Genomic DNA, 57,671 nt, shown 5'->3' on the forward strand with positions numbered 1-57,671 from the left:
ACACACCACCAACACTTCACACGAGTAAGGGGCCACACCAAAGGGATCTCCCCATCCCGGCCCAGGAGACGACCCGCCACCAACACACCCCACGGCGGGCCGCCTCCACCCCACACCCACCCCCACCGTCATGCCCGCTTCCCGTCCAAGCCGACGGACAGACCAAGGACCTTCGGACAATCGGACCCTTTTCAATGAGACGGGGCACAATAGAGGTATGAGTGATCTTGAGGGACTGAATCTGGAACCAGGTCGGCTGGTGGGCGGGTACACCCTGATCGAGCCCCTGGGCGGCGGTGCCATGGGGTCCGTCTGGCGTGCCCGGGATGACGGAGGTCAGGACTACGCCATGAAGATCCTGCGGGAGTCCCTGGCCGAGGACGACCAGGACCAGCCCGACAGTCCCGAGGCCCGTGACCGTGCCTCCGCCCGCGAGCGCCTGCGCCGGGAGGCCCTGGCCCTGAAGCGCATCGACCACCCCGGGGTCTGCCAGATAGTCGACATGGAACTTGACGACGCCCTGGCCTTCATCGTGACCGAACTGATCGAGGGACGGAACCTCCGTGACGACGTGGCGGCCAATGGACGCTACACGGGCGATGACCTGGAACGACTGACCAGCAAGTTGATCGATGCCGTCCGGGCCGTTCACGGTGCGGGCATCGTCCACCGCGACATCAAGCCCACCAATGTGATGATTTCAGCCTCCGGACCGGTCCTGGTGGACTTCGGCATCGCCATGGGGCAGGGGGAGAGCCATGTGACCCGGACCGGTCTGGTCATGGGAACCCCCGGCTTCATCGCCCCCGAAATCATCGACGGGGCGGACTCCGATCAGGAAACGGACTGGTGGAGCACGGCGGCGGTCCTGGCCTTTGCGGCCACCGGCAGGCCAGTATTCGGCAGCAAGCCCATGATGGCCGTCCTGGAGCGTGAGGCCTCGGGCAACGCCGACCTGTCGGGCCTGCCCCTCGACACCATGAAAGCCTTCAGGTCCGCCCTTTCACCCAACCGGGACTCCCGATGCAGCCCGGAAGACCTCCTGGGTGCCATCACCAGGGACGCCTTGGGCCCCGAACCGGGTGCCGGAACCGGAGCAGGTACCGACCCCGACGACCAGCCCGATCGACATCGGACGGAAGAGGGCCAACCCGACCCGGGCCGGAGCAGCCGGAAGGAGGGGATGCGCCCTTTTGGCGCAGGCTCTTCAAGTGATGGCCTGGATCAGGGGGTTCCGACCCGGGTCGTGGAACCGGCCAGGCAGGTGGCCGAGCCTGATGAAACCCTGCCCCCGATCCCGGTCGGGGGCACGGCCGGGCCTGCCGCCCAGGGTAATCCCCGTGTGGCCTGGTCGACCAGAGGAGAAGGGGCAACCGGCCAGGATGCCCCGGACGGGAGCGACCCGGAGGAAACCACCAGGCTTGATGGCGCCGAAGTGCCCGCGACCAGGGCCTTCCCCCAGGAAACCTGGGATGAACGCCAGCCCCAGTCCGATGCGGAGGATGACCAGGCCACCAGCTACCAGGGTCCCCCCCTGCCGGTCGCCAGCCCCCTCCCCCCTGAGGACACCGATCATTGGCTGGGCGATGAGCCCCGGGTCCAGGACACCCCGGCCCTGATCCGCCAGACCCGATACCTCCATGCCGGCACCGCGACCCTGATTATGATTGGCTTCATTCCGGCCCTGCTGGCGGTCCTGGCTCCGGTTTCGGCACTGGCCCTGGCCTGGATTCTGATGTGGTTCCTCGGTACGGCAGGTCTGAGCCTGCAGGGGCAGATCAACCGCGAACTCAAACGTGGGGGCCCGCGCAAGGGGCATGACAATGCCCTGAACGTGGCCGCCCTGCCGTGGCACCTGCTCAAGGCCCTCCTGCTCAGTCTGCCACGAATCTTCGGCATGGCTCTGGTGGTCCTGGTGATCGGGGCCCTGGCCACCTGGCTGGGCGGCCAATCAACGGTATCCGGGTATGCGAGCCCGGGCGGCCGCCTCCTGCGCTTCCCCCTCCCGGCCGGGGCCCCCCTCTCCCTGGCGGGGTTGACCCTGGGCCTGGCGACCCTGGTGGGTTGGCTCCTGGCCATGCTGACAGGGGAGACAGGGCGGGGATCGACCAAGGCAACCGGCTGGTCCCATACGGTCAGACTGGCCGCGGGCTGGCTCCCCCTGGGCGCTGTTGACCGCGCCACCCTCCCGGCCACCGATCCACAGGCCGACCAGGGTCAGCCTGGGACCGGATCCGCCATCTCCAAGCCCATGGGCCACGGTCGGGCCTGGACCATGGTACTGGTCTGGTTGCTCGTCCTGGCTGTCATCATGAGCCTGATCGCCCTGCACACCTCCTTGGACTGGTCACCCATACCGATTCTTTACCCATAGCCCGTCTATCACCTCATGGACTGCTACTAGACTGTGCTCAGTATCCAAGTGAAAGGACCCGTGACATGTCCAAGGGCAGCAAGGCCAAGGATGCCGAGTCGGGCCGTCAGGCCATCCAGACCAGACAGCGGCAGAACCGCAAGGCCAGGCTCCAGGCCGAGGAGGAGGCCCGCCAGCAGGAGGCGGCCAGGGAACGCAAACAGCAAACCCTGATCGGCATCATCGTCACCGTCGTGGTGGTGGCCCTGATCGCCGCGGGCGGATTCATCTATTGGAACAGTCACAGGCCGGTCAGGAAGGAGAACACCTACGAGGCCGTCCAGAAGGTCAAGGTGAAGCCCTCGGTCGCCAATGACAAGGGAGGCATCCTGGTCAGCGGGGCGGGCGTGGGCAAATCGGTCGAAAAGGCCCCCACCATGGAGATCTACATGGACTTCATGTGCCCGGGATGCGGTGCCCTGCACCGGGGATTGGACTCCACCCTGACCCCCATGGTCAAGGCGGGGCAGATCAACCTGGTCCTGTACCCGATGTCCTTCATGGACCGCCTCACCACCGACCAGTACTCCGCCCGTGCGGGCTCTGCCGCCGTCTACATAGCCCAGAACGACCCTGACCACTTCCTCCCCTTCGTGGCCAGCCTTTATGAGAAGGACTTCCAACCCGACGAGGAGAACTACAAGCCGGTCAGCGACCAGCGGATTCGCCAGCAGGCCATCAAGGCCGGCATCAGCCCCGCCATGGCCGATCGCGCCCTCAAGGGTCAGTACAAGGCCTGGCTGAGTGCGCTGAACGAGTACACCCCCACCCGCAAGGAACTCTGGCACACCTCGGGGCAGAACAAGGGGCAGATGTCCACACCGACCGTTCGCATCAACGGAACCTTCTGGGACCTGGACAAGCTCTCCACGGCCAGGCTGGACTATAAGGCCGGGCTGCTCAAGGCCATCGGCCTCGACCCCGACCAGGTGGGCCGACAGGGAACCATGCCCTCGATCGGAGCCAAGGGCAGCCCCCTGGCCCTGTAAGGGATCACCAGGCGATACCTATGGCTGTGCACCGCCAGAACCGGGCCCCACCCATGGCGGTTGCCTGTTCGCGCAGAGAGCACTCCAATCCGGTCACGGGTGGTGCTAGGATATGCATTTGTATTGTGGCTTGCGTCTGTTGAAGCAGGACCGCCTCCTTAGCTCAGCTGGTCAGAGCAGCCGCCTTGTAAGCGGCAGGTCGTCAGTTCGAATCTGACAGGAGGCTCATTCCGTGACAGAATTGCATTGGTTTCCCGGTCGGGTTTCCTTTTTCGACAAGTCACGGTAGAGTGATTTCGGATAACTACAGAGCTTCCCTCGAGTAAGTCATTTCGAAGGCCATGCCTTCGAAGATACGGACCGGAGTTTTTCCCCAACCATCTCCGCTCCGTATAGGGGACGGGACTATTCCCCTTCATTCCCGTCCTCTACTCGTAAGGTCCGCACCTTGAAACTGCGTGACCCGAGAAGGCCGGTCGACCATGATGTCGACCGGCCTTCTTGCTGTTCCAGGCGCCTTGAAATGTGTATGTTTACCTGACTCTGGTGCCCCTGTTCCCAAGATCGGACCCTCAACCGCTAAGATTCCATGCAGGATACACCTGGAGTCTGCAAATGTGAAAGGAGCCCTGATGGCCAGACGCTGGACACCACGACGGTTCATCGTACAGAGGCGGGTACGCGTGGCCCTGAGTGCCGTCCTGATCACCGTGGCCGTGATCGCCGCCTTCGGTCTCACGGCCCGCAAGAGCGTGGCCCTGAGCGTCAACGGGCAGACACGGACCGTCAACACCTACGCCTACAGCGTGGATGCCCTCCTCAGACAGGCCGGGGTCAAGGTCAAGACCCATGACCTGGTCGAATCGACCTCCGACGGGCAGCTGCACAACCACGACGTGGTCACCGTCCGCTCCGCCTACCAGACCACAATCAACATCCAGGGACGGCAGGTGCCCTTCTGGACCACGGCCACCAGCGTCGACCAGCTGCTGGGCTTCTTCGAGGCCAACCAGCGCAACGCCATGAAGGTCACCGTGGATGTGAAGAACGTATACAACCAGCTCACCGGAGGTCTGGTAATCAACCAGAAGGGTCCTGTGACGGTTGTCGCCGACGGGAAGAGCTCCGTGGCCCCCAATGGCAAGCTGCCGGCAGCATCCATCCTGGACTCCAAGGGGATAGTCCTGGGCAAGGAGGACCGGGTCTCGGTCGAGAAGGACCAGGAGGCCACGGTCCTCAGGGTCAAGCGGGTCACCCACGGGCAGACGACCCGGAGCATCCCCCTGCCCTTCGGGTCGCGAACGGTGATCGACCCGAACCTGGCCCCCGGGCAGACCGAGATTCGCCAGCAGGGCGTCAACGGGGAAAAGCAGGAAACGGTTCAGGTCACCTACGTGGATGGCCAGGCGGAATCCGAGAATGTGGTCAAGGAGGAGACCGTCAGCATCCCCATCGACCAGGTGGTGGCTGTCGGCCCCGAGAAGCAGGAGACCCAGTCGGACCGAGGCAAGCAGGCGGACGGATCCAAGGACAAGGCCAGTGACGAATCCAAGCAGGATTCCAACCAGTCCAAATCGGGCGACTCCGGCAACGGCGACAAACCCTCCAACCCGACAACCCCCACCCCTTCTCCCTCCTCTCCGCCTTCTCCCCCGTCTCCACCTTCGCCACCCTCTCCCCCGTCTCCACCTTCGCCGCCGTCTCCCCCGTCTCCACCGACAGGTGGGCTTTGGCATGCCTCCGCAGGGCAGGCCATGACCTATGCCGCGGGAGCGGCGGCACAGCGTGGCTGGACCGGTAGCCAGTTCGACGACCTGGTCAAACTCTGGAACAGGGAGTCGGGATGGCGCTGGAACGCCGAGAATCCCGGCTCAGGCGCCTATGGCATACCTCAGGCCCTGCCTGCCGACAAGATGGCATCTGCCGGAGCGAACTGGCACGATGATGCGGCCGTTCAGATTGACTGGGGCCTGTCCTATATCGCCGGCAGCTACGGCAGCCCCAGCGGGGCCTGGCAGCATTCGGAACGATTCGGCTGGTACTGATGCCCCTGCCTGCCTTCGATGTTTGCAACCACCATGACTGACTACACCACCGACAAGGACTCGGCCGGGATGGGACACCTCCTCGGGGCCGCGGACATCCGACGCATAGCCAACCAGGCCGGTATCCACCCCGCCAAGCGCCTGGGGCAGAATTTCGTCATCGACCCGGGGACCGTCCGTCGAATCGTCCGCCTGGCCAAGGTAGGCGCCGGTGATTCCGTCCTGGAGGTCGGGCCCGGCCTGGGTTCCCTGACCTTGGGCCTCTTGGAGGCCGGGGGCAGGGTTACAGCCGTCGAGATCGATCCAGGTCTGGCCGGCCGCCTGCCCGAGACCGTCGCCGACCTCATGCCCGGGGCTCAGGGACGCCTTACGGTCATCAACAAGGACGCCCTGACGCTGACCCCGGGCGACGAATCGGGGCTGGCCACCGCCGACGGCCTGACCCTGGTGGCCAACCTCCCCTACAACGTGGCGACCCCGATCATCCTGACCCTTTTGGAGCGCTTCCCCAACCTGGAAGGCTTTTTGGTCATGGTGCAGAAGGAGGTGGCCGACCGCCTGGTGGCAGGCCCCGGCTCCAAGGTCTACGGTGCCCCCAGCCTGAAGCTGGCCTGGTACGGCAAGGCCGGGCAGGCAGGGCGGATTGGGCGCAATATCTTCTGGCCGGCCCCGAATGTGGATTCGGCCCTGGTCTCCTTCACCCGTGCAGCAGCTCCGGCCATGGACCCTGAGGCGACGGAATCCGAACGGAAAGAGACCTTTGCCCTGGTGGATGCAGCCTTCGGCCAACGCCGCAAGACCCTGCATGCCGCCTTAAAGGGTCTGGTGCCCATGGAGGCCTTCAACCGGGCCGGCATCGACCCGACCAGACGCGGGGAGACCATGAGGGTGGAGGAGTTCGCCGCCCTGGCCCGGGCCTGCCGGAAGCTGGCAGGGTGACGGGGCAGGGCGATGCCGGCCATACCGCCGGCAGGAGCATCAGTCTGGACTGCCCAGCCAAGATCAATCTGAGATTGAAGGTGGGGCCCAGCCACGAAGAATGGGGCGGCCGCCATCGCCTGGATACGATCTACAGCGCCATCAGCCTCTATGACACGGTGGACCTGACCCTGGAAGAACCCGGATCGGGCTTGAGACTGACCATGGAGGGCAACCACCTTGGCGACCTGGGCGACCCCAAAGCCGACCCCCAGGCCAACCTGGCCATCAAGGCGCTCCTGGCCCTGGCCGAGACCGCAGGACACCAGCCGGATGTCTCCATCCATATCATCAAACGCATACCGGTCGGCGCCGGGCTGGCCGGGGGGTCGACCGATGCCGCCGGCACCCTGCTGGGCCTGAACCGCCTGTGGGGGTTGGACCTGCCCCTGGAAGCCCTGGAGCGGATCGCGGCCGGCCTGGGTGCCGACCTTCCCTTCTGCCTGCATGGTGGCATCTGCGAGGGGTCGGCCTTCGGACAGATGCTGGTCCCCCTGAATGCCCATGATGCGCGAACCGATCAGCTGACCAGGGCAGGTCTTACCGGGCATCTGCTGGTTGGTGCCTACGAGAAGGAACTCAGCACGGCCCGGGTCTACGAGGCCTTCGACCAGGTGGGACCTGGCCACGCCGACCTGAATGACCTGGAGCTGGCCGCCTGCACCCTCCACCCCCGCTCGGGCCTGGCCCTCGACCTGGCCCGCAGCATCGGAGCCGGACCGACCTTCATTTCCGGATCCGGTCCATCGGTGGTGGCCATGGTTCCCGAAACGGCCAGGATGGAGACCCTGAAGACGGCCTGGATGCGGGAGGGGGCCGTGGATCGGATCATCGAAGCCGACTCGCCGGTCAGGCCCCTGGTGAAGCCGCTAAGCGTCACCCATTGACGGTAGAGTGTTGAGCAGGAAATTTGCGGAAGGTGGACCATGACGAATCCCGAACCACTAGATGAACGTGCGGCTCGCCGACAGTTCGTACGACGCAGGCAGAAAATGGTGTTCACCATCGCCGTCTGCGCCCTGGTGGTCATCCTGATCATCGCCAGCCTGGTCATCTTCGGCACCATGGGCCGCTTCGCCAAGGCGGATAAGGTCGTCAAGCCCAACTATGGGGTCAGCCTGCCCTGCCCGCCCAAGGATTCCAAACTGGTCAACCACCCCGATATCCGTGTCCGGGTGCTGAACGGAACCAGCAAGTCCGGCCTGGGCGGCGCCGTGGCTGCAGCCCTGCTCAACCGTGGTTTCAATATGCAGGGGGTTGGGGACTACCCCAACAAGACCGAAATGGCCAGGACCCAAATCCGTTTCGGTGCCCAGGGCATCGACCGCGGCTATACGGTCGCCACCCAGTTCAACGACGCCACCATGATCATGGACGACCGAAGCGATGACCTGGTCGATGTGGTCATCGGGGCCACCTTCAACGACTTGAATGATGAGGACAAGACCTCCACGGTCGGCAAGGACATCAAGGGCATCAAGGGATGCGTCGCCGACCCGGCCAGCATGAAGAACCTGCCCAAGGCCCCCAAGGCCTAGAGATCCGGGCCAACCTCCCGGAACCTGAGCTGGTTCTAGGCTTCGGTCCCTTCCCGGGCCCACCATCGCTTCAGTTCCTCCACGGCCTGATCCTGATCGACCGGCCCCTGATCCAGACGATAGTCCAGCATGTGCCGGTAGGCCTTGCCAACCATGGGCCCGGGCTTTAGACCCAGGATCTCCATGATCCGCCTGCCGTCCAGGTCGGGTCGAATGGCATCCAGGTCCTCCTGCTCGCGCAGCTGGCGCACCCGTTCCTCCAACTCGTCCATGGCGGCCGAGAAGACCTGGGACTTGCGCTTGTTCCTTGTGGTGGCATCGGCCCTGGTCAGACGGTTCAGCCGCTCGAACAGCGGGCCGGTCTCCTTGGCATAGCGCCGGACGGCCGCGTCCGTCCACCGCTCATCCACATACCCGTGGAAGCGCAGGTGCATGCCGATCAGGTCGCACACGTCATCAATCAGATGATGGTCGAACCGCAGGGACCTGAGCCGTTTACGGGCCATCCGGGCGCCGACCGCATCATGGTGGTGGAAGCTCACCTTGCCGCCGGGCTCGAAACGTCTGGTCTTGGGCTTGCCGATATCGTGCAGGAGGGCGGCCAGGCGCAGGGTAAGGTCCGGTGCCGGCACGGGGCCGTCCGGGCCGGTCTCCAGGGCGATGGCCCGGTCCACAACCATCAGGGTGTGCTCGAAGACGTCCTTGTGGCGGTGATGCTCGTCAATCTCCAGCTGCAGGGCAGGGATCTCAGGCAGGACGATGTCGGCCAGACCCGACTCGACCAGGGCCTCGATCCCCTTCGTGGGGTGGGCGCTGAGCATGAGTTTGGTCAGCTCGTCACGGACCCGCTCAGCCGAAACGATGCTGATCCTGTCGGTCATCTCCGTAATGGCCTCGGCCGTCTCCGGGGCGATCCTGAAGCCCAGCTGGGCCACGAAGCGGACGGCCCGCATCATTCTCAGGGGGTCATCATCAAAGGACTGTCTGGGATCCACCGGGGTACGCAGCACCTGCTTGGCCAGGTCGTTGACGCCTCGGTAGGGGTCGACGAAGACCAGGTCGGGCACCCGCAGGGCCATGGCGTTGACCGTGAAGTCCCTCCGGGAGAGGTCCCCCTCCAGGCTGTCGCCGTAATCCACCTCGGGCTTGCGTGAATCCGGGTCATAGGTGTCACTGCGGTATGTGGTCACCTCAACCTTGACCTCGGTTCCGTCCGGGCGGCGGCGCACGGCCCCCAGGGTGCCGAACCTGCGGCCCATGTCCCAGAATCCGGAACCCCACTTGTGCAGAATCGGTTCAAACTCCTCGGGCCGGGCCGAGGTGCAGAAATCCAGGTCATGTGACGGTCGATGCAGGAGCAGGTCGCGGACGGGCCCCCCCACCAAGGCCAGCTCAAATCCCTGATCGGCAAACAGTTGTCCGAGTTCGATAGCCTCGGGCCAGACTTGGAAATCCACGCTCACCCTTTCCATATGGAGTTCATGCGCCTACCAGCTTACCGTTACCCCACCTGCACATTAACCTACGTAAAGTGGAATTATGATTACGCCCGCAGACCTTGCGCGCATGCTGTCGCACCGCGCCGATTCTGCGGACGGCCATGCCCGCAGACCAGGCGCGGAAGGGCTCGGGGACGATCCTGAGTCCACCCTCCTGTATTCGATCGGCGAAACCCTGGACCCCCTCATACGTGGGCGCCACCTGGCCCGGGAAGACCATGAACCGGACGATTCCGCGGAGGGCGCACCCACACCCGCCCTGATGCCTCGCCACAAGAGCGCGGGCAAACCGATCACCTTCGCCTCCCTGGATGCCCAGGAACTGCCCGTGGTCAGGGAGTATTCGGCGGGTGGCCTGATCTTCGACTCCAGGGAACGGGTGGCCATCATCGCCCGCCATTCCCGATCGGGCCACCTGGAATGGTGCCTGCCCAAGGGGCACATCGAAAGGGGGGAGACCCCGGAGGAGACCGCGGTTCGCGAAGTGCACGAAGAGACCGGGATCCTGGGGCAGGTGACCGATTCGATCGCCACGATAGACTATTGGTTCACCGGGACCAACCAACGGGTCCACAAGTTGGTGCATCATTTCGTCCTGCAGATGATCGGCGGAACCCTGAGCGTGGAAGGCGACCCTGACCATGAGGCTGAAGACGCCATCTGGGTGGACTTCTCGGATCTGGCCTCGGTGCTGAGTTACCCCAACGAGCGGAAAATCGCCTGGCTGTACGCAAGGAAGTACAAGAAAGAGATATGACCGAGAGCCCACTGCGCCCTGGGCGGCGCACACCCCAGTCGACCCGTACCCGCCAGCGGTGGACGAGACGGGTGGGTTCCTGGATTACGACCTTGGGGACATTCCTCCTCGCCCTGGCTCTGACCCTGGGCATGGCCCTGCCGACTGCCGTGGCCGCCCAGGACGATGAACACCAGCACCAGGCCCAGATCAGTCTCAAATCATCGACCCCGGTCGTCACCGACAGGTCCGGGTACACCCTCAGGGTGACCGTGACCAACACGGAGAGCCAGGAGCTGCGGGATTCCACCCTTTCGGTCGGAACCAACGCCTTCTACTCATTCAGTTCCCGGACCGACATGCAGTCCTGGTCCGAGGGCCGGACCCGCATCCCCACCCCGGACGACTTGGACAGCAGGCATCTGGATTCCATCAAGCCCGGCCAGAGCGCCGACGTCACCGTCGCCGCCGCCGCCGACAACACGGCCCTGAAAAAGATGGTGACCTGGGGCCCCAAGCCCGTCCGCCTCACCCTGACCGGCAAGGACAATCAGGTCCTTGCGGAGACCTGGACCTTCCTGACCAGGACCTGGGATGGCCTGCCCAACGCCGGGACCCCGGCCATGTCGATGACCATGGTCCTCCCCCTGACCACCACAGGCTGGACGGTGGAGGAAAAGAGCATGAAGGCCCTGATGACCCAGACCGATGAGGCCGTGGCCGAGTCCGCCAAAAATGGTGGGAATTCCGCCTCCCCGCCCGCCACCAAGACCCCGGATGAACAGGACCAAACCGCCACTGCGGCCAACGAGGGAAAGGTGATCACCCTCAGCCGCCAGGCCACCAAGACCCAGGATGCCCAGAGGCAGCTCCTGACCAGGCATTCGGCCCTACAGGTCCTGGCCGACCCGACCTATCTGACGGCCTTCAACGAACATCCCCGAGTCAACGGTCTCATCCAACCGGCCGATTTCGATATCAGCACCTACGCCGGGCAGGACCCCAACCGGTACATCCAGGCCGGCATCGCCCCGGAATCATGGAGCACCAAGGCCGGCACCGACCTCTATGCCAGGACCTTCCCTGACCAGGGCAAGGTGGAGACCGACCGTGCCTACGCCTGGCAGGGTCGGCAGGAATGGTCCATGGACTCCGTCACCGAGGCCCGCAAGGCCGGGTACACCCACGTCATCGCCCCCCGTGGATTCGAAGCGGGTGCGGGGGCCTCGGCCCACACCGGCAAGTTCACGGTCAACACCCAGGCCGGCCAGGTCACCATACTCTCGGCCCAGCGGGAACTGAGCAACCTGGCCCAAGGCAACCCGACCTCCACCAAGGCCACGGGCGAACAGACGCAGGCCGGCCAGGTCGCCCGGTTCATGGCCCAGAGCGCCTTCTACCAGATGGAACAGCCCTACGACCAGAGGGACCTGATGGTCTGCTTCGACACCGACCAGGACTCCCAGCAGGTTGAACAGATCATGGCCGGTCTGGAGCATGCCCCCTGGATCTCCCTGGGCTCACTGGACTCACTCGACAAGGCCGCCGATTACAGCCTCGGCCCCTCCCGGCTCCAGGAGAACCGGGAATCGGACAGCAAGCAGAACTCCAGTACCGTCGGCACCTTGGATTCGCTGACGAACAGCCGCCAGGACATCACCCGCTTCTCGAACGCCATCCTGGCCGCCCCATCATCCTCACAGCCCACGGCCAGTGCCACCACCGGGAAGTCAGACAGTCAGGCGTTGGCGCGACAGGATGCGGATACGACCGCCCGCCAATCCAAGGATCCCACCAACTGGCTCCAGCGGATCACCAAGGCCCACGACTGCCTGGCCCTGCACGCCCTGGGCGGCACCAAGTCCGCGCCGGCCCTGGCCGACCAGGCCCGGGCCGTATCGGACCGGCTTCTGGACGGAATCCGCATCACCCCCAGTGAGTCCCTGACCGTGGTGAGCGAAACGGCCTCCATGCCGGTCACGGTCAGCAACAACCACCCCTATCCGGTCTATGCCCGGGTCAGCGCCAAGACGGACTCCATGGAGATCGTCACCTCCCGCACGGCCGACACCATCATCCCCGCCCGCTCCGAGGCCCAGGTCACCTTCAAGGTCAGGGTGGCCACGGCAGGTCAGGCCAACGTCGACATCACCCTGATCGACCGCAACGGCAAACCATTCGGCCAGACACGCAGGGCACGCATCACCAGCAACCTCCGCCTGAGCGACATGAGCGGTCTCATCATCGTGGTCATCGCCGTCCTGCTCGGCATGGTGGGGCTCTGGCGGCAGTTCCACCGCAAGAAGGATCCAGACGAATGAGCTCCGTGGGCCGCAATTCAGTCATCATGGCCTCCGGTACCGCGGCCTCCCGCATCACCGGACAGATCCGCACCATCCTCCTGGCCGCGGCCATCGGCACCACAGGCATCGCCGCGGATGCCTACCAGACCGGGGCCATGATCCCCCAGGTCATGTTCACCCTGATCTCCGGGGGCATCTTCAACGCGGTCCTGGTGCCCCAGATCGTCCGGACCCTGAAGGAAAAGGACGCCGCCGACCGCCTCAACAAGCTGATCACGGTCTCCATGGTCCTCCTTGCCGGACTGACCATGATCCTGATGCTGGCCACCCCGGTCCTGACATCCATCTATCTGAACTCCAAGTGGAACCCGGCCCAGAGGGCCCTGGCCAACTCCTTCACGCTCTGGTGCATGCCCCAGGTCTTCTTCTACGGGCTCTATACGGTCCTGGGGCAGATCCTGGCGGCCAAGGGCCGGTTCACGGCCTATGCCTGGAGTTCGGTCGGCGCCAACCTGATCAGCTGCCTGGGCTTCCTGGCATTCATCCTCCTCTTCGGCAATGCCCAGAAACAGCCCGTCACCTTCTGGGATGACGGCAAGGTGGCCCTGACCGCCGGCGCATGGAGCCTTGGCGTGGCCTTCCAGGCGCTGATCCTCTTCATCCCCCTGGTCATGAGCGGGTTCCGTTACCGGCCGCGGTGGGGCCTGCGGGGGATGGGCCTGCGGTCGATGGGATCGGTGGCGGCCTGGAGCCTGGGTGTCGTCATCATCGACCAGCTGGCCAACGTGGTCAACGCCAGGATCACCAACGGCGCCCCCCTGGAGGGAAACCCCTTCGACATAGCCGGCAACGGGTCCTATCAGAACGCCTACACCCTCTTCATCCTGCCCTATTCCCTGATCGCCGTTTCGGTCAGCACGGCCATCTTCCCCCGCCTTTCCAAGTCGATCTCGGACGGACGCATCGACGACGCCCGGGAGGAGCTCAGCCAGGCCCTGCGCAACGTCGGCCTGATGATGTTCTTCTTCAGCACGGTCATGCTGGCCATCCCCGTCCCCATCACCCGGGCCCTCCTGCCCTCGGTCGGCATCCACGAGGCCGTCCTGATCTCAGGCCCCTTGCTGGGGCTTTCCCTGGGCCTGGTGGCCATGAGCGCCTTCCTGCTCATCCAGCGCACCTTCTATGCCTTCGAAGACGGGCGCCACCCATTCATCTTCGCGGCCGTCTCCAACATGATCCAGGTCATCCTGGTTCTGGTGGCCATCCGCTTCTCGCCCCCGCGCTACTGGACGGCCCTGGTGGGGGCGACGCTGGCCCTGAGCAACATCCTCAGCTTCCCCGTCCTGGCCAGGATGCTGCGCAGACCCTTCCATGGCCATCTGGACGGCCGCCGGATCCTGACCACCTACGCCAAGGCCCTCCTGGCCTCCCTCCTGGCCCTGGCCGCCGCCCTCCTCCTCAAGACGCCCGTAACCCATCTGGTCGGAGCCTGGGTCCAGGGACGTCAGGGGCATATGAGCTGGGTCCAGTCCGTCCTGATCTGCATCATCATCACCCTGGTGGTGGGCCTGGTCTACTCGTGCGTCCTCATTGCCCTGAAGACCACCGAATTCACCCGACTCCTGACCACTCTGGTTGCCAGACTGGGCAGGTCGACCGCCCACCCGGTCCAGAGCCTCGATGACCTGGCGGAGCAATCCTCCCACCGTACCGGCAAGTCGGCCCGGCTGGTCCGGTCCTCATCACCGGACTCCACCGAGGCCGGGCTGGAGGCCGCCATGGAGAACCTCGAGGAGGAAGATGCCCTTCCATCAGATGGAGAAACCGCGACAGGTGACCTGGAAGAGCCTACACACAGCCGGGAGCCGGTTAGAATTGTTCCCGTGGACACCCCACAGAAGAGGGTTCCAGAGTTGCAGACCGGCAATTCCGGGGGTGCCCCACCCGTTGACCTTGGCGCCGCCCCACGGGAGCGGCGCTCCACCCTTCATGAGAGTTCTGAAGCCATGAAACCGCATATCGGAGATACCGTTCTCGCCAGATACACCCTGGTCACCATTCTTCGTCGAGCCTCAGGACTGAGTGCCTGGCGCGCCCACGACAAAGCGCTGGACAGGGACTGCCAACTCTTCATCGTCAACGATTCCTCCTCCACCGATCTGATCAACACAACCGCATCAGGTCTGGCCTTGAGGAAGGACCGGCGCTTCACCCCGGTATACCAGCTCCATACCAGGGACGGGATCTCCCTGATCGTCACCGCACCCGATGCCGGCATGGCTCTCCGGGACTACATGCAGGGACCGGCCGCCGAGACCCTGAGCCACAAGGCCATGCGGACCATCCTGGGAGAGGCCACCGAGTCCATGCGGGCTCTGGGCAAGATGGGGTTGACCGATTACACCGTTTCAACCACAACCATTCGGCTCTCCCCGTCCTCGGTCATCCTGGCAGACGCTCCGATCGGCCCCATGATTGCGGATTCCCCCAGGTCCAAGAGCGGGCAGGACCTGACAAGGGAGGAGCTGACCATCCGGCAACTGGCTGCCGTCCTGTATGCCATGCTGACCGGCCACCCGGACCATTCGGGTGATGACTACAATCTTGATTCCCTGCCCAAGGACACCCCCGAAGAGTTCAGAATCATCTGCGAGCGCGGCCTGGGCATCAGCCAGGCCGAGGGTGTACACCCGATCCCCCTGGTCACCCTGGCCGAGCTGTCAGCCCTGCTCAGCCCCTGGGCACCGCCGGAGGAGCTGACCGACACCGACCTGATCTGGCCCGATCTGGATGGCCGCGCCTCAATCGAAACGGTCCCCCTCCGCCAGGCCGATTCTGCCTACGTGCTCCCACTTCCCAATGAACTGACGGGCACCGACATGCCCGCCGCCCGGACCATGACCCAGGATGAGCCGCACTGGGAGGCCAATCAGCTCCTCTTCCCCGGGCGCAGCGAAATCGAGATGATCAATCCGGAGGACACCAACACCGACCTCTTCTCCCTCTTCGACGAGAGACAGCGTCAGAATGCCAACAGGAACCGGCCCCAGCGCACCCTCCCCATGGATGTGAGCAACCTGCGGACGGGTGCCTCACCCCGGAACCTGGAGGAGTCCAAGGCCGTGACCGGCAGGATGCCGGCCGTCATGCCGGACCAGGGTCATGCGGGCATCCGGGGCACCGACACCACCTCCGACGACCCGGTCGAACTTGGCTTCTCCAAGTGGGACTTCCAGAAGCCCGAAAAGGATTCCGCCGATGAGGACAGCCCGGGAGCGGATGGGACCGGTGGGGATTCCGCCGCTGCCGGGGCGGAAGCAGCCGGAGACCAGGCCCTCGATGGCCGGACAGACCCATCCTCCGGGGAAGCGGAAGATGAGGGGCCGGAGACCACCGCCATGGAACCCCTGCCACCCAGCTTCACACCCGAGGCCCACTCCATCCCCGCCCCCATTACCTATGTGGCCGCTGACGGGGACCAGTCGGACGACGACCTGGAAGATGGGGACATGGCCGACACCCGTCTCTTCGGACGCTTCACCACCCGGTCGGTCGTCATCACCATCGCCATTCTGGTCGTCGTTGTGGCCCTGGTCTGGGCCCTGGTCACCGCCGTCGGCAACCGCCCCAGAGGATCAAAACAGGATGACGGATGGCCGGTCATGTCGAACGTGCCCTTCCCCGGCGAGTCCGCCGATGGCGAGCATCAGGAAGCCGATGCCAATCCGGACAAGCAGGGCGATGAGGCAACCGACCAGAACCGGAAACAGGCCGATCACCCTGCCAAGAAGTCCTCTCATGGCACCGACAAGAAGGTCGGCACGGTCCCCGCCCCCCGTGCACCCAAGAACACCACCCCCTACCCGGTGGACCGTCAGACCTTCCTCAACAAACCGGCAGGCCTCCCCGGTTTCGGTTGGTATGTGCACCTGACGGAACCGAGGGAGGTGTCCAGACTGGACATCGCCATTCCCCAGAGTGGCGGGCATGCGCAGATCTTCGCCAATGCCACGGCCACGCAACCCACCCAGGGTCAGGCCCTGGCCGACTTCAGTTTCGACCCTTCGGGGACCACCCACGTGACCCTGCGGGAGCCGGTAACGACCCAGGATCTGGTCATCTGGGTACCCATGGATGGAATGCCGGGGAACACCCTGCACTTCTCGTCCGTCACCGTGTACTGAATTGGTGAGTGGTTGGTTGTTTCCTGGTTCCGCGCGCCGATTGGTAATACAGTTTCGATACATATGAACCTACCCGGCCGTGGCACCTATCGGCCCCGGCAATGAGCCCAGGAAGGCGGATGCAAGCATGGCGGATGATATCAATATCCCATCCAAGGTCATCAGGAACGACCCCTGGTTCGGCTCCTATGCCAAGCGGGCCGAGGGAATGCGAGCCTCCGAGATTCGAGCCCTCTTCGCCGTGGCCAACCGCCCCGAGGTGGTATCCCTGGCCGGTGGCATGCCCTACCTGGGCCGTATGCCCTTCGATGAGCTCGCCGACCAGGTGGCTGAAATGCTCCGCAAGCAGGGGCAGGTGGCCTGGCAGTATGGATCCGCCCAGGGTGACCCCCACCTGCGTGAGGATGTGTTGCCCATCATGGAGCTGGAGGGAATCAAGGACGTCCAGCCGGACGATGTGGTCATCGTCAACGGGTCCCAGTCCGGGCTCGACCTGATTACCCGCATCATGTGCGATCCAGGCGATGTGATCCTGGCCGAGGCCCCGAACTATGTAGGAGCTTTGGGTGTCTTCCAGTCCTTCCAGGTCGACGTGGTCAATGTGGCCATGGACGGGGACGGGCTGATCCCCGAGGCCCTGGAGCAGACCATCATCAAGCAGCGCAAGGCCGGCAAGCAGGTCAAGATGCTCTACACGGTCCCGAACTTCCACAACCCGGCCGGTGCCACGATGAGCCGCGAGCGCCGCCCCAGGGTCATGGAAATCGCCAAGAAGTATCATGTACTGATCGTCGAGGACAACCCTTACGGCCTGCTGGCCTTCGACGGGCAGACCTACCCGGCCCTGCGATCCTACGATTCGGAGGGCATCGTCTACCTGAGCAGCTTCTCCAAGATCATCGCCCCGGGCATGCGCGTGGCCTGGATGGTGGCCCCTCCCGGAATCCGGCAAAAGCTGGTTCTGGCCAACGAATCAGCCATACTCTGCCCCTCCAATATGAGCCAGATGACCATCACCACCTATCTGGACAACTTCGACTGGAAGTCGCAGATCAACGACTACCGGGGAATGTACAAGGAACGATGCGATGCCATGGATGGGGCCCTGAAAGAGTACCTGCCCTACTGCTCATGGCTCAAGCCCAAGGGGGGCTTCTACATCTGGCTGAAGATTCCCGAGGGGCTCAACGCCAAGGACATGCTGCCCAGGGCCATCACGGCCAAGGTGGCCTACGTTTCCGGAACGGCCTTCTATGATGACGGGCAGGGGGTCGACCACATGCGGCTCTCCTTCTGCTACCCCACCCCTGAACGGATCAGGGAGGGCGTCCGCAGGCTGTCGACGGTCATCGACAACGAACTCGACACTGTGCGGCTCTTCGAACCGGAGACCGGCACAGGCACAGGCAGGGAAAGGGACTGACATGGCGGCCAGACACAGCAGGACACCCGAGCAGGCAGAGGATCGGGAAGGACGTTCCGAGATGAGGGGCAAGCAGTCCAAGATGACCGGTGATGCCGGTCATATCAAGAAGGCGGGACGGCACGGGCACACCAGACGCCACGCGATCGGAGTCGCACCCGCCACCAGGGAGGACGTGCAGTCCCTGTCTCTGAAGGCCAGCAAGCGTGGCAGCAAGTCCATCATGGTCATCTGTGGCGGTCTCAGCCATGAGCGCGACTTCTCCCTGAGTTCCGGTCACCGCGTCCAAGGCTTTTTGGAAGAGGCTGGATGGACGGTCAGTGCTCACGATATGGACTCAGATCTGCTTGGTCTCCTGACCGACAAGAAGACCCGCCCCGACCTGGTCTGGCCCCTTCTGCACGGTGCCAATGGCGAGGATGGGTCCATCCGCGACATCCTGGAAATGGCGGGTCTGCCCTATATCGGGTCCCGGGCCAAGGCTTCACGGACCGCCTGGAGCAAACCCATCGCCAAGAACCTGGTCCGCATGGCCGGATTGACCACCCCGCACTCGGTAACCCTGCCGGAATCCATGTTCCGCGAGCTGGGCGTCAAGCCGGTTATCGACCTTCTCCTCAAGTCCCTGGGCCTCCCCCTCTTCATCAAACCCACCATGGGCGGATCGGCCATGGGATGCACCCTGGTCAAGGAGGGCAGGGAGTTGCCCCAGGCCCTGATCAACTGCTTCGGCTATGGGCAGGTCGCCCTGGTGGAACAGGCGATCGTCGGCACCGAGGTGTCGGTCTCCATCATCGAGTTTGATGGACACCCGCTGATCCTGCCGCCCCTGGAGGTCTGGACCCCTTCGGGAACCTATGATTACGAGGCCAGGACCACCCCGGGACCCACGGAGTTCTATGTGCCTGCCCGGCTGGACCCCCATGCCATGGAGGCCGTCAAGGAGGCAGCCCTGACCGCTCACGACGCCCTCGGTCTGCGTGATATCTCCCGCACGGATTTCATTGTCGATGGGCAGGGGAGGCCCCAGTTCCTGGAAGCCAACGTGGCACCCGGCATGACCGACACCTCGCTTCTTCCCCAGTCCGCCGTGGCTGCCGGCTACGATCTCCCTGACCTCTACACAGCTCTGGTGCAGTCCGTCCTGGGGCAGAACCGGACCGAAGCCTGGCACCGGGCCGTTCCCCCGTCAGGTCATGCCGACCTGTCGGCTTACCGGCTTGTCATTACGCCATCAGGCCGGTAACCAGGTCCGATGCCCTTGAACGGCTCTTCTGCTTATTGGAACCTGACTCTTTCATCTCCGGACGGCTTGTTCCGCCTCAGGTCCTTCTCTGCCGTCGACCGACTCGTTCGAGACACATCTTCCGTCATCGTCGGTCCTGGGTCGGTCCTGAACTCATCCCCACCTTCAGTCGACTTGTGCGCCTGGCCGGTCTTGTCATCGTCAGGAGACATCCAGAATCGCCAGCTGTGCCAGCCATCATCGACCTTGTCCTCGTCATCATGGTCCTGTGGTGGATGCTCACGCATGAGCCGCTGTATCCTGGCCAGGAGCCAGAAGAGCACAATCAGGGTACCAAGATTGGTGATGATGGCCACGATGATGGTTTTCTCCATACCACAACCATATCCCCCATCCTGGCTTGGATTGTTCCAGCACGGTGCGGATTGACCCTCGGGGGCGAGGGAGGGTCAGCCTCAACCGGGTGAGGCTGACCCTCCCAAAAATCGACCCTGGAATGGGGGGAATGCTGTTACGCCCTCCGCTTGCCGACCGGTCAGGCTTCACAGATAGAGTGTCATCATGACTCTCACCGTTCATGATGCGATCGTTATCGGATCCGGACCCGCCGGCTACACGGCGGCAATCTACCTTGGCAGGGCAGGATATGCCCCCCTGGTCATCGCCGGTGCCCTGACACCAGGCGGACAGCTCATGAACACCACCGAGGTGGAGAACTATCCTGGTTTCCCCAAGGGAATTCTGGGCCCGGACCTGATGGAACAGATGCGTGACCAGGCCGAGCACTTCGGAGCCCAAATCGAGTATGACGATGTCACCTCGGTCGATTTCTCCGGTAAGATCAAGCGTGTCACCACCGATGGCGGGCAGGAATACCTGGCCAAGGCCGTGGTGGTCACCACCGGTTCCCAGTATCGCAAGTTGAATGTTCCGGGAGAACGCGAGTTCTCCGGCCGGGGCGTCTCCTACTGTGCCACATGCGACGGTTTCTTCTTCAAGGACAAACCCATCGTGGTCATCGGCGGGGGTGACTCAGCCATGGGTGATGCAGACTTTCTGACCCGCTTCGGCTCTTCCGTCCGGCTCATCCACCGCAGGCAGGGCTTCCGCGCCTCGAAGATCATGGTCGATAGGGCCAAGGCCAATGAAAAGATTGACTTTGTCCTCGATTCTGTCGTCACCAAGGTCAACGGTGATGAGAACGGAGTCACCTCGATCGGTATACGCAACACCACCACCGGTCAGGAGACCACACTCCCCGCCAATGGTGTCTTCGTGGCCATCGGGTTCATTCCCGAAACCGGTTTCCTGCAAGGACAGGTCGACCTGGATGACGATGGCTACATTCTGGTTCAGGGAGCCTCCACCAAGACTTCCACCCCCGGAATCTTCGCCGCCGGAGACGCAACAGACAAGGTATATCGCCAAGCCATCTCCGCGGCAGGTATGGGATGCCGTGCAGCCTTGGACGCTCAGGAGTATCTCAACACCTTGGAAGGCTGACAAGGCTCCACAGCCGTCTTCCTGCAATACCGCGGGCCTTGTGACCGTGCACCGGTCAAGGCGCCCGGTATTGTGTACCGCCCCGCCTGCCGTCTAGACCGTCATTGCAGGCTTGGCGACAGAAAGCCGTGGGTAGATGATGGGTCCTTCTGTCCTGTCAGACCCAACCGTCGGTCTGATCAGGTGGGTTGGAACCGTCCTGTTTGCCATTGAGCAGCATGGCAAGAATACGATCCATGTCTTCGGGCGAGGAGAAGACGATTTCAATCCTTCCGTGCTTCTTCGTGCCCTTGATGGCAACCTTGGTATCGAACCTGCTCTCCAGATTCTGGCGAACCGGGCTATCATTCCAGATATCAGGCCGCGATTTCCTGGTTTTCGGTTTCGTCTGACCTGTTTTCAGTGCCACCAACTCCTCGGTGGAGCGCACGGACAAACCCTCGGCGATGATCTTGTTGGCCACCGCATTCATATCCTCTTCCGTGGGCAGGGTCAGAAGAGCCCGGGCATGTCCGGCCGACAGGACACCGGAACTTACTTTCTTCTGGACGCTCGGGGGCAGCTTCAAGAGGCGTAGGGTGTTGGTTATCTGGGGCCTCGACTTGGAAACGGACTTTGAAAGCCCATCCTGCGTCAAGCCGAATTCATCAATCATCTGTTGATATGCCGCGGCTTCTTCCAGAGGATTCAGGGCAACCCGATGAAGGTTCTCCAACAAGGCGTCTCGCAGCATGGTGTCGTCCGATGTGGTTTTGACAATGGCTGGAATGCTGGTGAGACCGGCCAGCTGAGTGGCCCTCCATCGTCGCTCCCCCATGATGATCTCATAGGCGGCAAGGCGGTCTCCCGATCCTCCGCCCTTCCCGGCAACTGGTTTTTCCTGCGTGGGTTGAGCAACTGTCTTGGCTGTCTTCCTGACGACGATGGGCTGAAGGACACCAACTTCTTTGATGGAGCGGGACAATTCCAGCAGTTCATCTTCATCAAAGATATGCCTTGGCTGCTGGGCGTTAGGACGGATTTCATCGGTCTGCAGCTCCACCAGGTATCCACCTTGAACAGGCTTCAGCTCATTGCCATCCGCCGCATCGCCCTGGGGTGCCTCGACGGGTTCCGCGGTCTTCTTTTCTGCAGATGCGGATGACACATCCGGTAAGTTCTTCTGACTTCCGCTTCTCGTCTTGTCTTCTGCTGAAGATGTTGCCTCCCGATATGTTTCACGTGAAACATCGGTAACGGTTGGGCCGAAGAAGAGGTCACTCGGATGTTTCAGGCTGTCCAAATTCGGCATCCTTGGAGTGTTCCTTCCCTTGGTCGACACCGATGTTTCACGTGAAACCTTCCCCGGCTTCGCCCCTCTGCCTGCTGTTGCCTTGGCGGATGTTGAAGTTGCGGAGCCAGCGGTGGAGTTCTTCTTTGCTGCGTTCTTACTGGATTCCTTCGTGCCTGCCGTGCTCTGCGGGGCGGTTGTATCGGCTTTCGCGCCGTCGTTGGGCACCCCGTCTGCGTTGCCTCGAGCTGCAGCGGATGTACGAGTGGTTGTCCTGACTCCAGCTTTCACTTTTCCGGCGGTCTTGGAGTCCGAGCCTGCAGTGGCCGCCCCGCCCTTCTTGGACTTGGACTGTGCGCCTGAAGAAGGTTTCGCTTCCGTTTTTGCGGACTGGGCTGCCACCTGTTCTCGTGTACCGGGCCGTGACGATAAGGTATCAGTCTTATTGTCCTGCTGAACCGTAGCATCGTCAGAAGTCTTGGCCTGCTTCGTCGGCCCCTCACCTGGGAGAGCAGGGAATAAAGCCCCTAGGCCCTTACCTAAACGTGACCGGCTTGCCATGCTTTTCACTCCCCTTGCTTCCTGTTGGCGATATGTTTCAACACCCACTTTGATCTCTGTGCAATCTCCAAAGCCGCTTCTTCATATGAAATTGCTCCCGCTCCCCTGGGATCATAAGTGATGACACTCTGCTGGAAGCTTGGGGCTTCAGATATCTTCACCGACCGGGGAATGGTGGTATTCAGCACTATCTCGGGATAATGCTCTCGGACCTGATCAAAGACTTCCTTGCTGAGTAAGGTCCTCTTGTCATACATGGTCAGGAGCATAGTCGAAATAACCAAGTACGGATTATATGATTGCTGAACCAGCCCGATGGTATGCAGAAGTTGCTGCAGTCCCTCCAAGGCGTAGTACTCGGCTTGCACAGGGATCAGAACCTCGTTCACCGAGCACATGGCATTCAGAACCAGCAGGCCCAGACTGGGAGGACAATCGACCAATATATAGTCGTAGTGCTTCTTACTTCCCCTCAAAAAGTCGGTCAGAGCCTTTTTCAGGAGCTGGTTGCGCTCAGGCATATCTGCTACTTCAAGTTCAGCACCGCTCAAATCGATTGAAGAAGGAACGACTTCTAGGGTTTCGAAGCCCGGGGATGCAACCTTGACCTCTTCAATGCCGTGACGACCCTCGAGCACATCGTAGGTCGACTGTATTCCCGTCTCATGAGGAACCCCGAGCGCGGTTGAGGCATTCCCCTGCGGGTCCATGTCGATGACCAAAACTTGAGAACCGAACTCAGCAAAAGCACTTGCCAGATTGACAGTAGTGGTGGTCTTCCCCACCCCACCCTTCTGGTTGGCCACTGCAATAAACCTGGTCTGCTCAGGCTGCGGAAAAGTGGCCTTTTGTAGAGCCTGATACCTGGCAGTCAGGTCAGCCATCTCAGCCCCGGCCGAGGAACCGGATGCATCCGAAAAAATCCTGTTGAGGATTTCTGAGGCTGTCTCGACACCCCCGGCCCCGATCACACTGCGATGACCGGCACCCGGGGTTCCCTGAGAACCTGAATCCACCTTGTTCGATACAGACACTAACCGTCCCTCCTTATAGCTGTCACAATTTTCCCGTCTCACATGGACATGTGGAAACCCACAATTGTGCACAGTCATTGTGCATAACTGTGGATAAGTGTGGAGAGCCTTTCCACCCTCTCCCGACTCACAACTTCCAACCCTGTAAGTAAATTCGTTGGAATGTATTGCATCCTCTGTTCAAAGAGTACTCCAACCAAGAACCAAATGTTCGATTGTGGATAAGTTCCGAGCGACGCTAAGATTGTGCATAACTTACAATTAGCCACCTCAATGAACCGCTCAAGACCGATCCCTCCCCGTACGCTCTCTTGTCCACTCACACTGAATTTCTTGTACCTCTTACTTCCGACGTATTCAAGTTGCTGCCCGATTGCCTTGCTGGGATCGAACTCCTTCAAGCCGAACCTTGAATCAACAGATTGGTTTCACGTGAAACATTGATTATGTCATTACTATCCACGATCACCATCGCATTCATTCCATTCGATTCATCAAGGGGTAAATAGACGATTCGATATTTACCTTGGCGGTACTTCCGGTCACTGAATGATCAACGTATCAATCGACAGTTATGACACTCGTACATAGTAAGCGGCGGTAATATATCCAAATCATTGCATCACTTCTTCTTTTTTCTCCCCAACATCCGAGCAGGCACCATACCCTGGTCTGATATACCACCGGCGCAGCTGTAACCATTGAAGCAAACTCCTCAATTCACTTCCAGTAAACATAACGATCCAAACAGCATTTCCGTGTGGTTTCAGATCTTCAGTCTGTGAACACCATTCAGAGCAATTATTGTCATTCGAAGTTTCACGTGAAACATCAGAACCGTCTAGTTGAACATAACAGCCCTGAGGTAAGGGTTACGGACGCTTGGCCTTTCACTGAACTTGAAGACCACTATATGCTCCGATCCGGACCGATATATAGGAACAATCATGTTGACTCCACAGGAAAACCATACTTGCTTGTGTTTCAGCTGAAACTCACTGACATACTGCGAGGTGAGATACTTCCAATTGAATCACTGTGGGTAAGCTAGACAGTTATGCTGCGAACAGCGGCACTACTTACGCTTCGGTTACCTCGAATCCATCCTATCTGCGGTTAACAATTCGTTTCACGTGGAACATCTGCTGAATGAGATCACTCCATTACCGTTAACGGCCACATTGCCGGTAAACCGGTGTATTCGGAAAAGCCAGTTAACCAGACATCCACCACTGCCGAAACAATCCTGCCTAGCCGAGGTATAGAGGAAAAGGGCCAGTGTTGTTTCACGTGAAACATCGGACATTCCCAACTTTCGATAATCAAGATTTGGATTCTCAATCGAGATGACGCTTCTTGCTCTAGCCACTGGTAAGCAACAGAAACAAACAGTCAACACAGTTTCTCATCACCAAGGCTTCAAGTGATCACATGTTTCACGTGAAACACTGTTTACAGAATCACTAGCACTAATGGGACAAAACGAAAGGAAAGATGTGGACACTTCAACTCCGTTATCTACTACCGGGACGGGAAAGGTAACCTCGAGAAGTTCATCCAAAGCAGCATTGAGTTATCTTGGGGTATCTCAGAAAATAGTCTTCAAACAATGAACCGTCTTCCATGGGAATCGGCTAATGAATGATGTACAACACCAACTCCAGTAATCCGACAAGAAACACATGAGCGGGGCAGCAAAACAACAACGAGCTATTCTTGGTACTAATCGTAAACCTCCATCTCTGTATTACCGAAACCGAGACACAGGCGCCAGTTTGATTTATAGTATACTTGCCACGCTCCTGCCGGAGCATTGGTGAACTCTGGTGGCGACAGAAAACGAATTACATCAGTGTAGTTTATTGAAGGATTACCCTCAGGCCTTATCCACCAGCACCACATGTGTACCCTCAAGGCCTGGACCTACAGCAGCATCGCAGACGCGAGGATTGCAACCGTGATTCTTCTTGATCTCCTTGGACGCCTTATCGATTTCAGCCTGGGCGGATCTGCCCTTCAGGGCTATCAACCGACCACCGGGATGCAACAGGGGAAGGGTCCAGCCTGAGAGTTTGGTCATGGGAGCAACGGCCCTGCATGTCACCATGTCATAGGGTCGCAACGTATATTCGCCATGATTATCATCATTGGCATCCACTCCACGTGGATCAATTACAGCTACTCTCTGATCTGCACTCACGGAATCAGAACCGGCCAGCCTACCATGATGACGCCGACGTTCCATTGCACGACGCCCGCCGCCTCTGTTCGGTTTGGTCCTCTTCTCAGGACGAGGCAGGACCTCTTCAGCCCGCTTGCGAAGAACGATAGCGTTCTTCAGCTCCATCTCCTCGATGACTTCGTGGAGCCAGACAACCCTGCGTTCCATGGGTTCAACCAGACTCACCTGACACTCCGGCATGCAGGCAGCCAGTACAACTCCCGGGAATCCGCCGCCGGATCCGATGTCGGCGATCCTCGGACCCAGACCATCGTTCATGGCGCCCTTGACAAAAGGCACGATCGCCGCGGAATTCAGGATATGCCGCTCCCAGATAATCCCCTGGTCCCTGGGCCCGATGATTCCACGCTCGATGCCCTCGCGGGTGAGCTTGTCATGAAAGACCTGCAAGGGCTCAAGAGCATCGCCCAGAACCTGCCCCAGAAGGGAATTCCCCTCCAATGCATCGACCTGGGACGGTTCCATACGGTGGCCACTACCTTCTTCATCAGTCATGCATGATTCCCAACCTCATAGACCCGAATATGGAAACGGAACAAACCCTACCGGTATTGCTATAGAAGCCCAAGCAAACCCGGGGACCGGTCGTTTCACGCACCACCGGCCCCTGAATCAGAAAGAGTCACTCCTCATCAGCGGAATCCACGTCGATGTCATCAGCTGGATCCGAGTCCTCAACGACCTCATCCTCCACGTCATGCTTGCGAACGTGGTGACGATGATGGGTATCAACTTGTTGCGCCTGGTCAATCGAATCATAGACCTGTACATCATCGTCCTGATGACTGGAGGACTTGAGATAGACGGAAACGTACCGGTGGGGTTCCTCCCCATGAGACCGGGACTTGAGTCCCTCCTCGCGGACCATGTCATGGACAATCTTGCGCTCGAAGGAGTTCATGGGCGGCATATCGACCTGCTCGCCGGTCTCCCGCACCTCGTCAATCGCGTCCAGGGCCTTTTCACGCAGCAGTTCCCGCTTGCGCTGGAGGAATCCATCCACATCAACAATCAGGTGCGACCGTTCCCCCATCTTCTGCTGCACAGCCAGCCGGGTAAGCTGCTGAAGGGCATCCACGACTTCGCCGTCATGCCCGATCAGGTGCTTGATATCGGCATCATCATCGGCCACGATCTGCACCGTGGGGCGATGATTGCGCACACCCATTTCAATATCGCCTTCATAATCGACGATATCCAAAAGACCTTCCAAGTAGTCAGCGGCAATATCCGCTTCCTCATTGAGCTGATCTATCGTCTTTTCCTGTTCCTGAGACATCCATGCTCTCCTTACACGCGTTTACATTCGCCCGTGACTGGTCCGTCCACACTATTCAATCGCCTCAGAACGAGTGTCCACTATCGAGGATACACGGTTGGGACAACCGCGGAACATCATCAATCCGATGAAATCGATAATCCGGGATCAGCGTCCTTTACGCTTACGACTCGGCTGGCTGCGCTGGTGGGATACACCCTTGTTCCTCCTCGCCTCCTCTTCGGCCTGCTTGGCCTCCATCAGTTCCTCCTCCTCCAGGGAGGGCAGTCCCTGATGGCTGCGGCGGGCGTTCTCACGGCGGTGATCACGCTCCTGCTTCTCTTCGGCTGCAGGCGACCCGGGGGTCGGCATATGCCTCACCTGGAACAGTGTTCGCCCGAGGTTCCAGAGGTTGTTGGTCAGCCAGTAGATCAACACGGCGAAGGGGAAGTAGATGCCGGAGAAGATGTACATGACGGGAAAGATGAAGGCCATCATCTGCTGCATCCGGTACTGCTGGCCCTGCATGGCCGAACGCGGCATGTTCTTCCGGACGTTGTGGAACTGGGAATAGAACATGGCGAGGCACATCAGAATGATGAAGACCACGATGACGATCCTGCCGGCACCCTGGGCCGACATGAAGTTGTCGGAGATTTTCAGACCGAAAAAGGTGGTTTCCTCGAACTCCGTGGCCACTGCGACATTGAAGGCACCGAGTGGATCCCGCTTCCCCCTGGCTATGAAGGGAACGGCCGAAAGCACGTAGAACATGGTCATGAAGACCGGGCCCTGGACCAACATGGGCAGACAGGATCCCGCCGGGTTGACGTGGTTGTCCTGGTAGAGCTTCATGGTCTCGCGACTCATGGCTTCGCGACTGGCCTGGTCCTTCTTGTTCTTGTACTTGTTCTGGATTTTCATCAGCTTGGGCTGGAGGGCCTGCATGCGTTGCATGGACCTGAGCTGCCTGATGAAGAGAGGGAGGACGCAGATGTTGACCACAACCACCAGGAGGACCACCGACAGGGCCCAGGCCAGACCAGGCCCCTCGGGTAGACCGAGCAGGGTCAGAAGCCTGTGGCAGTAGGCCATGATGTAGGTCATCAGCCACTCGACGGGGCGCAGGATCTTATAGAAGAAGCCATATATGCCCGTATCGAAGGTGAAGGTTTCGTTGTTCTGGAACATTGTCAGGCCGTCTCCTTGTCCGAGACCATTGGCGTCAGTCGTGGTTCTTCATGGGCCTTGGACCATGAGAATCGATAGAAGGGTGAAAACCGCTGCGGCACATCATCGATGCCCCCGCTATTGAAAGGGGTGCACCGCAAAAGGCGCACAAGGGCCAGGAGGGACCCCCTCAGAGCGCCAAAACGCCGAATTGCCGTCAGGGCGTACTGGGAGCAGGTGGGGTAATACAGACAACGAGGCGGCGACAGGGGCGACACATGTCGCTGATACCAACGGATGGCGGCCGTGAACATACCGGTCAGGGGAGATGTCATGCTGCACCTGCCTCTCCGGATTCAGCCTCAGGTTCTTCGTGCCCTCCCGGATTACCGGATACCACGCTTCCGGTATGGACCCTCCTGGCCAGATCACGGAAAAGGCGGTCCATCTGCTGGTCCAGATCAAGGAAGGGGGCCTCGGCCGCTCCGGGCTTGGCACGGATGACCAGGTCACAGCAGGGTGGGAGGAGATCCTCCTTGGCACGGGCCAGTTGACGGAATCTGCGCTTCACCTTGTTTCGTGTGACGGCCTTGCCTACACTTTTGGATACAGCCAGCCCCATGCGACGGCGGTCCTGCGCCAGGTCGTCGCATTCCGCCTGATCGCCCGGGGCAAAAGGTGAGAGAGCCGCCACGGAATCAGGTACCAGGTAATGGATGACCAGATCATGACTGCTGACTCGCCTACGCCGTCTGAGCACCGTGGTGAAGTCGCGGTGGCTTTTCAGCCGTTCCACCTTCTGCGGGAGGTCAAGTCCGACTCAGGCAGAGAGGGACTTGCGACCCTTGGCCCGACGGCGGTTGATCAGCGCACGGCCGGAACGGGTCCGCATACGGGCGCGGAATCCGTGCTTCATGTGACGACGACGGTTGTTGGGTTGGAATGTCCTCTTCATGATTAATCGCTCCTGGTTGTAGTCATACTCGAGTACGGCTCGTCATGAGTCAAGCTATACCACGGTACACATCAGGCGGGACCGAGTCAAAACGCAACGGCTCCGAATTCGCCACATTGCCTCTTCCGTCTCGTGACTGGTCGAGCCGAATCCACAACCTGGTCGAGAAAGACAAATTCGAGAAGACATTCCCTGATCGCCAGATCACGGAGTCGATGGTTTCCGGATTGCCATAAAGCCCATGATTACAGGAGGGAAGACACCGGACTTATCCACAAATTACATCACTGTTATTCACATTCGACCGTAAAACAACACGCTACCCTGTGGATAACCTGACTGAGTCGGTGTAACAATAGTCTACTGTCTGTTGGTAGGAATGCTGCCTTATATACGCAGCGCACCGGGGACGGTCTGTATCACCGAGAGGAGTTGGAGATGGCGCAGGATCCGCTGGATGCCACATCCCAGGCCAAGAGAATCTGGGACGCGGTCCTGCAGGTACTCCGTTACAGCAATTCCCTCACCTCGCGCGACAAGGGCTGGTTGGAGGACATCACCCCCGAGGCCGTTTTCGGCACCACCATCGTGCTTCGTGTCTCCTCCAGGGAAACCCAGGAAGCCGTTCAGGGTCCGCTGAGCCAACCCCTTTTCAATGCTCTTCAACTGGTCACCAACCAGGAGATGTTCCCGGCCATCAAGATCGTTTACCCCCAGCAGGCCAATGCCGACCAGGGCGAAGGCGCCCAGGCGGGGACTGCGGGCAGTGGGGAATTCAGACAGATCCCCACCACCCAAGCCGGCCCCGTCAATGAACCGGATCCCTATCCTTCCTACCAACCCTCCCGGCCGACCCATTCAGGCCAGGGCAAGCAACAGACCCCTGTCGGCTGGCAACAGGGTCAGGATGGATCAGGGTTCCAGGCGGGCTCCAATCTGGGCCCCAGTCAAAAGACCCCGATCATTTCGAGCGATGACTTCCACCAGGGCACCTACGTGCCCATGACCCTTGACATGCAGGCTGAGCTGGCTGAACAATCCTCCGTGGTCCCGGGAGGCCGGCACGAGGGCGAATACCATGGCGAAGCCGCCGTGCCGCAGAAACACCAACCCTTCTCGGTCCCCCAGTTCCCGATGGGCCAGAACAAGGTGGAACGGGATCCGGAGACCCACCTCAACAAGAACGCCACCTTCGATACCTTCGTTCCCGGTGATTCCAACCGGTTCGCCCGTACCGTGGCCCTGGCCGTAGCAGAGGGCTCGGGGCAGAACTTCAACCCGCTCTGTATTTATGGCAGCTCGGGTCTGGGCAAGACCCACCTCCTCAACGCCATCGGCAACTACGCCCTGGTCAAGGATCCATCGCTGCGGGTGCGGTATGTGAATTCCGAGGAGTTCACCAACGAGTTCATCGACGCCCTGCAGAATTCGACCCAGGGCAACGGACAGATTGCTGAATTCAACCGACGTTACCGGGAGGTGGATGTCCTCCTGATCGACGACATCCAGTTCCTGGGGGGCAAGGAAGCCACCCTGGACCAGTTCTTCCACACCTTCAACGCCCTGCACGATGCCAACAAGCGTATCGTCATAGCCTCCGACGTGCCGCCCAAGAACCTCAAGGGATTCGAGCAGAGGCTGATTTCACGGTTCGATTCCGGTCTGACCGTCGACGTCCAGCCACCGGACAGGGAGACCCGCGTGGCCATCCTGCGGATGATGGCCTCGATGAACGGGGTCAGCATCCCCAATGAGGTCCTGGATCTGATAGCAGAGCGCTTCACTGAGAACATCAGGGAACTGGAGGGGGCCCTGACCAGGGTCACCGCCGTGGCCAGCCTGAACAACCAGCCGGTCACCTCGGCCCTGGCCGAGCAGACCCTGCAGGACTTCTTCTCGACCGACGTGGAAATCAAACCCACCGACATCATCACCCAGGTGGCCAAGTACTTCCACCTGACCTTTGATGACATCGTGGGGCGCACCAGGACCAAGAACATCGCACTGGCCCGCCAGATCGCCATGTATCTGGCCCGTGAGATGACCAGCATGTCCCTGGTCGATATCGGTGAGGTTTTCGGAGGCAGGGACCACACCACCGTCATGCATGCCTATACCCGCATATCCAACGAGATGCAGGAGAAGCGGGAAATATACAACTACGTCATGGAGTTGACGGTCAGGCTGAAACAGCCTGCCAATGCCTGACGACACGCTGACACATTGGGGATGGAAGAAAAAAGTTTTCCACCCACTTATCCCCAGATGTGGGTAATCCTTGGGAATAACCCACCATTCTGGCGTGGAAAACTGGTGGACTTTCCGTGAATAAGCACCAGAAAAATGTGAATAACTTTAGATTTTCTGACGCTTGTGGACAAGTCGATTTGTTATGCACACTTGCTGACCAACTTATCCACTTTTCTCGACGGGAAACTATCCACCCACTTGCAAGGAAAATAAAACTTATCCACACAATCCACCGGTCTTACTACTACGAACCCATGAATATTTATCCAGTTCACCATCATCTCAATCAGTTCCGGAGAACATCCCATACCGGAAGCACCACGATTCGATAGAATGAACCCAGATCATTCATCGACAAGAAGGCCCTATGAAAGTTGAAGTCAACTCAGCCGCGCTGTCAGACGCCATCGCCTGGACAACCCGCATCATCCCATCACGCCCGGCATCACCTATTCTGGCCGGCATCAAGCTCGAAGCATCCGACGGAACCTTGAAGCTGTCGGCCTTCGACTACGAGGTCTCGGCCCGTAACCACATCGAAGCCGGTGTCGACGAACCCGGCACCGCACTGGTGCTGGGCAAGCTCCTGGCTGACATCACCAAGTCGCTCCCCTCGGAGAAGACCTACCTTTCCACCGAGGGCTCAAAGATGACCATCACCTCGGGGAAATCGACCTTCTCCCTGCAACTGATGCCCGATACGGAATACCCTGACCTTCCCGCGGTTCCTGAAGCCATGGGCCAAGTCGATGCCGGGACCTTCGTCCAGTCGATCTCCCAGGCCATCGTCGCCGTCTCCCGCGAGGAAAGCCGACCGGTTCTGACCAGCGTCAAGACCGAAATCGAAGGCGACAAGGTGGTCATGACCGCAACGGACCGTTTCCGTCTTTCCCGTTCCAGCTTCACCTGGACCCCCAGGGACGCCGACTTCTCCACCTCCATGCTGATTCGTGGTTCCCTCCTGCGCGACATCGCTCGCTCCCTGGACGAGCACCAGAACGTGGTCATGGATTACGAGCAGGACAATCCCACCATCATGGGCGTCGAGAACGCCGGCAAGGTATCGACCTCCCAGCTGATCGACGGGGAGTTCCCCGCCGTGGACCGTCTCTTTGCCGATGAGTACCCCATCCAGGCGGTCGTCTCCCGCCAGGAGCTGATCGACGCCATCAAGCGTGTGGCCCTGGTCACCGAGCGCAATGCCCCGATTCGAATGCTCTTCTCCAGCCAGGAGCTGACCCTGAGCGCAGGGACCGCCGACGAGGCCCAGGCCCATGAAATCCTCCCGATCGACCTGGACGGTGAGGAGATCACCGTGGCTTTCAACCCCAGCTACCTGATCGATGGCCTCAGTGCCATCACCGAACCTTTCATCCGGGTCAAGATGACCTCGGCCGTCAAGGCTGTGGAGTTCAACGGTCAGCAGGAGAAGGATTCCGAAGAGTCCATGGACTACCGCTACCTCCTGGTTCCCATGCGGTTCAACAACTGATTCACCGTCAGGCCACCCATCACCTGTTCGTCGACGGCCCCGCCTTCACGGCATCCGGAGTCGGAGGGGGATAGGTGGCCTCCCTATTCGAGGAAAGCGACCCGTGTACATATCCCGCCTGGTCCTGGACCACTACCGTTCCTGGGACACCTGTCTTCTGGATCTGGAACCGGGCGTAACCATCATCAAGGGCAGGAACGGACTGGGCAAGACCAACCTGGTCGAGGCCATCGAGGTCCTGTCGACCGGGACCAGTCACCGTGTATCCTCCTCGCTGCCCCTGGTGGAACGAGGGCGGTCCAAGGCCACGGTCAGGGCACGGATCCAGGGTGGTGAGGATCCGACCGACTACGAGCTGACCATCACCGCCAAGGGTGCCAAGCGGGGCCGAATCAACGGCGGCCCCTCCCTCTATATGCGCGATATGGTGGGGAAGGTGCCCTGTGTGACCTTCTCACCCGATGATCAACGCATGGTTTCAGGTGAGCCCTTGGTGCGCAGGTCCTTCCTGGACGAGGCCGGAGCCCTGCTGGACCCGGACTATTTCAGGAGCCGCCAGAACTTCGCCCACATCGCCCAGCAACGCTCCGCCCTGCTCAAGCAGTTGCTCAAACAAGGTGATCGGGGGACCGACCAGCGCAATGCGGTCCTGTCGGGGTTGGAGATATGGACCGGCCAGTTCATCCAGGCAGGTCTGGACCTGACCAGGCGACGGATGAGCCTGGTGGCTGCGCTTGCAGGTCCTTTCGAGACCCTGTATTCCGATTTGGCCGGGCCTGGGCAGGAGGCCAACCTGGACTATGTCCCCTCTCTGGATGAGATCAGGGACCAGGATGGATCCGAAAGTGCGGTTGAAGAGGCCATCAGCCAGCACTTCCAACGCATCTACCCGGGTGAGGTGGCTCGTGGCACCAACCTGATAGGCCCCCAACGCGATGACCTGGTCTTCGGACTGAACGGAATGCAGGCCCGTGAATTCGCCTCCAACGGGGAGATGTGGACCCTGGCCCTGGCCCTGAGGCTCGCTCTATTCGAGGTGATTGTCCAGACCAAGCAGGTCAGGCCGATTGTGGTGCTTGATGATGTTTTCGCCCAGCTTGATGAGGGCCGCAGGAGCCAGATCCTCGCTTTTGCGGGTGACCAGGACCAGGTTCTGATCACCGTGGCGGCCGACGGTGACATTCCCTCGCTGGATGAGGCCCGCCTGGTGGATGTGGAATCGCTGAAGGCCGATGCCTTCGAGCGGGATCAGGACGAGGAAATCAGCAGGGCACTGGCCGATCTGACCCGTGCCCGGTCCGGTCAGGACGGTGACCGGACATGAGGAGGCCCATCGTCGAAAGTCTGCATCTGGACCAACGTCTCCTGCCCGCCAAGGTGTTCGAGGAATATACCCGGCAGGCGGCCAAGCAGGAGGAACTGCGGGAGAAATCACGCCTGGCCTGGTTCGACTTCGGCAAACCGGGCAGGGACCCCAACCGTCTGGGTGGGGTGATCTCCTCCATGGCCGCCGGCAGCGGATGGGTGCCCCACATGAAGGTGGCCAGCCTGCAGAACCGTTGGGATACGGTGGTGGGGCCGGGCATAGCAGCCCATTCACGGGTGGTGTCCTACAGGGATGGTGTCCTGATAGTCCAGGCGCAGACCACGGTCTGGGCCACCCAGCTGACCTACCTTGTTCCCCAGCTCCAGGAGGCCATTGCCAAGCGCCTGCAGATGCCGGTGACCGAGGTCAAGGTGACCGGTCCCCATAATTACTCCTTCAGACGAGGCCGTTTCGATCCCCCCGGACGGGGTGTGCGCGACACCTATGGATGATCTCCATGGTGGATCCGAATCAGGCAAGCTGCGTCCTGCGCTTTCTGAGAGCCTAAAGTCCCATAACGCTGGTAATCTATAGGACAGACGGTCAAACGCTTCCAAGGCCCCTTTATGGACGATTTGGAACGTAATGACTATGGCAAAGTCCTTCGTGCGGCCGTGTGAGAATCCGATTATCGGGGTGGTGCGAAGGTGCAGAAAGGAATACCGTGGCAGATCTCAATACTGATCCGTCTGAAGATTCACCTGAACGGGAGGAGGGGCTGGAGTCCCAGGAGCGGCTGGACGATGCCCAGCTGGATGATTCCCTGTCCCCCGAGCACTATGACGCCAGTGATCTGAAGGTCTTGGAGGGGCTGGAGGCCGTGCGCATCCGTCCCGGCATGTACATCGGTTCCACAGGTCCGCGCGGCCTGCACCATCTGGTCTACGAGATCGTTGACAACTCGGTTGATGAAGCCCTGGCCGGGTATGCGGACCATATTGAAGTGACCATCCTGCCCGACAATGGCATCCGTGTGGATGACAACGGCCGCGGCATCCCCGTGGATGATGTTCCCGGTGAGGGCAAGAGCGGCGTCGAGGTGGTCATGACCAAGCTCCACGCGGGCGGCAAGTTCGGTGGCGGTGGGTATGCGGTCTCCGGTGGTCTGCACGGCGTGGGCATCTCCGTGGTCAACGCCCTCTCCACCCGCATCGACGTACAGGTGCGCCGCCAGGGGTATCACTGGCACCAGAGCTTCCGCGACCAGACCCCCACCGCCCCCCTTTCCAAGGACGAGGCCATGGGGCCGGACGAGCATACCGGCACCTCGGTCACCTTCTGGGCCGATCCGGAGATCTTCGAGACCACCGAGTACGACTTTGAGACTTTGCGCAGTCGTTTCCAGCAGATGGCCTTCCTCAACAAGGGCCTGCGCATCACCCTGACCGACCTGCGCCCCAACGAGGGAGCCGGCGACGAGGTGGCGGGCGAGGACGATGCCACTGCTGAGAAGGGTCAGACCGTCAGCTACCAGTACGCCAACGGCATCAAGGATTACGTCGACTACCTGGTCAAGGTCCGCAAGGCCACCCCGGTGGAGGAGGACGTGATCGACTTCGAGGCCGAGGACCTGAACCTGGGTATTTCGGCCGAGATCGCCATGCAGTGGACCACTTCCTACTCCGAGTCGGTCCACACCTTCGCCAACACGATCTCGACCACCGAGGGCGGCACCCACGAGGAGGGCTTCCGTGCGGCCCTGACCACCATGGTTAACCGGTATGCCCGCGAGAAGAACATCCTCAAGGAGAAGGACGACAACCTCTCCGGTGATGATGTACGCGAGGGCCTGACGGCCGTCATCTCGGTCAAGCTGACCAACCCCCAGTTCGAGGGCCAGACCAAGACCAAGCTGGGCAACTCGGAGGCCAAGACCTTCGTGCAGCGGGTCATGACCGAGCGTCTGACCGACTGGTTCGACGCTCATCCCTCCGAGGCCAGGAACATCATCCAGAAGGCCATCGAGGCCTCGCATGCCCGCATCGCCGCCAAGAAGGCCCGTGAGAACACCCGGCGCAAGTCCATCTTCGAGACGGCCGGCATGCCCGACAAGCTCAAGGACTGCCAGTCCAGCAACCCCGAGAAGTGCGAGCTCTTCATCGTGGAGGGCGATTCCGCAGGTGGTTCGGCCATCCAGGGGCGTAATCCCATGACCCAGGCCATCCTCCCCCTGAGGGGAAAGATCCTCAACACGGAACGGGCCAGCCTGGACCGCATGATGAAATCCGATACGATCGAATCCCTGATCACGGCCGTCGGCGGCGGTTACGGCGAGGACTTCGACATCAACAAGGTGCGCTACCACAAGGTCATCATCATGGCCGACGCCGATGTTGACGGCGCCCACATCGCCACCCTGAACCTGACCCTCTTCTTCCGCTACATGCGGCCCATGATCGAGGCCGGCTACGTCTACGTGGCCATGCCCCCGCTCTACAGGCTCAAGTGGACCAAGGGCCCCCACAGCTTCGTGTACACGGATGCCGAGCGCGACAGGGTCCTGGCCGAGGGCAAGGCCTCCGGCCGTCAGCTGCCCAAGGGCGAAGGCATCCAGCGGTACAAGGGTCTGGGTGAGATGAGCTACCAGGAACTCTGGGAGACCACCATGGACCCGGAACACCGCATCCTCAAGAAGATCCACATCGAGGACGCCGAGCAGGCCGATGAGACCTTCACCATGCTCATGGGCGACGAGGTCGAACCCCGCCGTCTCTTCATCCAGCGCAACGCCCATGACGCACGGTTCATCGACGCCTGAGCAGGATGCCTCCTCTGTTCACCATTTGAGTTAAGGATCGATTTTGGCAGACGATAAGAACAACGACAATACCGCGGACCAGGATGGCATCAACCTGCCCGATGGGTCGCGTGAGCCGCTCAGCCCCCAGGAGATGGACAACACCGATTACGGCCTCCTCCAGGGTGAGCGGATCCAGCCCATTGACCTCCAGCAGGAGATGAGGGAGTCCTACCTCTCCTACGCCCTCTCCGTGATTGTGGAGCGCGCGCTCCCTGACGTCCGTGATGGCATGAAGCCCGTCCACAGGAGGGTCATCTACGCCATGTACGACGGCGGCTACCGGCCCGACAGGGGGTACAACAAGTGCTCCCGCGTCGTGGGTGACGTGATGGGCAAGTACCACCCCCACGGTGATGCGGCCATCTACGACACGATTGTGCGTCTGGCCCAGTCCTGGTCCATGCGTTACCCCCTGATCGATGGGCAGGGCAACTTCGGCTCCCCCGGTGACGACCCCGCAGCCGCCATGAGGTACACCGAGTGCCGTATGGCCCCCCTGGCCATGGAGATGGTCCGCGACATCGACAAGGACACCGTCGATTTCATCCCCAATTATGACGGGAAGACCCAGGAACCCACTGTCCTGCCCTCCCGCTTCCCCAACCTCCTGGTCAACGGTTCGGCCGGCATCGCAGTGGGTATGGCCACCAACATTCCACCGCACAACCTGCGCGAGGTGGCCCAGGGTGTCCACTGGGCCCTGAACCACCCCGACGCCTCGAAGGAGGAGCTCCTCAACGCTCTGATCGGCATCATCAAGGGGCCCGACTTCCCCACCGGCGCCACCATCCTGGGGCACAGGGGCATCGAGCAGGCCTACCGGACGGGTCGTGGCCTGATCACCATGCGGGCCGTGGTCAACACCGAGGAGATCAAGGGCCGCATGTGCCTGGTGGTCACCGAGCTCCCCTACCAGGTCAACCCCGACCGGCTGGCATCCTCCATCCGTGAGGCCGTGCGCGATGGCAAGATCCAGGGCATCGCCGACATGCGTGATGAGACCTCCGGCCGTACCGGCCAGCGTCTGGTCCTGGTCCTCAAGCGGGATGCCGTGCCCAAGGTGGTTCTGAACAACCTCTACAAGCACACCCAGCTTCAGCAGACCTTCGGTGCCAATATGCTGGCCCTGGTCGATGGGGTTCCGCGCACCCTGAGCCTGGATGCCTTCATCCGGCATTGGGTGGCCCACCAGCTGGATGTGGTGGAACGTCGTACCCGCTACCTCAAGCGTGAGGCCGAGGAACGCGACCACATCCTCCAGGGGTATCTGAAGGCCCTGGATATGATAGACGAGGTCATCGCCCTGATTCGTTCCTCCAAGGATGTCGAAACGGCCCGGACCGGGTTGATGGACCTCCTGGATGTGGACGAGGTCCAGGCCGATGCCATCCTGGCCATGCAGCTGCGCCGTCTGGCTGCCCTGGAACGCCAGAAGATCCTGGACGAGCATGAGGAACTCATGCGCAGAATCAAGGATTACAACGACATTCTGGCCCATCCGGACCGTCAGCGTTCCATCGTGGGCGACGAGCTGGACGAGATCGTCGACAAGTACGGCGATGAGCGCCGCACCCGGATCGTCCCTTATTCGGGCGAGATGAACGTCGAGGATCTGATCGCCGACGAGAACGTCGTGGTTACGGTCACCCACTCCGGTTTCGTCAAGCGGACCAAGGCCGACGAGTACCGGGCACAGCACCGCGGCGGCAAGGGTATCCGCGGTACCAAGCTGCGCGAGGATGACGTGGTGGACCACTTCTTCCTGACCAGCACCCACAGCTGGCTTCTCTTCTTCACCAACATGGGCAGGGTCTACCGGATCAAGGCCTATGAGCTCCCGGAGGGGTCCCGCGATTCCAAGGGCCAGCATGTGGCCAACCTTCTTCAGCTGAGACCGGGTGAGAAGATCGAACAGGTCCTCTCCCTGCATGGGTATGATGATGCCGAATACCTGGTCCTGGCAACCCGGACAGGCAAGGTCAAAAAGACCCATCTGGCCGAGTACGACTCTCCCCGTCAGGGTGGCCTGATCGCCGTCCGTCTGATGGAACTCGGGACGACCGGGGACGACGGGGAAGACCAGGACGGTGTGCTGACCGATGAACTGGTTGGTGCCGCACTCTGCAATGCGAAGGATGACATCATCCTGGTCTCCCGCAAGGGCATGAGCGTCAAGTTCCCCGCCGATGACGAGACCCTGCGCCCCATGGGCAGGCAGACCACCGGCGTCCAGGGGATGAAGTTCCGCGAAGGCGACGAGCTGCTCAGCATGGACGTGGTCACCGAGGAATCCGACGAGGATCTTCTGGTGGTCACCGACGAGGGCTTCGCCAAGCGCACGGCCCTGAGCGAGTACCGCCTACAGGGACGCAACGGATACGGGGTCAAGGCCATCGCCATGGTCGAGGGTCGCGGATCCCTGGTGGGTGCCCTGGTGGTGGATGAGGATGACCAGATCATGGCCATCATGAAGTCCGGCAAGGTCATCCGCTCCGATGTCTCCGAGGTCAAGCGGACGGGGCGCAACACCCAGGGGGTCACCCTGGCCAAGCCCGACAAGGGTGATGAGATTCTCTCCATTGCCCGGAACGCCGAAAAGGACCAGGACGATCAGGATGGTGCCGACGCCTCCACCGAGCAGGGTGATGATGTGGCCTCGGCCGCTCCCCTGGCCGCCCATGACCAGCCCATCGCCACCACCGGCACCGGTGAATCCACCTTTGCCGACGGCGGATCCGAGGATGGCGGGCAGTGACCGTCGACTGTGATGGGCGGTGAGGAGCCGCCCATCCGGTTGTATGGTACGTCTACAAAGGTTGGTAGTCTCAGTACAGATATCCAGGTCCCGGCTGGTGGGCCCGCAACAATCAAGGAGTGCCGATGAGCCAGAACGATGAGAAGAAGGCCAGGGCTGAACTGTCTCGGGCGAGTGGGGCCCAGCCCGACAAGTCAGCTGCCAATCCCAGGGTGAGTGGCAGTACGGAAGCGACCTCCAACATGGCCAAGGAGTCTGCTCAACCGGCTTCTGTGCGTCCTGTCCGTACCGCAGTTTCGGATTCCGCGGCGGCTCCGGCCCGTCCTGCGGCTCCGGCGACACCCTCCAGGCCCCAGGTTCCCAGGGCCCGGCGCATGCAGCTCTCCCTGACCCGTTTGGAGCCCTGGTCGGTGGCCAAGGTCACCTTCCTCCTGGCCATAGCCGGGGGCATCATCCAGGTGGTGGCGGCAACCCTGCTCTGGTTACTCCTGAACGCCATCGGACTCTTCGACAACCTGACCCAGGTCATATCGAAAACCGGTCTGGATGCCGGCGGATTCGACCTCGGCCAGGTGTTGAGCCTGAGTACGGTTCTCAGTTCGGTCACCATCTTCTCCATCTTCGAGATCGTCCTGGTCGTGGTCCTGGTTACGATCTTCGCCTTCCTCTACAACATGGTCTCTTCCCTGGTGGGGGGTATTCATGTGACGCTGGGCGACGACTGACATATCGTCCTGCTCTGCCGACCGCCGTCGGTGTCTCATTCCCGCGAATGAACCCGCCGATGGCGGTCTTGCCATAAGCTGGGGGATGTGCTTTCTACATATTTGGGTTACTTCAGCGGGTCCTTCGGTATATCCCTGGTCTTCTGGCCTTTTACATCACTCCTGCTGACACTGCCGATTCTTGCCCTGATCTACAACCGGTATCATCGTCTCCAGCTGGTTTCGGCACTGTCGGCCTACCTGGTCATCCTCTACCTCCTGGCCCTGGTCTTCTTCACACTCTGGCCGATGCCCGATGACCGTGCGGCCTTCTGCGCCACCCACCACCTGAGTCCTCAGCTCGACCCTCTGCGGTTCCTGGCCGATCTGAGCACCGGTGGGCGCACAGCCCTCTTCCAGATACTGCTGAACGTGGTCTTCTTCCTCCCTTTGGGTTTCATCATGGGCAGGGTCTGCAGGTGGAAGCTGCGCGTGGCCCTTCCCGTCGGATTCCTGGTCTCCCTCTTCATCGAAACGGCACAGGGCACCGGTGCCTTCGGCCTGGTGGGGTGTGCCTACCGTCTCTTTGATGTGGATGACCTGATATGGAACACCTCCGGTGCCTTGATCGGTTACCTGGTGGCCCTGGTGGTCAACCGTCTCCTGCCCGCCAAACGGACCGAGGCGGCGGAACTGGTCACCAGGCCGGGCTTCCTGCACCGCTGCGTGGCCCTTGCCGTGGATCTGGTGCTCTGCTACATCATCTCCATGTCCCTGGGGCTGGGGCTGACCTATGTCGTGCACCGTCTGGCTACCTACCATCTGGACGGGAGCTACCGACTGGGTCCCCTGGCAGTGGACCCGGGTCACCTGAACACCATGGTGATCATCCTGGATCTGATGCTGCTGCTGGTCTTCGAGCTGGTGATTCCCGTGTTCAGGAGGGGCAGGACCCTGGGGGCCACCTTTACCCATATGACCGTGGAGACCAAGGTCCGCAATGGGTGGTCGCGGCTGGTCTTCTATGTGCTGCGCACCCTGGTCATCCTGGCCGTATTCGGTCCCTGGACCGGGACCATGCGTCAATACACCCTCCTGCTGGCACTGATCCTGGTCATCTTCTACCTCATCAAGCGGCAGATGCCCTACGATTTGCTGCCGGGCGAGGACTGGCCACATGAGTCGACCCAAACCGTGAGCCGAACGGTGGAGTAGGTTCCGCACAAGGGGGCGGCGCCGTCGGAGAGGCAGGTTTCTGAATGGCCGGATTCACCGGGCGGAGGATAATGACCGATTGGGTGCATACGGTCGCAAGATCATATGGCCCCTGGGGAACCGTGCAGGCATCAGGGCCGTCCGGATTGCCCGGATCGTTGCGGATGCCTCCGAATCCGGACCTCGGAAATCAGGATGGCTGCGAAGATGACGGCAAAGCCGACCAGGTGGCTGCCCGTCAGCTCCTCGTGCATGACCAGGACAGACACCAGCATGCCGAAGAGGCTTTCCGAGCACAGGATGAGCGACCCCTGTGCCGCCGGTACCTGTGAGAAGGCGATGTTCTGGAAGTTCTGGGCGATGAGCGTGGAGGCCAGGGTCAGGTAGACCATGGACCAGAGGGTCTTGGGAGGGAAGTTCGCGGGCCCCGGCAGGGGGTCGAATATGAATGCACATCCCAGGAAGAGGATGGCCGCGATGAAGAGCTCCAGATAGGTCAGTATGGGGGCGTCGAACTCCTTGGTCAGGAAGCCGGTCACAACCAGGTTGACTCCGTAAAGGAGCGCACCACCCAAGGTAAGCAGGTCACCGGTGCTCAGTGAAACCCCCATTCCGCCCGCTTCCCCATGGACCGGCAGCGATATCAGGGCCACACCGACGATGCAGACGGCGGCGGCGATGAAACTGCGCAGGGCCGGCTTCCGCCTGGTCATGATCCAGACCAGGAAGGGCACGAAAACACAGTAGGTGGCGGTCAGGAAGGAGTTGCGTCCGGGGGCGATCATGGTCAGTCCCATCATCTGCAGACTGAAGGCCGCCCAATAGGTCACGCCCAGAATCGACCCGGGAACCAGCATGTTCACCAGGTTGACCCGTCGAAGACGGGGCAGGAGGAAGGGCGTCATGACGACCAGGGCACACAGGAGCCTGATCCCCATCAGCCAGCGCAGGGAAAGGGTCTCCAGAACCACCTTCTCGAAGGTATACCCAGCCCCCCAGGCGGCCGCTGCGAAGAGCAGCATGATCCGGGCCAGCCAGGTCGACGGTTTCCAGGAGGAGGATTCAACGGTTTGCACACATAAATTCTAATATGTCCCTCCCCTCACCGCCCCGGGAGCGAGTGCCTCCCGCGATGTCGACGATCAAAGCCGCCGACCTTGTGCACAAGACCCGAACCCATGTCCCGCAAGGCCTTGATGTGGGATAATACAAGGGAATGGAATTCTGGCGTATTCAGTACCGGGAGCAGTCGAACATTCGGGAATGAGGATGGCTCATGGAGACGATTCGAATCGCTGTAGTGGACGACGATTCAATCAGCTGCCAGCGCATGGTGGATTACCTCCAGAGATATGAGCAGGAGAAGAAGGAGCGATTCACTGTCTCCGTCTTTGAGAAGGGCAAGGAATTCGCCGACAACTACTCCCCCATCTACGACATCATCCTGCTGGACATACAGATGAAGCCCATGGACGGGGTCGAAGTCGCCCGTTGCGTGCGCGCGCGGGACGATTCGGTCGTCATAGTGTTCATCACCTCGGCACCGCAGTACGCCATCAACGGGTATGAGGTGGGTGCACTTTCCTACCTGCTCAAGCCGCTCCCCTGGTTCGCCTTCTCGCAGGAACTCGAACGATCGATAGCCCAGGTGCGGGGCAGGGTGGAACGGTCCATCCTGGTCAATGAGGGGACGAAAGCGAGACGCGTACCCCTCAACGACATTGTGTTCGTGGAGTCGGTCAGGCACAGCAGCGTCATGCACACCCTCTCGGACAGGTTGACCGTCACGGCCACCCTGAAGGGCCTCGAGGCACAGCTGGCCGACCATGATTTCTTCCGGTCCAACTCCTGCTACCTGGTCAACCTGGCCCATGTGGTGGGTATGGAATCCCAGGATTGCATCATGTCGACCGGGGAACGGCTTCGGGTCAGCAGGCCGCGGAAGAAGGCCTTCATGACGGCCCTTACCGACTACGTGGGTGGCAGGCCATGACGACCCATATCCTCAACGCACTGCCCGATATCCCCCGGCTCTACACGGCCATCAGCGAGTGGCTGGGCTGTCTGGTCTACCTGATGGCCACCAACCGACGGGTGCCCGTTCGGCGCACCGTGCTCATCCTGGTCATCGGGCTGGGGGTCCTAATCGGGGTCCAGTACTGGGCCGGGTCCCTCCGCATCACTTTCTGGGTCTTCAGCATGTGCCTGGCCGTGGCCTGCATGTATGCCATCATCATGCTGGGATCCGGCACTGATCCGCTCAGTGGGGCCTACCTGCTGGCCAGGGCCTTCGTCCTGGCCGAACTCATCGCCTCCCTCCACTGGCAGCTGGATTCCTTCCTGCGCCCGCCGGGCAAGTCCATGAACATCCCCGCCTCGGTGGTGCTGCTCATCCTGATATATGGCGGGTGCGGTTTCCTGGCATGGCTGGGGGAGCGGCGCAACTTCACCAGTGATGCCATCCAGCCGCCCGGACGAAGCGTATTCATCGCCGCTGCCATCGCCGTGGTCACCTTCGCCATGTCCAACCTGAGTTTCGTATCCACCAACACTCCCTTCTCCGGCAGGGTCGGTTTGGAGGTCTTCTATATCAGGACCCTGGTGGATCTGTGTGGATTCGCCCTGCTCTACGCCCAGCAGGAACAGCTCAGGGAGAACCGGGCCAATGCGGAATTGGCCTCCATCGACGCCCGGGCTTACAGCCAGCATCGGGAGTATATGCGATCGAAAGAGAACCTTGAAGCCATGGGGCGCCTGGCGCACGATCTGAAGCATCAGATCGCCGCACTCAGGGCCGAAGTCGATCCTGAGTGCAAGTCCAGGAACTTCGAGGAGCTGGAGGCATCCGTCCAACGCTATGGATCCCAGCAGCACACCGGCAATCCCATCATGGATGTAGTCCTCTCTTCCAAGGAGCGCATCTGCGCCGATCAGGGAATCACCCTGACGGTCGTGGCAGACGGTTCACTACTTGCCGGGATGTCTCCCATGGATATCTCGACCCTGTTCGGCAACGCCCTGGATAACGCCATCGAGGCCCTGAAGAAGGTGAACGACCGGGACAGGCGACTGATCAGAGTGGCCCTCTTCTCCAAGGACCAGTTCACGGTTCTGCGAATCGAGAACTACTATGCCTCACCGCTGAATTGGCGGGACGATGGGGAATTGGTCACCACCAAGACGGATAACGGCTTGCATGGGTTCGGTGTCAAGTCCATACGACACATCGCGCACAGGTACCAGGGTGAAATGACCCTGACGACCGAGGGTCACTGGTTCAGTCTATGTGTTTTGCTGCCTCGCGAGGATGGTCAGTTGAAGCCAACGGCCGCCTCGGCCACCCTGTAGCCCAGGCGGATGGCCATACGTCCAGTTCTGCCGGGTATGTTGATCAGCCGGCAGAGCAAAGTCGAACGTACATCCCGCGATATTGTAGAGGAATGAAGTTTCAGGCCCTCCCAGAGGGCGTTCTTGTTCGCGTAGTTTGTGGGATTCCTGGACAGGATCAGGAAGACCGAGGTTATCACGCAGTTGATGGACAGGTAATGGATCATATACTGGTACAACCCGTAAGGTACCTGTCCCGGTTCGGGTGTGGCCTGGACCATGAGACCATTGACACGAAGGAGCTGATCCACCCGTGAGACCATGACCGAGGTCTGGACGGATTGGCCCTGGCGCCCCGTGTGGTACCGGTAAAAATCGGTATCCAGGTAAATCAGGCTGTGTACGAATGGCAGGGGCTGGTAAGAGTATATGAAATCCACATAATAGGTATGTTCAGGCAGGTGGGTTGCAGCCTTGCGCAGGACCTGGGTGCGGAAGATCAGGGCGTGCATGATCATGTATTGAGCCATGCCGAACCGTCCGACCTGATCCCAGTCAAGGATTCGATCCGAGGCCATGACGCTCCGGAAGTTGATGACCCGTTTGTGGCGTCGCCCTTCTTTCTCATACACATAATTGGTCACAATCATGTCGACCGGTTCCTGGATCCGGACCTGGTTGCGTAATTGTGTGAGCACCAGGGTGAGGGAATCGGCATCCACCCAATCGTCGGCATCGATCACTTTGATGTACAGGCCATGCGCCTGGGAGAGACCGGTATTGACGGCCCCGCCATGACCCTTGTTCTGCTGACGAATCAGGTGGACGGTCCGGGGATGGTGGGCATGATAGCTCTCCACGACCCTGGCCGTGTCGTCAGTGGAACCATCATCCACCACCAGGATTTCCAAGTCGTCGTCATGTCGCGAAAGCAAGGAGTCCAGGCATGTATCCAGGTGATCGGCCATGTTGTATGCCGGGATGATGAAGGTGATGATCGGTTGGTCCGCACCGTCTTGAGCAGAAGATTTCATGACATATCACTTCGCATACGTACAGAGATTTTCAATTAAGCAGGCCATGGGACTCGTAATCCTTCTGTCTGGGAAATCGGTCCTTGCATTCGATCACCCTACCCTAGTGGAAGAAACGGATATGCAGAAGACCCTGGCCAGTGCCTGGTTTTGAATGCCGGTTCCGGTCAGGCACTGGCCAGGACCACAGTTCAGTCCTCGGCCTTTTCCTCGTCGGACACCTGCTTGAAGATGACCTTGAAAATGGGGAAGAAGACCCAGAAGGAGATGGCGGAATTGATGATCATGGTTACGAGATCAGCCACGGTGGTACCTACCCCGCCCCAGTTCAGGGTGTTTTGGAAGAAGCCATAGATGGGATCCTTGTACCAGCCTTGAAGGGCTGCTGCGATGACGGTGATCACGATATAGGCCAGGATGTACCAGAAAGCCGCTTTCCAGACGGAGGAGTTTGACTTGAAGGTGATGTTGCGCTGCAGGAAGAAGTTGATGATCTGGGCAATCAGCAAGGTGATCTCCACTGCCAAGAAGTAAGCCAGTCCGCCTCCTCCCCCATTGCTGATGGCTCCCGAGGCGTAGTCGAAGAGGTAATAGGGCTTGCCGCCGACCGTACCCATATGCCAGAATCGAAAGCTGATTCCCACAAGTGATGTCCCATTGAAGATTGCCTTGAGGACGGGCATCAGAATCAGTTGCAGTACCGTAACACCGTTGGACAGGATGAAGAAGACGATGAACTGGGCGACGGTTTCGTGACGGTCGGAGAACCGCTGCCACCAGCGGACGATGCCATACCTGGAGGTTGACTCTTCGGCACTGGCGGCTACCTCACCGGTTTGTCCTTGCCGTTCACTCATGGTTTAGTTCCTTTCTGGTCCTGCGGTTGGCGGACATGTTCCGGAAGAAGCCCGCTATGAAGCCTCCTATCCCCCGCCAGAAATGCCCATTGGGAATGCGGACGGCCGAGTTGACCATGGCCATGTCGATCAGGCCGTTTGCCATCTTCCCCATGGCCCTAGGTGGCATGTTGAGGAGAAAGAGAGTGTTCAAATCCGGATTGCCGGTCTTGGCTTCCTGCCTGCGTTCTCTATTGGACAGGAACCTGGCCACGAATCTGGCCGTTCCGCTTCTGGAGTCCTTCCAGGAGGAAATCGGATCGTTGAGGCCAAAGGTGCTGATGACTCCCTGACCTTCCACCGGGTGGCCGAAGAGGGCTGCCAGGTTTTGGTCCGTGGCATCCTTGACCTTGCCGGTCAGGTAGGCGCCCAGTGCCGGATCGGCCTGCCGGGGCTTGACCGTGCCTTTGACCGGAAGTGTGCCGGTCAGTTCCATGGTTCGGGCATCGGAGCCGATCATAATGGTCCAATCACCCGTTTCGGTCTGCCAGGAGTCGCTTTCCGTATCGAAGTGCCGGAAGGTGGTTTGGTCGAAGTCGATGCGAACGGTGGTGGTCTGGCCGGCTTTCAGGTTAACCTTGTTGAATCCCTTGAGTTCGCGCAGAGGCCGCAGAACCCCACCCTCGGGAGCCTGTACATACAGCTGGGCCACAGTGGAACCGTCGCTGTCGGAGTCGTTGGTCAGGGCGAAAGAGGCCCCATTCTCGTCCAGGGTCAGATCCGAATAGGCGAAATGGGCGTATGAAAGCCCGAAACCGAAGGGGAAACGTTCCTTCACGCCTGCGGTCAGGTAGTACCGGTAACCAACGAAGGGCCCTTCCCTGTATATGCAGTCACGTTCTGTTGCAGGGTACCAGTCGGAACTAGGGCAGTCGTTATAGGACCGTGGCCAGGTCTCAGCCAGATGACCCGAGGGGTTGGCCCTGCCGGTCAGGAGGTTCAGGGTGGCCGAGGCACCAGCCTGTCCGGACAGGCCCACATAGAGGACGGCATCGCACTGGTCGATCCAATCGGTGGAGACGGGTGATCCTGCCACCAGAACGACGATCAGTGGCTTCCCGGTCTTATCCAAGGCGGTCAGGAGGTCGGTCTGGGCAGGGGGAATATCCATGTGGGAGCGATCCAGCCCCTCGGATTCGCTGCGCTCATCCAGACCGACGCAGGCGAGGATCACATCGGCCTGGTCCACGGAGGCGACGGCCTGGTCGATCAGGCTGGGATTCTTGTCGCCGTGTCGTTCGTAGCCTTGGCTATATGAAGTCAGTTCCAGACCGGATTCCTGCCCTTGACGGAGGAGGTCCAGCAGACTCTCCTGCCGGGTTGCATTGACTTTTGAGGAACCCGATCCTTGATACCGCGGGGTTTTGGCCATGTCGCCGACCAGAGCCACTCTTGTACCGGCCTTCAGGGGGAGGCATTCATCCTTGTTGACCAGCAGGACGGCGGACCCCTCGGCAATGCGACGGGCCACCTGATGGTGGTCGAGTTTCTGTTCCTCGGACAGGTTCCCGTCGGCATTCATGGCGGGGTCGAAGGTCAACTTGGCGAGTTTGGCCACTTCTGCCGCCCTGGCATTCAGGTCGGTCACCGACAGGCGTTTGTTTTTCACTGCCTGGGCGATTTGACGAACCGAGTCAAAACCTGATTCCGGCATCTCCAATGAGGAGCCGTTGGCGGCCGCCGCCACAGCACTGTTGGAACCGCCCCAGTCGGAGACCACCATGCCGTCAAATCCCCACTCCTTGCGGAGTATCTCTTTGAGGAGGTGTCCGTTTTCATTGGCATAGGTGCCGTTGACCATGTTGTAGGAAGTCATGATGGCCCAGGGGTGGGCCTGGCGCACGGCAATCTCGAATCCGGTCAGATAGAGTTCACGCATGGTGCGTTCATCCACCACGGAATTGGATGCCTGACGGCGCAGCTCCTGACTGTTCAGGGCGAAATGCTTGGGGGTGGCTGCCACGCCCTGGGACTGGATTCCCTCGATCAGGCCGGAGGCCATGTGCCCCGCAACCTGGGGGTCCTCGGAATAGTACTCGAAGTTCCTGCCGCACAGGGGGTTACGTTTGATGTTCATTCCCGGGCCCAGGACCATGTTCACCCCCAGGCTTTTGGCCTCCTGCCCCAGGGCCTCTCCCATAGTTCTGGCCAGTTCAGGATCCCAGGAGCAGGCCACGGTTCCGGCTGTGGGGAAACAGGTGGCGGGCTTTGACTGCCCCATACCCAGATTGTCACCGGCCCCTGTTTGCCTGCGCAATCCGTGGGGGCCGTCGCTGAGCACCATACTGGGAATTCCGGCGCGCTTGACCTCTCGGGTGTCCCAGGTGGATCTGCCGGAGAGCAATGATGCCTTCTCCAACACTGTCAGATCGTTGACTTCCATTGTCTTCCTTTTCATACCCGCGCGTATTCGCTGGCTTTGAGGGAAGAGAGAGATTCCTTGTGCCTGGAACCTACTCTGCTTCCGCCGATTGGTTAAGCCGCGTCAACCCGGTTATTACGTTTCATGTTCATTATTGACCCGATAGGAGGAAAGGAAATCACAATTGCGCATAACTTGTCGTTTTATCGGCATGAATGGTAGGTATGCCGGATGATGATTCCTGCCTGACAGCGGCAGATTAGGGTTTGAAAACGACAAATTATGCCACTCCCCATCTCTGGTTTTGGAGGCGATGGATATGGTAAAGCTGTTTCCACTCAGCTAAAGAACAGGGAATCTGCAGGATGATACCTGCCATTGATGACCGTCATCAATGACGTCCCTACGTGTCAACGATGAGACTGTAAGGAGAGATCATGGAATCGGAAAAACCCGAGAAATTGAAGATGAGCGGCCGCGTATTCAAACGAATATGGGTTACTGTCGTGGTTGTTCTGGTTGTTCTGGCAGTTGCCCTGACAATTGCCGGCAATTCGTTCGCCAGTGTCTTGGACAGCTATCTTGGTGGCGGTCATCTGGTCGTCAACAAGGCTTCCGGCACTAGCAGCTGGAACGCAACCTATAACGCCAAGACCACGAACTCCATGCGGGAGGCCAAGGAAAAGAGTGATGCCATTTCTCAGCAGGTGACGGATGAAGGTATCGTCATGCTGAAAAACGATGGTGTGCTGCCGCTGGCAGAACACAGCGCGGTTGCACCCTTTGGCGCCGGTTATATGGATCCGGCATATTCCGGGAGCGGCGCAGCGGCCACGACCGATAAGGATATGACCACTGCGGAACAAGGACTCAAGCACTATTTCAAGGTGGATGAGGACACGATCAAGGCGATGAAGGGCGCCAAGCCTTCATCGCCGGGGGCCGCGCAGGGAACCAACGCCCTGAATTCGGACAAGAACTCAGTCCAGGCCATTATGGACAAGGGCAAGTCCGCCCACATTGAAGAGTACGATGCCGGAATCTATGATTCCCTGGCCGACAAGCTGAAGGACACCACCGGTATCGTCTATGTAAAGCGTTCCGGTTCGGAAGGAATTGACAAGCGGACGCAGGCCTATGACGATGGGACGCCTCATTATCTGGCCTTGACGGCCGCCGAGAAGAAGACCATCAAATTCGCCAAGGACCATTGCGCAGCGGTGGTCGTGGTTCTCAATTCTGCAAACCCCATGGAACTGACACCTATAATGAGCGGCGAATTCCAGGCCAACGCCATTGTCTGGACCGGAACCACCGGCTCCCGCGGGTTTGAGTCCTTGGGTAGGATTCTCAGCGGCAAGGTCACACCTTCCGGCCGTCTGACGGACACCTATCCTGCAGACTTCACGAAGGATCCGACCTTCGCGAATTTCGGAGACAACCGTTATATCAATTCCAAGGTCACGGACCAGTCCGTGCTGGGAGATCTGATGCCTGGTACCAGTCGAGGCACCATGGATCGGCCCTTCGTCGAGTATGAAGAGGGTATTTACGTCGGCTACCGGTATTATGAGACGGCCAGTGTCGAGGATTCCGACTTCGTCTACGGAAGCTTGGACGATGCAGGTGCATTGGTCACTCCCGGTGCCGTGGCGTATCCGTTCGGCTACGGACTCAGCTACACTTCCTTCGATCGGAAGCTCAAGAGTGTTCAGGTATCCGGCGGCAAGGTAAAGATCAGTGTGGACGTGTCCAATACCGGCAAGGTTCCTGGCAAGGATACCGTGCAGGTGTATTACACCGTTCCCTACACCGATTACGATCGTGCGAACCATGTGGAGAAATCAGCGACCGAACTGGGCGACTTCAGCAAGACCAAGGAACTGAAGCCGGGAGAGAGCCAGGAGCTTAAGCTTGAGTTCGAGGAAGATGATATGGCTTCTTATGATTACCATCATAAGAACAGCAACGGGTCAACAGGCGCCTACGTCCTTGAGGCCGGAGAATATGCCATACAACTCAAGAACAATTCGCACGATCTTCTTGACCAGCGTCAACTCCAGGTGGCCAGCACCAAGTTCTTTGAGGGTAACAATCCGCGTCAGTCCGACAAGGATGCACAGTCGTCCCTGAACGCCAAGGGTGAGCCCACAGGCAAGCCGGACAAGGGCAAGACCTTCAAGGCTCCCAGTAACGCCTTCCAGACTCTGGACACCTATATGGATGGTAAGAACGTCACCCAGCTTTCCCGTAGCGATTGGAAGGGCACCTTCCCCACGGCTCCTGCCGGTCATAAGGAGGAGGCGCCTCAGGTCGCCCTTGATGAGTTCAAGTGGTTTGACAACTACGATCCCGAGACCGATAAGGTCCTCGGTAATGATAAGTCAAGCGAGGTGTATCAGAGCAAGGAGCCGACATCCAAGGCCAAGCATGATCTCGCCTTGATCGATCTGCGTGGCGAGGACTACAATAGCGGCAAGTGGGATAAGTTGCTGGATCAGATCGACTGGCAGGGCGACAAGAAGAGCATCAGAGAGGTCCTGTACAAAGCGGCTTATCAGACAGCTTCAATTCCATCTATCGACAAGCCTGCCACCGTCGACAAGGATGGTGCAATGGGCTGGAGCGTCAAGGGTGCCTCCTCCTGGGCCGGTGCCAACGTCATCGCTTCCACTTGGAATGTAGACCTGCTCAAGAAAATGGGCGAGGCTCTGGGTGAAGAGGGCCTTCAGTCTGGTCTCAATGCCTGGTATGCCCCCGGGGTCAATACTCATCGTTCGCCGTTCAGCGGAAGAATCTATGAATATTACTCCGAGGATGGTCTGCTGTCAGGCAAGCTGGCTGCCGCATCCATCAGCGGTGCGGGTGACAAGGGCATATTCAGCTACCTCAAGCATTTTGCCTTGAATGAGCAGGAAACATTCCGCGACATGTATCTTGCCACCTGGGCCAATGAGCAGGCGGTTCGCGAAATCTACCTGAAGCCATTCGAGATAGCGGTCAAGGATGCCAGGAGCACCGAGAACTATATCTCCGATGACAAGGGCACCATGAAGAAGAAGGTGATTCGTTCCGCCACGGGAATCATGTCCTCACAGAACAGCATCGGCGGTGTCATTGGGTTCGCTCATCGCGGGATGCTGACCGACGTGCTCCGGGGCGAGTGGAACTTCCACGGCGCTGTGATCACCGATCTTTATCCGACCAAGCAGCCTCAGCTGCGCGACATGACCCTTCGTGCGGGGAACGACCTGTTCATGAACCAGATGGACGGCCCCGCCAAGGATTATGACAGCCCAACGGCTCGTGTGGCGATGCGTACGGCTTTGCATAATATCGGCTATGCGACTGTCAACTCCAACGCCATGAATGGGATTACGCCGAAATCCAGGCTCAGGTATTCCATGAGCCCCTGGAAGAAGCTGCTGTACGGCATTGATGTGGCTGTTGTCCTTATTGCCGCTCTCATCATCTTCTGGATCGTTCGTCGTGGTCGTGATGAGAAGGCCCATCCGGACCATTACCGCAAGCCTAAGAGCCGGAAGAAGGCAAAGGCCTAAAGGTAAGGCTGTGCAACCAGTCATCCGCAGTTTTAGATGAATGGTGGTTTACAGGGTAGTCGCGTGATTATGCGGCTACCCTGTTCTTTTGTAAATTCGTAGTGCCGGGCCAATGATGAATAGCCCAGTGAGATAACGCCGAACTTGAGCAGGACTTCCACTTCATTAACTTGGATCAGCGTGGCAGTGGTCTCTCCTACTATCCCTTCGCTTCGGATGAGTTGGTCACCATCAGTTCCATGGTCGAGGGTATTCATCGGTTCGTACTCACCATACTGAGGGCCTATCGACAGGATTCACTGATCCTAATCGGGGAGACTCCTGGGGCGGTATCAGAACTGCGTTCTTGGCCTTCTGCACGTTTGCCCCGATGCTTATGGCAGACTAAGAAAAGTGAGAGAGCCAAGGGAAATTGGAAGTTAATACAACGATAACCTATTTTGTGACTTATGAAGTGTTCAAGACCATGAAGATTGCCCCATCCCCCGAAGCCAGCATGGAAAGAATTTGCATGCGAGAAGAAAATGCTATACATTGAATAGCAGTCAGTACAAGGTTGTATTTAGTTGCCGGTTGTGTGCTTTGCTAGCAGGACGGTGCCGTTCCGGGAGTTAAAAACAACGTTGTCCTTATTAATGAACCCATGGAGGTCTGACAGGAATGGAATCGACGAGCTCAATTTCCCAGGGACAGTCCCGGTTGCTCATTGACCAACGGTACACAATATCGGATATAGACGATAGGCTTTTTGGATCCTTCGTTGAGCACCTGGGCAGGTGTGTCTATACAGGACTTTTCGAGCCTGAACATCCTGATGCCGATGAGCATGGGTTCAGGAAAGACGTCATTGCCTTAGTCAAGGAACTCGGAGTTTCCACAGTCAGGTATCCAGGCGGTAATTATGTTTCCGGGTACCGTTGGCGCGATGGTATCGGAGACCCGGCCAAGCGTCCCCGGCGTCTTGATCTTGCCTGGCATTCCACCGAGACCAACCAGTTTGGTCTGCATGAAATGGAGCAGTGGTTGGCCGAGACCGGAGGCAATGAGCTGATGGAAGCCGTCAACCTGGGAACGCAAGGTTTCCAGGAGGCCTTGGATCTCCTGGAATACAGCAATATAGAGTCGGGCACGGCCCTCTCTGATTTGCGCCGCAGTAATGGTGCTGAGAGACCTTTTGACATTCGTATGTGGTGTCTCGGTAATGAGATGGATGGCCCCTGGCAGTTAGGCCATTGCGATGCTGTGGACTATGCAAGAATGGCGGCCAAAGCGGCAGCCGGCATGAAGCAGATTGATCCTGATTTGGACTTGGTCGTTTGTGGATCGTCCAGCCATAGTATGGAGACTTTCGGGGATTGGGAACGAACGGTTCTGGAAAGAACCTACGATTACGTCGACTTTATTTCCTGCCACGCTTATTATCAGCCAAAGAATAACGATATAGAGAGCTTCCTCGTCTCTGGCGTTGATATGAATTCCTTCATCAAGGATGTTGCAGCCATCATTGATTCCGTCAAGGCCACACGCCATAGCAACCATCAAGTGTATATATCGTTTGATGAGTGGAACGTCTGGTATCAGGATGGCGAAAAGTCAAAGAACCCAGAAGGCAGAAACAACTGGCCTGTGGCTCCGAGGCTTTTGGAGGATGTTTACACGGTTACGGATGCCGTTGTTCTGGGCGACTTGTTGATTACGCTTCTTCAGAATGCGGATACGGTACATTCGGCCTCTCTGGCCCAGCTCGTTAATGTCATCGCTCCTATTATGACGGAACCAATGGGGGATGCGTGGAGGCAGACCATTTTCTATCCCTTCGCGTCCATGGCTCGCTATGCCAAGGGTGGTACCGTTCTTCGGACTGTTCAAGAAAGCACGAACCACAACACACAGCAATATGGCGATGTGGCAGACGTTAATTCAGTCACGGTCCAGCGGTCCGATGGTTCATTGGCGGTATTCGTGGTGAACAGGTCGATGGATAAAGAGAACCGGCTCACCATTGATCTTCCGGCCAGCGCCAGACATTCGCAAGTCAAGGCTTACACTCTTCATGAAGATGATCTGCTGGCGGTCAACACATTGCAGGATCAGAATCGTGTGATTTTGCATGATAATCTGACGGCTTCGATTGATACGGATGGTCATCAGTGTTCGGTAGCTCTGCCAGCGGTTTCCTGGACCATGCTGTTGTTCAACTGAGATTGAGATGTTGCTGCTCGACAAAGATGTGAAGGCAGTACTGATAGGTAATAAGGAGAAAAGATGAGAAAACTACGACTCATAGGCGCGTCGGCACTTGTGGCTGTAATGGCCTTGTCCGCGGGTGCATGCGGTTCACCGGGAGCACCATCCGGATCTGGCGATGACGGATCAAAACAGGTTCATTCCGATGCGAAAGCCAATGACTCGGCAAAATGCCGCAATACCGTGAAGAAGCCTAAGGCCGAAAAAGTAACTGTCTGGGCGTGGTATCCTGAATTCGGCAAGCTGGTGGATCACTTCAATGAGACCCATGATGATGTGCAGGTGTGCTGGACCAGTGCAGACCAATCAGCCAAAGCTTATTCTCGTTTCAACACAACCATCAAGGCAAAGTCGGGTGCTCCTGATGTCATCCAGCTTGAGTATGCGGTGATGCCACAATTCGCTTCAGGTGTGGAGAAGCACCTGGTCGATTTGACCAAATTCGGTATCAACAAAGTAAAAAGCAACTACACTGCAGGTGCCTGGAAGGATGTCCAGCTGGGAGGCAAGCAGGGCGTATACGGGGTTCCTGTCGATGTTGGGCCTGTAGTCATGTACTACCGTAAGGACATCTTCGATAAATACCAGGTCAAGCCTCCTACCACGTGGGATGAGTACGAGCAGGCAGGTAGGCAGCTCAAGGAAAAGGGTTATACGGGTCATATCGGCAATTGGCAGCCCAACGGAACTCTGTTCAACTATGCCTACTACGATCAAAACGGAGCGAAAGTATTCAAGTACTCCGCAAACAATCCGGAAAACGTCGGGGTGGATATTAACTCAGACAAGGTAAAGAAGGTCGTTTCCTTCTGGCAGAAGCTTGCGAAGGATGACATTGTTGCTACCGACGACACTGATACTGCTGAGTGGAACAAGAAGAACGTTGATGGTTCCTATGCAACAATCATCCATGCCTCCTGGCTGGTCGGTTACCTTAATGGGGTCAGCGGCGTACAGGAGGGATCGCAGTGGCAGATTGCCAAGGCGCCTGTTTGGGATCAATCGGATCCTGATGTCAACTGTGGTGGTTCCGGCATGGCCGTTACCGATCAGGCCAAGCACACCGAGGCTGCAGCAAAGGTGGCCATGGAGCTGTTCGGCGATGAAAAGGCGCAGGACATTGCCGTCAACGAGAGCGGATTGTATCCCACTTGGGTAAAAAAACTCAGCTCCGATTCCTTCTTGAACCGTCAAGAGCCCTTCTTTGGCAATCAGAAGATCAACCAGATCATCGCCCCTGTCGCGCAGGGCTACAAGGGTTACGAATTCCTGCCCTTCCAGACCTATGCGAATGACGAGCAGACCAAGGCCCTGTCTTCCATACTTCGTGATGGAAAGGATGTCTCGTCGACCATGGACAAGCTGCAGTCAACATTGAGTGATTATGCCAAGCAGCAAGGTTTCAAGGTAGAGCAGTAATCCGTTGTTTCAAGTCTCATGAGGGGAAGGTTCCGGCCTTCCCCTCCGGGAGGATATGTCATGTCAGCAAAGCTTGCATCTGCCAAGAGACGTAGTGGTTCACGAAGAGACAATACGTGGGGTTGGTTCTTTACCCTTCCTTTCGGAATCGTATTCATAGTATTCCTGGTTGTTCCATTGGTGTATGCCTTTTATGTTTCTCTGTTCACCTATACACAGGTTCGGGGAAGTGTCTTTACGGGTCTGGCCAACTATCAACGGGCATTTTCGGATCCGATCTTTTTGAAGGGTATGGGCAGGGTAGTCGTCTATACGGTTGTCATGGTTCCCATACAGCTGGGGTTGGCACTGGTACTGGCGCTGGTTATTGATTCCATGATGACACGCCTCGCATCGGCTTCCAGACTTCTTTTCTTCTTGCCTTATGCCATCCCTGTGGTCATTGGTGCCCTCATGTGGGGCTTTATCTATTCGAAGAATCTTGGCCCATTCACTTCCATATTCGCTCTGTTCGGTCAGAATCCGCCTGATTTCCTCAGCACGAACGGCATATTCGGTGCTTTGGTCAATATGGTCACATGGCAGTGGACAGGGTATTACATGGTCATCCTGTATTCGGCTTTGCGAGCGATACCTCATGATCTGTATGAATCGGCACGTTTGGATGGCGCATCAGAACTGCAGATAGCCGTCCGTATAAAGACACCGATGATTGCCAGTTCCCTGGTTATGGTCACGATCTTTTCTCTCATTGGAACTCTACAGTTCTACACTGAGCCAATGGTTCTGAGGAATAATGCCAATTCCGCCATTCCCCCTGAATATACGCCCAACATGTATGCCCAGGCCCTGGCTTTCAACTACAACCAGATTAATTATTCTGCGACCATCTCCTTC

40 protein-coding genes and 1 tRNA gene (1 of these 41 running past the window's edge) are annotated in these 57,671 nt (G+C 59.5%); 27 read left to right on the forward strand and 14 right to left on the reverse strand.

The genetic code is table 11. From position 1 onward, the window contains the following. Positions 1–217 precede the first annotated feature (217 nt). The 7 genes from AACP59_RS08770 (at position 218) to AACP59_RS08800 (ending at position 7,963) form a co-directional block, all read left to right on the forward strand. A complete protein-coding gene (locus AACP59_RS08770) occupies positions 218–2,374 on the forward strand; it encodes a serine/threonine-protein kinase (protein ID WP_339350887.1) in 2,157 nt (718 codons plus the stop codon). A gap of 65 nt (positions 2,375–2,439) precedes the next feature. Continuing rightward, a complete protein-coding gene (locus AACP59_RS08775) occupies positions 2,440–3,402 on the forward strand; it encodes a DsbA family protein (protein ID WP_297317399.1) in 963 nt (320 codons plus the stop codon). 152 nt (positions 3,403–3,554) lie between these two features. After that, a tRNA-Thr gene (locus tag AACP59_RS08780) sits at positions 3,555–3,628 on the forward strand. Positions 3,629–4,034: 406 nt separating this feature from the next. Continuing rightward, positions 4,035–5,447: an aggregation-promoting factor C-terminal-like domain-containing protein gene (locus AACP59_RS08785; protein WP_339350889.1), complete on the forward strand. Its 1,413-nt coding sequence runs from the start codon at positions 4,035–4,037 to the stop codon at positions 5,445–5,447. A 33-nt stretch (positions 5,448–5,480) separates the two neighbouring features. Beyond that, on the forward strand, positions 5,481–6,386 hold the full coding sequence (rsmA, locus tag AACP59_RS08790) for a 16S rRNA (adenine(1518)-N(6)/adenine(1519)-N(6))-dimethyltransferase RsmA (RefSeq protein WP_297316910.1): 906 nt from the start codon (positions 5,481–5,483) through the stop codon (positions 6,384–6,386). Beyond that, entirely contained in the window at positions 6,383–7,312 is a 930-nt protein-coding gene (locus tag AACP59_RS08795; RefSeq protein ID WP_339350890.1) for a 4-(cytidine 5'-diphospho)-2-C-methyl-D-erythritol kinase, read from the forward strand. Before rsmA ends, AACP59_RS08795 begins: the two co-directional genes overlap by 4 nt. 39 nt (positions 7,313–7,351) lie before the next feature. Continuing rightward, positions 7,352–7,963 carry a LytR C-terminal domain-containing protein gene (locus AACP59_RS08800; protein WP_339350891.1) on the forward strand — a complete coding sequence of 204 codons (612 nt, stop codon included), beginning with the start codon at positions 7,352–7,354 and terminating at the stop codon, positions 7,961–7,963. 35 nt (positions 7,964–7,998) lie between these two features. On the opposite strand, the gene AACP59_RS08805 is transcribed toward AACP59_RS08800, so the two are convergent. Next, entirely contained in the window at positions 7,999–9,420 is a 1,422-nt protein-coding gene (locus AACP59_RS08805) for a CCA tRNA nucleotidyltransferase (protein ID WP_339350892.1), read from the reverse strand. Between the two features lie 82 nt (positions 9,421–9,502). On the opposite strand from AACP59_RS08805, the gene AACP59_RS08810 reads away from it, so the two are divergent. The 5 genes from AACP59_RS08810 to AACP59_RS08830 all read left to right on the forward strand — a co-directional run bounded on the left by AACP59_RS08810 (position 9,503) and on the right by AACP59_RS08830 (position 19,354). Beyond that, complete coding sequence (locus AACP59_RS08810) at positions 9,503–10,219, forward strand: NUDIX hydrolase (protein ID WP_297316914.1); 717 nt, start codon at positions 9,503–9,505, stop codon at positions 10,217–10,219. Next, positions 10,216–12,519: a DUF6049 family protein gene (locus AACP59_RS08815; RefSeq protein WP_339350893.1), complete on the forward strand. Its 2,304-nt coding sequence runs from the start codon at positions 10,216–10,218 to the stop codon at positions 12,517–12,519. The genes AACP59_RS08810 and AACP59_RS08815 overlap by 4 nt, the downstream gene beginning before the upstream one ends. Then, a complete protein-coding gene (locus AACP59_RS08820) occupies positions 12,516–16,685 on the forward strand; it encodes a lipid II flippase MurJ (protein WP_339350894.1) in 4,170 nt (1,389 codons plus the stop codon). Before AACP59_RS08815 ends, AACP59_RS08820 begins: the two co-directional genes overlap by 4 nt. A gap of 127 nt (positions 16,686–16,812) precedes the next feature. Continuing rightward, complete coding sequence (locus AACP59_RS08825) at positions 16,813–18,108, forward strand: aminotransferase-like domain-containing protein (protein ID WP_297316917.1); 1,296 nt, start codon at positions 16,813–16,815, stop codon at positions 18,106–18,108. Position 18,109: 1 nt separating this feature from the next. Then, on the forward strand, positions 18,110–19,354 hold the full coding sequence (locus AACP59_RS08830; RefSeq protein ID WP_339350895.1) for a D-alanine--D-alanine ligase family protein: 1,245 nt from the start codon (positions 18,110–18,112) through the stop codon (positions 19,352–19,354). 32 nt (positions 19,355–19,386) lie between these two features. Here the strand turns inward: AACP59_RS08830 and AACP59_RS08835 are convergent, their stop codons facing one another. Further along, complete coding sequence (locus AACP59_RS08835) at positions 19,387–19,728, reverse strand: hypothetical protein (protein WP_339350897.1); 342 nt, start codon at positions 19,726–19,728, stop codon at positions 19,387–19,389. A gap of 187 nt (positions 19,729–19,915) precedes the next feature. Here AACP59_RS08835 and trxB point away from each other — a divergent pair, with 187 nt between their 5' ends. Next, positions 19,916–20,857, forward strand: a complete 942-nt coding sequence (gene trxB / locus AACP59_RS08840) for a thioredoxin-disulfide reductase (protein ID WP_297316920.1) — start codon at positions 19,916–19,918, stop codon at positions 20,855–20,857. A gap of 157 nt (positions 20,858–21,014) precedes the next feature. Here the strand turns inward: trxB and AACP59_RS08845 are convergent, their stop codons facing one another. The 8 genes from AACP59_RS08845 to rpmH all read right to left on the reverse strand — a co-directional run bounded on the left by AACP59_RS08845 (position 21,015) and on the right by rpmH (position 29,347). Then, positions 21,015–22,688, reverse strand: coding sequence for a ParB/RepB/Spo0J family partition protein (locus AACP59_RS08845; protein WP_339350925.1), 1,674 nt, complete (start codon positions 22,686–22,688; stop codon positions 21,015–21,017). Between the two features lie 5 nt (positions 22,689–22,693). Further along, complete coding sequence (locus AACP59_RS08850) at positions 22,694–23,659, reverse strand: ParA family protein (RefSeq protein WP_297316935.1); 966 nt, start codon at positions 23,657–23,659, stop codon at positions 22,694–22,696. A 1,939-nt stretch (positions 23,660–25,598) separates the two neighbouring features. Then, positions 25,599–26,459, reverse strand: coding sequence for a 16S rRNA (guanine(527)-N(7))-methyltransferase RsmG (locus tag AACP59_RS08855; RefSeq protein WP_339350898.1), 861 nt, complete (start codon positions 26,457–26,459; stop codon positions 25,599–25,601). A gap of 127 nt (positions 26,460–26,586) precedes the next feature. Continuing rightward, positions 26,587–27,243: a Jag family protein gene (locus tag AACP59_RS08860; protein ID WP_370466007.1), complete on the reverse strand. Its 657-nt coding sequence runs from the start codon at positions 27,241–27,243 to the stop codon at positions 26,587–26,589. 147 nt (positions 27,244–27,390) lie between these two features. Then, positions 27,391–28,413 (reverse strand): membrane protein insertase YidC, encoded by a 1,023-nt coding sequence (yidC, locus tag AACP59_RS08865; RefSeq protein WP_339350900.1) that lies wholly within the window; start codon positions 28,411–28,413, stop codon positions 27,391–27,393. Positions 28,414–28,415: 2 nt separating this feature from the next. Continuing rightward, complete coding sequence (gene yidD, locus AACP59_RS08870; protein WP_297316924.1) at positions 28,416–28,727, reverse strand: membrane protein insertion efficiency factor YidD; 312 nt, start codon at positions 28,725–28,727, stop codon at positions 28,416–28,418. Beyond that, positions 28,724–29,188 (reverse strand): ribonuclease P protein component, encoded by a 465-nt coding sequence (rnpA, locus tag AACP59_RS08875; protein ID WP_370466008.1) that lies wholly within the window; start codon positions 29,186–29,188, stop codon positions 28,724–28,726. Before rnpA ends, yidD begins: the two co-directional genes overlap by 4 nt. Before the next feature lie 24 nt (positions 29,189–29,212). Continuing rightward, a complete protein-coding gene (gene rpmH / locus AACP59_RS08880; RefSeq protein ID WP_033491033.1) occupies positions 29,213–29,347 on the reverse strand; it encodes a 50S ribosomal protein L34 in 135 nt (44 codons plus the stop codon). A 438-nt stretch (positions 29,348–29,785) separates the two neighbouring features. Between rpmH and dnaA the strand changes: the two genes are divergently transcribed. From dnaA to AACP59_RS08920, 8 genes are all read left to right on the forward strand, one after another. Further along, complete coding sequence (gene dnaA, locus AACP59_RS08885) at positions 29,786–31,555, forward strand: chromosomal replication initiator protein DnaA (protein WP_339350903.1); 1,770 nt, start codon at positions 29,786–29,788, stop codon at positions 31,553–31,555. A 409-nt stretch (positions 31,556–31,964) separates the two neighbouring features. Then, complete coding sequence (dnaN, locus tag AACP59_RS08890; protein ID WP_339350904.1) at positions 31,965–33,089, forward strand: DNA polymerase III subunit beta; 1,125 nt, start codon at positions 31,965–31,967, stop codon at positions 33,087–33,089. Positions 33,090–33,192: 103 nt separating this feature from the next. After that, complete coding sequence (gene recF / locus AACP59_RS08895; protein ID WP_339350905.1) at positions 33,193–34,413, forward strand: DNA replication/repair protein RecF; 1,221 nt, start codon at positions 33,193–33,195, stop codon at positions 34,411–34,413. Further along, complete coding sequence (locus AACP59_RS08900) at positions 34,410–34,907, forward strand: DciA family protein (RefSeq protein ID WP_297316929.1); 498 nt, start codon at positions 34,410–34,412, stop codon at positions 34,905–34,907. Before recF ends, AACP59_RS08900 begins: the two co-directional genes overlap by 4 nt. A 266-nt stretch (positions 34,908–35,173) precedes the next feature. Continuing rightward, positions 35,174–37,213 (forward strand): DNA topoisomerase (ATP-hydrolyzing) subunit B, encoded by a 2,040-nt coding sequence (gyrB, locus tag AACP59_RS08905; protein ID WP_370466010.1) that lies wholly within the window; start codon positions 35,174–35,176, stop codon positions 37,211–37,213. 133 nt (positions 37,214–37,346) lie between these two features. Continuing rightward, a complete protein-coding gene (gyrA, locus tag AACP59_RS08910) occupies positions 37,347–40,010 on the forward strand; it encodes a DNA gyrase subunit A (protein ID WP_339350926.1) in 2,664 nt (887 codons plus the stop codon). A gap of 125 nt (positions 40,011–40,135) precedes the next feature. Then, complete coding sequence (locus tag AACP59_RS08915; RefSeq protein WP_297316931.1) at positions 40,136–40,735, forward strand: DUF3566 domain-containing protein; 600 nt, start codon at positions 40,136–40,138, stop codon at positions 40,733–40,735. Between the two features lie 87 nt (positions 40,736–40,822). Continuing rightward, positions 40,823–41,929 (forward strand): VanZ family protein, encoded by a 1,107-nt coding sequence (locus AACP59_RS08920; RefSeq protein WP_297316932.1) that lies wholly within the window; start codon positions 40,823–40,825, stop codon positions 41,927–41,929. Positions 41,930–42,060: 131 nt separating this feature from the next. Here AACP59_RS08920 and AACP59_RS08925 read toward each other — a convergent pair whose 3' ends face one another. Beyond that, complete coding sequence (locus AACP59_RS08925; protein ID WP_297316933.1) at positions 42,061–43,005, reverse strand: DMT family transporter; 945 nt, start codon at positions 43,003–43,005, stop codon at positions 42,061–42,063. 200 nt (positions 43,006–43,205) lie between these two features. On the opposite strand from AACP59_RS08925, the gene AACP59_RS08930 reads away from it, so the two are divergent. After that, on the forward strand, positions 43,206–43,922 hold the full coding sequence (locus AACP59_RS08930; RefSeq protein WP_297316934.1) for a LytR/AlgR family response regulator transcription factor: 717 nt from the start codon (positions 43,206–43,208) through the stop codon (positions 43,920–43,922). After that, entirely contained in the window at positions 43,919–45,277 is a 1,359-nt protein-coding gene (locus AACP59_RS08935) for a GHKL domain-containing protein (protein WP_339350908.1), read from the forward strand. The genes AACP59_RS08930 and AACP59_RS08935 overlap by 4 nt, the downstream gene beginning before the upstream one ends. On the opposite strand, the gene AACP59_RS08940 is transcribed toward AACP59_RS08935, so the two are convergent. The 3 genes from AACP59_RS08940 to AACP59_RS08950 form a co-directional block, all read right to left on the reverse strand. Beyond that, positions 45,241–46,290 (reverse strand): glycosyltransferase family 2 protein, encoded by a 1,050-nt coding sequence (locus AACP59_RS08940; RefSeq protein WP_339350910.1) that lies wholly within the window; start codon positions 46,288–46,290, stop codon positions 45,241–45,243. The two genes, AACP59_RS08935 and AACP59_RS08940, sit on opposite strands and share 37 nt — an antisense overlap. 191 nt (positions 46,291–46,481) lie before the next feature. Further along, positions 46,482–47,147, reverse strand: coding sequence for a GtrA domain-containing protein (locus tag AACP59_RS08945; RefSeq protein ID WP_339350912.1), 666 nt, complete (start codon positions 47,145–47,147; stop codon positions 46,482–46,484). Continuing rightward, entirely contained in the window at positions 47,140–49,569 is a 2,430-nt protein-coding gene (locus AACP59_RS08950) for a glycoside hydrolase family 3 C-terminal domain-containing protein (protein WP_339350914.1), read from the reverse strand. Before AACP59_RS08950 ends, AACP59_RS08945 begins: the two co-directional genes overlap by 8 nt. Positions 49,570–49,985: 416 nt before the next feature. On the opposite strand from AACP59_RS08950, the gene AACP59_RS08955 reads away from it, so the two are divergent. The 4 genes from AACP59_RS08955 to AACP59_RS08970 all read left to right on the forward strand — a co-directional run. Further along, complete coding sequence (locus AACP59_RS08955; protein ID WP_339350915.1) at positions 49,986–53,108, forward strand: glycoside hydrolase family 3 C-terminal domain-containing protein; 3,123 nt, start codon at positions 49,986–49,988, stop codon at positions 53,106–53,108. A gap of 660 nt (positions 53,109–53,768) precedes the next feature. Continuing rightward, a complete protein-coding gene (gene arfA / locus AACP59_RS08960) occupies positions 53,769–55,310 on the forward strand; it encodes an arabinosylfuranosidase ArfA (protein ID WP_339350916.1) in 1,542 nt (513 codons plus the stop codon). 63 nt (positions 55,311–55,373) lie between these two features. Then, positions 55,374–56,774, forward strand: a complete 1,401-nt coding sequence (locus AACP59_RS08965) for an ABC transporter substrate-binding protein (RefSeq protein ID WP_339350917.1) — start codon at positions 55,374–55,376, stop codon at positions 56,772–56,774. Positions 56,775–56,834: 60 nt separating this feature from the next. Continuing rightward, positions 56,835–57,671: the 5' portion of a carbohydrate ABC transporter permease gene (locus tag AACP59_RS08970; protein ID WP_339350919.1), read on the forward strand. The gene runs 78 nt beyond the window's last position; only the first 837 of its 915 coding nucleotides appear in the window; its start codon is at positions 56,835–56,837; its stop codon lies beyond the right edge, outside the window.

Source organism: Bifidobacterium indicum (assembly GCF_036987015.1).
Lineage (GTDB): Bacteria > Actinomycetota > Actinomycetes > Actinomycetales > Bifidobacteriaceae > Bombiscardovia > Bombiscardovia indica.

Bases quoted from the DNA above. Each gene is read 5' to 3' on its own strand.
- AACP59_RS08770 (WP_339350887.1), top strand. From the start codon at position 218: ATGAGTGATCTTGAGGGACTGAATCTGGAACCAGGTCGGCTGGTGGGC.
- AACP59_RS08775 (WP_297317399.1), top strand. From the start codon at position 2,440: ATGTCCAAGGGCAGCAAGGCCAAGGATGCCGAGTCGGGCCGTCAGGCC.
- AACP59_RS08785 (WP_339350889.1), top strand. From the start codon at position 4,035: ATGGCCAGACGCTGGACACCACGACGGTTCATCGTACAGAGGCGGGTA.
- rsmA (WP_297316910.1), top strand. From the start codon at position 5,481: ATGACTGACTACACCACCGACAAGGACTCGGCCGGGATGGGACACCTC.
- AACP59_RS08800 (WP_339350891.1), top strand. From the start codon at position 7,352: ATGACGAATCCCGAACCACTAGATGAACGTGCGGCTCGCCGACAGTTC.
- AACP59_RS08810 (WP_297316914.1), top strand. From the start codon at position 9,503: ATGATTACGCCCGCAGACCTTGCGCGCATGCTGTCGCACCGCGCCGAT.
- AACP59_RS08815 (WP_339350893.1), top strand. From the start codon at position 10,216: ATGACCGAGAGCCCACTGCGCCCTGGGCGGCGCACACCCCAGTCGACC.
- AACP59_RS08820 (WP_339350894.1), top strand. From the start codon at position 12,516: ATGAGCTCCGTGGGCCGCAATTCAGTCATCATGGCCTCCGGTACCGCG.
- AACP59_RS08825 (WP_297316917.1), top strand. From the start codon at position 16,813: ATGGCGGATGATATCAATATCCCATCCAAGGTCATCAGGAACGACCCC.
- AACP59_RS08830 (WP_339350895.1), top strand. From the start codon at position 18,110: ATGGCGGCCAGACACAGCAGGACACCCGAGCAGGCAGAGGATCGGGAA.
- AACP59_RS08835 (WP_339350897.1), bottom strand. From the start codon at position 19,728: ATGGAGAAAACCATCATCGTGGCCATCATCACCAATCTTGGTACCCTG.
- trxB (WP_297316920.1), top strand. From the start codon at position 19,916: ATGACTCTCACCGTTCATGATGCGATCGTTATCGGATCCGGACCCGCC.
- AACP59_RS08845 (WP_339350925.1), bottom strand. From the start codon at position 22,688: ATGGCAAGCCGGTCACGTTTAGGTAAGGGCCTAGGGGCTTTATTCCCT.
- AACP59_RS08855 (WP_339350898.1), bottom strand. From the start codon at position 26,459: ATGACTGATGAAGAAGGTAGTGGCCACCGTATGGAACCGTCCCAGGTC.
- AACP59_RS08860 (WP_370466007.1), bottom strand. From the start codon at position 27,243: ATGTCTCAGGAACAGGAAAAGACGATAGATCAGCTCAATGAGGAAGCG.
- yidC (WP_339350900.1), bottom strand. From the start codon at position 28,413: ATGTTCCAGAACAACGAAACCTTCACCTTCGATACGGGCATATATGGC.
- yidD (WP_297316924.1), bottom strand. From the start codon at position 28,727: ATGACATCTCCCCTGACCGGTATGTTCACGGCCGCCATCCGTTGGTAT.
- rpmH (WP_033491033.1), bottom strand. From the start codon at position 29,347: ATGAAGAGGACATTCCAACCCAACAACCGTCGTCGTCACATGAAGCAC.
- dnaA (WP_339350903.1), top strand. From the start codon at position 29,786: ATGGCGCAGGATCCGCTGGATGCCACATCCCAGGCCAAGAGAATCTGG.
- dnaN (WP_339350904.1), top strand. From the start codon at position 31,965: ATGAAAGTTGAAGTCAACTCAGCCGCGCTGTCAGACGCCATCGCCTGG.
- AACP59_RS08900 (WP_297316929.1), top strand. From the start codon at position 34,410: ATGAGGAGGCCCATCGTCGAAAGTCTGCATCTGGACCAACGTCTCCTG.
- gyrA (WP_339350926.1), top strand. From the start codon at position 37,347: ATGGACAACACCGATTACGGCCTCCTCCAGGGTGAGCGGATCCAGCCC.
- AACP59_RS08915 (WP_297316931.1), top strand. From the start codon at position 40,136: ATGAGCCAGAACGATGAGAAGAAGGCCAGGGCTGAACTGTCTCGGGCG.
- AACP59_RS08930 (WP_297316934.1), top strand. From the start codon at position 43,206: ATGGAGACGATTCGAATCGCTGTAGTGGACGACGATTCAATCAGCTGC.
- AACP59_RS08935 (WP_339350908.1), top strand. From the start codon at position 43,919: ATGACGACCCATATCCTCAACGCACTGCCCGATATCCCCCGGCTCTAC.
- AACP59_RS08940 (WP_339350910.1), bottom strand. From the start codon at position 46,290: ATGAAATCTTCTGCTCAAGACGGTGCGGACCAACCGATCATCACCTTC.
- AACP59_RS08945 (WP_339350912.1), bottom strand. From the start codon at position 47,147: ATGAGTGAACGGCAAGGACAAACCGGTGAGGTAGCCGCCAGTGCCGAA.
- AACP59_RS08950 (WP_339350914.1), bottom strand. From the start codon at position 49,569: ATGGAAGTCAACGATCTGACAGTGTTGGAGAAGGCATCATTGCTCTCC.
- AACP59_RS08955 (WP_339350915.1), top strand. From the start codon at position 49,986: ATGGAATCGGAAAAACCCGAGAAATTGAAGATGAGCGGCCGCGTATTC.
- arfA (WP_339350916.1), top strand. From the start codon at position 53,769: ATGGAATCGACGAGCTCAATTTCCCAGGGACAGTCCCGGTTGCTCATT.
- AACP59_RS08965 (WP_339350917.1), top strand. From the start codon at position 55,374: ATGAGAAAACTACGACTCATAGGCGCGTCGGCACTTGTGGCTGTAATG.